56 protein-coding genes and 1 CRISPR repeat array (1 of these 57 running past the window's edge) are annotated in these 57671 nt (G+C 41.6%); of the genes, 27 read left to right on the top strand and 29 right to left on the bottom strand.

The window, feature by feature from the left end; genetic code table 11:
• From H6G14_RS19500 to fraI, 5 genes are all read right to left on the bottom strand, one after another.
• Positions 1-937, bottom strand: the 5' portion of a protein-coding gene (locus H6G14_RS19500) for a DEAD/DEAH box helicase (protein ID WP_190568971.1). The gene continues 344 nt to the left of window position 1, outside the view; 937 of the gene's 1281 nt are visible here — the first part of the coding sequence; the start codon lies at positions 935-937; its stop codon lies off the left edge, out of view.
• 337 nt (positions 938-1274) lie between these two features.
• Positions 1275-1925 (bottom strand): HupE/UreJ family protein, encoded by a 651-nt coding sequence (locus H6G14_RS19495; RefSeq protein ID WP_190568970.1) that lies wholly within the window; start codon positions 1923-1925, stop codon positions 1275-1277.
• Positions 1926-2073: 148 nt separating this feature from the next.
• Positions 2074-3480, bottom strand: a complete 1407-nt coding sequence (locus H6G14_RS19490; protein ID WP_190568969.1) for a sensor histidine kinase — start codon at positions 3478-3480, stop codon at positions 2074-2076.
• Positions 3481-3564: 84 nt separating this feature from the next.
• Positions 3565-5316, bottom strand: coding sequence for an ABC transporter ATP-binding protein (locus tag H6G14_RS19485; protein ID WP_190568968.1), 1752 nt, complete (start codon positions 5314-5316; stop codon positions 3565-3567).
• Positions 5317-5496: 180 nt separating this feature from the next.
• Entirely contained in the window at positions 5497-6162 is a 666-nt protein-coding gene (gene fraI / locus H6G14_RS19480) for a septal nanopore formation protein FraI (RefSeq protein ID WP_190568967.1), read from the bottom strand.
• A gap of 320 nt (positions 6163-6482) precedes the next feature.
• On the opposite strand from fraI, the gene galE reads away from it, so the two are divergent.
• Positions 6483-7481, top strand: a complete 999-nt coding sequence (gene galE / locus H6G14_RS19475; RefSeq protein WP_190568966.1) for a UDP-glucose 4-epimerase GalE — start codon at positions 6483-6485, stop codon at positions 7479-7481.
• An 82-nt stretch (positions 7482-7563) separates the two neighbouring features.
• On the opposite strand, the gene H6G14_RS19470 is transcribed toward galE, so the two are convergent.
• On the bottom strand, positions 7564-8250 hold the full coding sequence (locus H6G14_RS19470; RefSeq protein ID WP_190568965.1) for a hypothetical protein: 687 nt from the start codon (positions 8248-8250) through the stop codon (positions 7564-7566).
• On the bottom strand, positions 8225-9496 hold the full coding sequence (locus H6G14_RS19465; protein ID WP_190568994.1) for an urease accessory protein UreH domain-containing protein: 1272 nt from the start codon (positions 9494-9496) through the stop codon (positions 8225-8227). Before H6G14_RS19465 ends, H6G14_RS19470 begins: the two co-directional genes overlap by 26 nt.
• A 323-nt stretch (positions 9497-9819) precedes the next feature.
• Here H6G14_RS19465 and H6G14_RS19460 point away from each other — a divergent pair, with 323 nt between their 5' ends.
• From H6G14_RS19460 to tmk, 3 genes are all read left to right on the top strand, one after another.
• Positions 9820-10821 carry a M28 family peptidase gene (locus tag H6G14_RS19460; RefSeq protein ID WP_190568964.1) on the top strand — a complete coding sequence of 334 codons (1002 nt, stop codon included), beginning with the start codon at positions 9820-9822 and terminating at the stop codon, positions 10819-10821.
• A 298-nt stretch (positions 10822-11119) separates the two neighbouring features.
• Positions 11120-11563 carry a hypothetical protein gene (locus tag H6G14_RS19455; protein WP_190568963.1) on the top strand — a complete coding sequence of 148 codons (444 nt, stop codon included), beginning with the start codon at positions 11120-11122 and terminating at the stop codon, positions 11561-11563.
• A 15-nt stretch (positions 11564-11578) separates the two neighbouring features.
• The gene (tmk, locus tag H6G14_RS19450; RefSeq protein ID WP_190568962.1) at positions 11579-12214 is read left to right on the top strand and encodes a dTMP kinase; all 636 of its coding nucleotides are present in this window, start codon (positions 11579-11581) and stop codon (positions 12212-12214) included.
• A gap of 109 nt (positions 12215-12323) precedes the next feature.
• Here the strand turns inward: tmk and H6G14_RS19445 are convergent, their stop codons facing one another.
• The gene (locus H6G14_RS19445; RefSeq protein WP_190568961.1) at positions 12324-12566 is read right to left on the bottom strand and encodes a hypothetical protein; all 243 of its coding nucleotides are present in this window, start codon (positions 12564-12566) and stop codon (positions 12324-12326) included.
• 280 nt (positions 12567-12846) lie between these two features.
• On the opposite strand from H6G14_RS19445, the gene holB reads away from it, so the two are divergent.
• Together holB and H6G14_RS19435 are read left to right on the top strand one after the other, a co-directional pair.
• On the top strand, positions 12847-13809 hold the full coding sequence (gene holB, locus H6G14_RS19440; RefSeq protein ID WP_190568960.1) for a DNA polymerase III subunit delta': 963 nt from the start codon (positions 12847-12849) through the stop codon (positions 13807-13809).
• 75 nt (positions 13810-13884) lie between these two features.
• Positions 13885-14418, top strand: coding sequence for a pyridoxamine 5'-phosphate oxidase family protein (locus tag H6G14_RS19435; protein WP_190568959.1), 534 nt, complete (start codon positions 13885-13887; stop codon positions 14416-14418).
• 50 nt (positions 14419-14468) lie between these two features.
• Here the strand turns inward: H6G14_RS19435 and H6G14_RS19430 are convergent, their stop codons facing one another.
• Entirely contained in the window at positions 14469-15161 is a 693-nt protein-coding gene (locus tag H6G14_RS19430; protein WP_190568958.1) for an ATP synthase subunit B family protein, read from the bottom strand.
• Positions 15047-15622 (bottom strand): pantetheine-phosphate adenylyltransferase, encoded by a 576-nt coding sequence (gene coaD, locus H6G14_RS19425; protein WP_190568957.1) that lies wholly within the window; start codon positions 15620-15622, stop codon positions 15047-15049. The genes H6G14_RS19430 and coaD overlap by 115 nt, the downstream gene beginning before the upstream one ends.
• 185 nt (positions 15623-15807) lie before the next feature.
• On the opposite strand from coaD, the gene lgt reads away from it, so the two are divergent.
• From lgt to H6G14_RS19410, 3 genes are all read left to right on the top strand, one after another.
• Positions 15808-16656, top strand: coding sequence for a prolipoprotein diacylglyceryl transferase (gene lgt / locus H6G14_RS19420; RefSeq protein ID WP_190568956.1), 849 nt, complete (start codon positions 15808-15810; stop codon positions 16654-16656).
• Positions 16657-16907: 251 nt separating this feature from the next.
• Positions 16908-17693 carry a precorrin-4 C(11)-methyltransferase gene (gene cobM, locus H6G14_RS19415; RefSeq protein ID WP_190568955.1) on the top strand — a complete coding sequence of 262 codons (786 nt, stop codon included), beginning with the start codon at positions 16908-16910 and terminating at the stop codon, positions 17691-17693.
• A gap of 53 nt (positions 17694-17746) precedes the next feature.
• Positions 17747-18382 carry a PAP/fibrillin family protein gene (locus H6G14_RS19410; RefSeq protein WP_190568954.1) on the top strand — a complete coding sequence of 212 codons (636 nt, stop codon included), beginning with the start codon at positions 17747-17749 and terminating at the stop codon, positions 18380-18382.
• A 61-nt stretch (positions 18383-18443) separates the two neighbouring features.
• Here the strand turns inward: H6G14_RS19410 and arfB are convergent, their stop codons facing one another.
• The 3 genes from arfB to H6G14_RS19395 form a co-directional block, all read right to left on the bottom strand.
• Complete coding sequence (gene arfB / locus H6G14_RS19405; protein WP_190568953.1) at positions 18444-18857, bottom strand: alternative ribosome rescue aminoacyl-tRNA hydrolase ArfB; 414 nt, start codon at positions 18855-18857, stop codon at positions 18444-18446.
• A 63-nt stretch (positions 18858-18920) separates the two neighbouring features.
• Positions 18921-19220 (bottom strand): hypothetical protein, encoded by a 300-nt coding sequence (locus tag H6G14_RS19400; RefSeq protein ID WP_190568952.1) that lies wholly within the window; start codon positions 19218-19220, stop codon positions 18921-18923.
• Positions 19221-19363: 143 nt separating this feature from the next.
• Complete coding sequence (locus H6G14_RS19395) at positions 19364-20035, bottom strand: pyridoxamine 5'-phosphate oxidase family protein (RefSeq protein ID WP_190568951.1); 672 nt, start codon at positions 20033-20035, stop codon at positions 19364-19366.
• A 98-nt stretch (positions 20036-20133) separates the two neighbouring features.
• Here H6G14_RS19395 and pdxR point away from each other — a divergent pair, with 98 nt between their 5' ends.
• The 3 genes from pdxR (at position 20134) to H6G14_RS19380 (ending at position 24741) form a co-directional block, all read left to right on the top strand.
• Positions 20134-21606 carry a MocR-like pyridoxine biosynthesis transcription factor PdxR gene (pdxR, locus tag H6G14_RS19390; RefSeq protein WP_190568950.1) on the top strand — a complete coding sequence of 491 codons (1473 nt, stop codon included), beginning with the start codon at positions 20134-20136 and terminating at the stop codon, positions 21604-21606.
• Between the two features lie 356 nt (positions 21607-21962).
• A CRISPR array of direct repeats spans positions 21963-22726; the repeat unit is 37 nt; unit sequence GTTGAAACCTTCTAAAATCCCTATCAGGGATTGAAAC.
• 214 nt (positions 22727-22940) lie between these two features.
• On the top strand, positions 22941-24527 hold the full coding sequence (locus H6G14_RS19385; RefSeq protein WP_190568949.1) for a hypothetical protein: 1587 nt from the start codon (positions 22941-22943) through the stop codon (positions 24525-24527).
• Between the two features lie 76 nt (positions 24528-24603).
• A complete protein-coding gene (locus H6G14_RS19380) occupies positions 24604-24741 on the top strand; it encodes a hypothetical protein (protein ID WP_190568948.1) in 138 nt (45 codons plus the stop codon).
• Here H6G14_RS19380 and H6G14_RS19375 read toward each other — a convergent pair.
• Positions 24725-24916 (bottom strand): hypothetical protein, encoded by a 192-nt coding sequence (locus H6G14_RS19375; protein WP_190568947.1) that lies wholly within the window; start codon positions 24914-24916, stop codon positions 24725-24727. The two genes, H6G14_RS19380 and H6G14_RS19375, sit on opposite strands and share 17 nt — an antisense overlap.
• 319 nt (positions 24917-25235) lie before the next feature.
• A complete protein-coding gene (locus tag H6G14_RS19365) occupies positions 25236-27077 on the bottom strand; it encodes an SWIM zinc finger family protein (RefSeq protein WP_190568945.1) in 1842 nt (613 codons plus the stop codon).
• Positions 27078-27263: 186 nt separating this feature from the next.
• Between H6G14_RS19365 and lpdA the strand changes: the two genes are divergently transcribed.
• From lpdA to H6G14_RS19350, 3 genes are all read left to right on the top strand, one after another.
• Positions 27264-28691 carry a dihydrolipoyl dehydrogenase gene (gene lpdA / locus H6G14_RS19360; protein ID WP_190568944.1) on the top strand — a complete coding sequence of 476 codons (1428 nt, stop codon included), beginning with the start codon at positions 27264-27266 and terminating at the stop codon, positions 28689-28691.
• A gap of 123 nt (positions 28692-28814) precedes the next feature.
• On the top strand, positions 28815-29705 hold the full coding sequence (trpC, locus tag H6G14_RS19355) for an indole-3-glycerol phosphate synthase TrpC (protein ID WP_190568943.1): 891 nt from the start codon (positions 28815-28817) through the stop codon (positions 29703-29705).
• Positions 29706-29959: 254 nt separating this feature from the next.
• A complete protein-coding gene (locus H6G14_RS19350) occupies positions 29960-30208 on the top strand; it encodes a DUF5340 domain-containing protein (protein WP_190568993.1) in 249 nt (82 codons plus the stop codon).
• Positions 30209-30666: 458 nt separating this feature from the next.
• On the opposite strand, the gene H6G14_RS19345 is transcribed toward H6G14_RS19350, so the two are convergent.
• The 6 genes from H6G14_RS19345 to petM form a co-directional block, all read right to left on the bottom strand.
• A complete protein-coding gene (locus H6G14_RS19345) occupies positions 30667-30894 on the bottom strand; it encodes a DUF2949 domain-containing protein (RefSeq protein WP_010998879.1) in 228 nt (75 codons plus the stop codon).
• Between the two features lie 504 nt (positions 30895-31398).
• Positions 31399-31920: a DUF192 domain-containing protein gene (locus H6G14_RS19340; RefSeq protein ID WP_190568942.1), complete on the bottom strand. Its 522-nt coding sequence runs from the start codon at positions 31918-31920 to the stop codon at positions 31399-31401.
• A gap of 296 nt (positions 31921-32216) precedes the next feature.
• Complete coding sequence (nblR, locus tag H6G14_RS19335; RefSeq protein WP_190568941.1) at positions 32217-32903, bottom strand: response regulator transcription factor NblR; 687 nt, start codon at positions 32901-32903, stop codon at positions 32217-32219.
• Positions 32904-32993: 90 nt separating this feature from the next.
• On the bottom strand, positions 32994-33911 hold the full coding sequence (locus H6G14_RS19330; RefSeq protein ID WP_190568992.1) for an NAD(+) kinase: 918 nt from the start codon (positions 33909-33911) through the stop codon (positions 32994-32996).
• Between the two features lie 138 nt (positions 33912-34049).
• Positions 34050-35036 carry an SDR family oxidoreductase gene (locus H6G14_RS19325; RefSeq protein WP_190568940.1) on the bottom strand — a complete coding sequence of 329 codons (987 nt, stop codon included), beginning with the start codon at positions 35034-35036 and terminating at the stop codon, positions 34050-34052.
• A 264-nt stretch (positions 35037-35300) separates the two neighbouring features.
• A complete protein-coding gene (petM, locus tag H6G14_RS19320; RefSeq protein WP_010998885.1) occupies positions 35301-35405 on the bottom strand; it encodes a cytochrome b6-f complex subunit PetM in 105 nt (34 codons plus the stop codon).
• A 276-nt stretch (positions 35406-35681) separates the two neighbouring features.
• Here petM and pdxA point away from each other — a divergent pair, with 276 nt between their 5' ends.
• On the top strand, positions 35682-36770 hold the full coding sequence (pdxA, locus tag H6G14_RS19315) for a 4-hydroxythreonine-4-phosphate dehydrogenase PdxA (RefSeq protein ID WP_190568939.1): 1089 nt from the start codon (positions 35682-35684) through the stop codon (positions 36768-36770).
• Between the two features lie 335 nt (positions 36771-37105).
• Here pdxA and H6G14_RS19310 read toward each other — a convergent pair whose 3' ends face one another.
• Positions 37106-37822 (bottom strand): response regulator transcription factor, encoded by a 717-nt coding sequence (locus H6G14_RS19310; RefSeq protein WP_190568938.1) that lies wholly within the window; start codon positions 37820-37822, stop codon positions 37106-37108.
• A gap of 554 nt (positions 37823-38376) precedes the next feature.
• On the opposite strand from H6G14_RS19310, the gene H6G14_RS19305 reads away from it, so the two are divergent.
• Complete coding sequence (locus tag H6G14_RS19305) at positions 38377-40677, top strand: NACHT domain-containing protein (RefSeq protein ID WP_190568937.1); 2301 nt, start codon at positions 38377-38379, stop codon at positions 40675-40677.
• Positions 40678-40767: 90 nt separating this feature from the next.
• Positions 40768-41223: a rhodanese-like domain-containing protein gene (locus tag H6G14_RS19300; RefSeq protein ID WP_190568936.1), complete on the top strand. Its 456-nt coding sequence runs from the start codon at positions 40768-40770 to the stop codon at positions 41221-41223.
• A gap of 77 nt (positions 41224-41300) precedes the next feature.
• On the opposite strand, the gene H6G14_RS19295 is transcribed toward H6G14_RS19300, so the two are convergent.
• The 4 genes from H6G14_RS19295 to trpB all read right to left on the bottom strand — a co-directional run bounded on the left by H6G14_RS19295 (position 41301) and on the right by trpB (position 45373).
• Complete coding sequence (locus H6G14_RS19295; protein WP_190568935.1) at positions 41301-41930, bottom strand: ribonuclease H-like domain-containing protein; 630 nt, start codon at positions 41928-41930, stop codon at positions 41301-41303.
• A gap of 82 nt (positions 41931-42012) precedes the next feature.
• Positions 42013-42564 (bottom strand): CAP domain-containing protein, encoded by a 552-nt coding sequence (locus H6G14_RS19290; protein WP_190568934.1) that lies wholly within the window; start codon positions 42562-42564, stop codon positions 42013-42015.
• 545 nt (positions 42565-43109) lie between these two features.
• Positions 43110-43844 (bottom strand): CAP domain-containing protein, encoded by a 735-nt coding sequence (locus tag H6G14_RS34245; protein WP_190568933.1) that lies wholly within the window; start codon positions 43842-43844, stop codon positions 43110-43112.
• A 287-nt stretch (positions 43845-44131) separates the two neighbouring features.
• Entirely contained in the window at positions 44132-45373 is a 1242-nt protein-coding gene (gene trpB, locus H6G14_RS19280) for a tryptophan synthase subunit beta (protein WP_190568932.1), read from the bottom strand.
• Positions 45374-45568: 195 nt separating this feature from the next.
• Between trpB and H6G14_RS19275 the strand changes: the two genes are divergently transcribed.
• Both H6G14_RS19275 and H6G14_RS19270 read left to right on the top strand, forming a co-directional pair.
• On the top strand, positions 45569-45916 hold the full coding sequence (locus tag H6G14_RS19275) for a translation initiation factor (protein WP_011318708.1): 348 nt from the start codon (positions 45569-45571) through the stop codon (positions 45914-45916).
• 93 nt (positions 45917-46009) lie between these two features.
• The gene (locus tag H6G14_RS19270; RefSeq protein WP_190568931.1) at positions 46010-46168 is read left to right on the top strand and encodes a YqaE/Pmp3 family membrane protein; all 159 of its coding nucleotides are present in this window, start codon (positions 46010-46012) and stop codon (positions 46166-46168) included.
• Positions 46169-46614: 446 nt separating this feature from the next.
• Here H6G14_RS19270 and H6G14_RS19265 read toward each other — a convergent pair whose 3' ends face one another.
• On the bottom strand, positions 46615-47400 hold the full coding sequence (locus H6G14_RS19265) for a fasciclin domain-containing protein (protein ID WP_190568930.1): 786 nt from the start codon (positions 47398-47400) through the stop codon (positions 46615-46617).
• 757 nt (positions 47401-48157) lie between these two features.
• Between H6G14_RS19265 and H6G14_RS19260 the strand changes: the two genes are divergently transcribed.
• The 4 genes from H6G14_RS19260 (at position 48158) to H6G14_RS19245 (ending at position 53505) form a co-directional block, all read left to right on the top strand.
• Entirely contained in the window at positions 48158-48949 is a 792-nt protein-coding gene (locus tag H6G14_RS19260; RefSeq protein ID WP_190568929.1) for a glutathione S-transferase N-terminal domain-containing protein, read from the top strand.
• 105 nt (positions 48950-49054) lie between these two features.
• Positions 49055-50794 (top strand): helicase HerA domain-containing protein, encoded by a 1740-nt coding sequence (locus tag H6G14_RS19255; protein ID WP_190568928.1) that lies wholly within the window; start codon positions 49055-49057, stop codon positions 50792-50794.
• A 563-nt stretch (positions 50795-51357) separates the two neighbouring features.
• Positions 51358-52341 carry an RNA polymerase sigma factor, RpoD/SigA family gene (locus H6G14_RS19250; protein ID WP_011318703.1) on the top strand — a complete coding sequence of 328 codons (984 nt, stop codon included), beginning with the start codon at positions 51358-51360 and terminating at the stop codon, positions 52339-52341.
• 534 nt (positions 52342-52875) lie between these two features.
• Positions 52876-53505 carry a hypothetical protein gene (locus H6G14_RS19245; RefSeq protein WP_190568927.1) on the top strand — a complete coding sequence of 210 codons (630 nt, stop codon included), beginning with the start codon at positions 52876-52878 and terminating at the stop codon, positions 53503-53505.
• Positions 53506-53520: 15 nt separating this feature from the next.
• On the opposite strand, the gene cobO is transcribed toward H6G14_RS19245, so the two are convergent.
• The gene (gene cobO, locus H6G14_RS19240; protein WP_190568991.1) at positions 53521-54204 is read right to left on the bottom strand and encodes a cob(I)yrinic acid a,c-diamide adenosyltransferase; all 684 of its coding nucleotides are present in this window, start codon (positions 54202-54204) and stop codon (positions 53521-53523) included.
• A 283-nt stretch (positions 54205-54487) separates the two neighbouring features.
• Between cobO and H6G14_RS19235 the strand changes: the two genes are divergently transcribed.
• A complete protein-coding gene (locus H6G14_RS19235; RefSeq protein ID WP_199326224.1) occupies positions 54488-54877 on the top strand; it encodes a DUF6508 domain-containing protein in 390 nt (129 codons plus the stop codon).
• Positions 54878-55086: 209 nt separating this feature from the next.
• Positions 55087-56238 (top strand): homospermidine biosynthesis protein, encoded by a 1152-nt coding sequence (locus H6G14_RS19230; RefSeq protein WP_190568925.1) that lies wholly within the window; start codon positions 55087-55089, stop codon positions 56236-56238.
• Positions 56239-56305: 67 nt separating this feature from the next.
• Here the strand turns inward: H6G14_RS19230 and fabG are convergent, their stop codons facing one another.
• A complete protein-coding gene (fabG, locus tag H6G14_RS19225; protein WP_190568924.1) occupies positions 56306-57001 on the bottom strand; it encodes a 3-oxoacyl-ACP reductase FabG in 696 nt (231 codons plus the stop codon).
• 204 nt (positions 57002-57205) lie between these two features.
• Between fabG and H6G14_RS19220 the strand changes: the two genes are divergently transcribed.
• Positions 57206-57601, top strand: a complete 396-nt coding sequence (locus H6G14_RS19220) for a hypothetical protein (RefSeq protein WP_242053484.1) — start codon at positions 57206-57208, stop codon at positions 57599-57601.
• Positions 57602-57671 lie beyond the last annotated feature (70 nt).

Here is a 57671-nt window from a genome sequence, read left to right as displayed (position 1 = left end):
TATCGAGTCCCCGTGCGGCGATATCAGTTGCTACTAAAACTTGTAAACTACCATTTTTGAACTTTGCCAGAGCATGGGTACGCGCCGACTGGCTCTTATTGCCGTGGATAGCTAGAGCTTGAATGCGCTCATGTCCCAATTGTTTCACCAGACGGTCAGCACCATACTTGGTGCGAGTAAATACTAGTACTTGATACCAATTATCTTTCCGAATCAGGTGAGCAAGTAAATCTCGTTTCCTGTCGCGCTCTATTTTGTAGACTTTTTGTGTCACCGTATCGGCGGTAACGTTACGGCGTGCTACTTCAATCATCTGGGGACGATTTAACAGACCGGCGGCTAGTTCCTTGATTTTGTCTGAGAATGTAGCGAAGAATAGCAAATTTTGTCGCTGTTTGGGCAGCAAAGAGAGGATACGACGGATATCACGAATAAAGCCCATATCCAACATCCGGTCGGCTTCATCCAGCACCAGAATCTCAATTTGTGAAAGGTTTACCGTTCCCTGCTGCACATGGTCTAGGAGTCGCCCTGGGGTAGCAACCAGAATATCCACGCGACCCTTTAAACGCTGTTTTTGGGGATTAATACTGACTCCACCGAACATCACCATTGAGTTCAGGTTCAAGTATTTGCCGTAGTCACGCACACTTGACTCCACCTGTGCGGCGAGTTCACGAGTCGGGGTGAGAATCAGCGCCCGAATGGGGGAGGAAGCATTGGAGGCGCTTTTAAGACTATCTTGGGATAATAAATGTAGCAGGGGGAGGGTAAAGCTGGCAGTTTTCCCAGTTCCAGTTTGAGCGCCAGCTAGCAAGTCACGTCCCGACAAAACAGCAGGAATGGATTGCATCTGGATAGGTGTAGGTTTGGTGTACCCCAACTCAGAGACAGCACGGATAATTTCATTGGACAAGCCGAGATGAGAAAAAGACATAGAACTCCAGATATAACATCGGCCTGTCACCAGTAGCGGTATCAGTCTTAGGCGGACGGACAAAGATTTGAGGGGTGGTATGGGCAGTAGCGCCAAGACTGATAGCGAATACCCCAACCGTGAATCTTAACAGAGTAATGGTGACATATAATCCAATTTCTTTAAACTTTAATAAGCTATTTTGCTTTGAAGCTGCATAATCCATCATAAGGTTTGTTGACTGTTGACCGTTAACAGTCAACAGTTAACAGCCCTTATTAGTATTTATGTAATTTGGGCGCGCATTAGCTTATTGATGGACTTATAGGGGTGCGAAGATTTCACCCTGTGAGATATTTCAAAAATTAGCACTACCTAAGAAATTGAGTAAGTTACCGGAGAATACAAAACCGATCGCTATAAAAGTGAAACCCGCAAAACGGATAATTGTGGATAGGCTATCCCTAACCATTCGTCTGGTGCTAGTGGCGATTGCATACTGAGTTAAACTGAAGCCTAAGGTATAGGCAAGCAGGGAGATGATATCAATCCCGTTGATAGCTTGTCCAGAAACGTAGCCTTGCAACAGACCAGCGATCGCACCTAAAATCACTACAACCAGCCAGTTAGGTTGATGGGGCATCACTAAGATAGTACCAAAGCCAATAGTAAAAATAGCGATCGCTATCTCTGCACCTGGTAAATGGAACGTCGATAAATGTGTAAGTACGCCCAGTAAGGATGCGAAGACAAAAGACATGGTGACGAATGAACCATGAACAATGCCTGTTGAGATTAAACCAATGCCTAAGATTCTTGCTAAACTGTCGAGGTGCAGCACCGGATCAGCCACACCCCATAAAAAACCATCCCAGCTATTAGTTATCTGATATTGCAGAGATAATCCACTTACAGAGCTTAACAAACTAATGAGTATTAAAGCTGCGATCGCTCCCAGGTAACGATGCTGTAACTTCATGACAGCAGTAGATTTGGATCTAGTTAACATAAAGATGCACAAGTAGTTTTTTGATACCTTATACTTCCCTGGCAATCAAAATAACTAACAGATATTTAAAAACAGAGGTAGAGTAACAGGAGGCAAAATTAATACACAATATCTCTTCGATTAACAACTAACAACTTAAACTGGATTATTATATAGAAGACTTTAGGCGAGTTGGGATGTAAATGATAAACTCAGTACCTTCATTGAGAGCAGAAACACACTTTAGCGTTCCACCATGCTTATCTATAATCTGATAGCTAATCGACATCCCTAAACCAGTACCTGAACCAATAGGCTTAGTTGTGAAGAAAGGATCAAAAATTTTATTCCTTACTTCTTCCGTCATTCCACAACCGTTATCAGAAATCTGAATCATCACTTGATCGTTACCTATAGCCTCAGTCTGAATCCGAATTAAAGGATTTTTCACTGATTCCTTGGCTGCGTCAATAGCATTGGTCAGGATATTCATAAATACTTGATTCAGTTGACCAGGATAGCACTCGATTAGAGGTAGGTTATTGTATTTTTTAACAACTTCAATATCTGGATGTTTGCCCTGACCTTTTAAACGATTTTTTAGGAGCAATATTGTATTATCAATACCTTCATGAATATCTACTTGTTTAATTTCCGCTTCATCCAAGCGAGAGAAATTGCGTAAAGATAAAACTATTTCCCGAATGCGTTCGGCTCCAGTCTTGATAGAGGCTAAAATTTTTTCAAAATCATCCTGGACAAAATCCAGATCAATTTCTTCTGTATAAGCTGCAATTTCCCAAACAGGTTCAGGGTAGTTTTGCTGATAAAGAATAATTAATTGCCAGAAAGATTTGGTATATTCATAGATGTAATGAATATTACCGTAAATGAAATTAACTGGGTTATTAATTTCATGGGCAATACCTGCTACTAATTGACCCAAAGAAGACATTTTTTCTGTTTGAATCAGTTGGACTTGAGCGTTAGCCAAATCGTTCAAAGCGACTTGCAGTTTTTCTGCTTGGTCTTTAGCTTTAGCAGCTGTAGCCAAAGATGCCAACATACTTTGCTGTAACTGATTGGTGCGCTCCTCAACTCTATTCTCTAAGTCTGCTTTAATTTGTAAAAGAGCTGCTTCTGCTGTTTTGCGCTCGATGATTTCGGTTTTGAGTTGGTCGTTAGCAGCTTCTAATTGTGCAGGGCTGGGTAAAGCTAATAATTGAGGAACAATGGGTATGAGGACAATGGCTGTATATATGGAGATAAAAGCAGTGATTGCCTTCATTAAGCCAGACAACCAATAAGTGGGATGCCAAAGTGTCCAGATTTCCATTACATGGGACGTAGCGCAGGAGACAATGAAAGCCCCAAATAGTAGGAATATCCATTTAAAAGGCAAATCTTGTCGCTTCCGAACAAAATAAACCAGGGTGATGGGGATGGAATAATAGGCAACAGCGATGAGGAAATCTGAAAGTAAATGTAACCAAACCAATCCAGGTTGCCACAGGTAGCAATGGCCATGGGGAATAAATAAATTATCAGCAAAAATATTTTGTATAAAATGTAACATTAAATATCGCCAAGGTATGCTTCGCTACAATAATTCACATACCAAGTATAAAATTTTGTAAATAAAGATGCTACAGAGAAATCACTAACTTAGTAATTCTGCCACTTGATGCTGGCTCCACAGTTTCCGGTAAAGACCCGCTTGCTGTAACAGTTCCAAGTGATTACCCACCTGTACAATTTGCCCTTTATCCATGACAAAAATCCGGTCTGCCGCCGCCGCCGCCGAAAGTTGATGGGTGATGAAAACTACAGTCTTACGTTCAGTACCACTGGAGAGATTATTGAGAATTTGTGTAGCTGTTTGATTATCCACACTAGAAAGGGCATCATCCAAGATCAAGACTGAAGCATTAACTAACATTGCTCTAGCTAGTGCAGTACGTTGCCTTTGACCACCAGAAAGGGTAATACCACGTTCTCCCACGATAGTTTCATACTGTTGGGGAAAATTAATAATTTCGGGATGGATTTGAGCTAGTTTAGCAACGTACTCTACATTTTCTGGGGGACTGACAGGATCGCTATAGCGGATATTGTTCTTAATTGTAGTACTAAATAAAAAGCTATCTTGAGGAACATAAGCGATCGCACTACGTAAATCACTCAAAGCTATCTGAGTAATATCCTGCCCATCTAAAAACAATTGTCCTGGCGCAACTTCCAATAGTCTGGGCAAGGTATTAGCTAACGTAGACTTACCAGAACCGATGGCTCCGACAATCGCCACAGTTTCCCCTGGAGCAATAGTAAAATTGACTTTGTCCAAAGCCGGAGTTTCCACGCCCGGATAAGTGTAACAGAGGTTTTTGGCAGTTAATTCCCCTTTTACCTGAGATAACTCTAAATGTATAGCTGCATCAGCATCTTGAATTTTAGCTTCTACGCTGAGGATAGCTTCCAAACGGTCTACACTCACCTCACCCCGTTGGTAAGCAGAAATCGTAAAGCCTAATAGGGCTGTGGGAAAGACTAGACGTTCTATGTATATGAGAAGCGCCAAAAAATCGCCAACAGCTAAGGTTCCCTCGGCAATGCGTGATGTTCCCAACCAAATAACTACAAGTGAACTCAGACTGGCTAAACCACCAATTAAAGGAAACAGAATATTGCGGCTTTTGGCTAGTTCCAAGTTAGCACTTAATAACTTTTGATTTTGTTGGGCAAAAGCGCGACGCTCATTTTCTTCTTGGGCGTAAATTTTAATTAAAGCAATGCCACTAATATCTTCTTGGATCAACTCACTAATGTCAGAGAGTTGTTCTTGTACTTTTGCCTGTTCTTGACGTAAACGATTACTAAATAAGTTGACTAAAACAAACATTAAGGGATAAATTGCCAAAGCTGCGAGTGTCAAATCGACACTAATTCTCAGCATGACAGGTAAAGTGAGGACGTAAGCAAATAGGGTGTTGGCCAAACTTAAGACCGCAAAACCTAATAAGCGCCTGACATTATCTACATCACTGGTCGCTCTGCTAATCAAATCACCAATTGTATTAGTAGCAAAATAAGCTGGTTCTAGCTTGAGTAAATGTTCAAAAATCCGTTGTTTCAGGTCAAATTCTACTTGCCTGCCCACTCCAAATAACCAAATCCGCGAAGCCATACGGATGAGCAACATGGCGGAACTAAGCAAGATAATAATTACTACGTAACGTAATATTTGGTTCCAGCTAAAGTTGCTAGAAAGTAGGTCAACGCAAGCTCTTATTAACCAAGGGATATAAACACCCAGCCCATTGACAGACAACAAAGCCAGGATGCCCAATGCTGCTTCCGGCCAATGGGGACGCAGATAAGCAGCAAGTTTAGTAATTCGTCGAGATTTTGTCATGAATTGGGGGACTGGGGTTTGGTGACTGGGAATTGGGGACTAGTGAGTGGAGAATGTTGAGTGGAGAGTGCCGAGTAAAAATTTCTTCACCTCTGCTCCTCTGCTCCCCTGCTCCCCTGCTCCTCTACTATTTGCTAGTCCCTAGCCCCTGTTCTCTTTTTCAAGATACTTATTTTACCCTTATGCTTGACGACCACGTAAGAAAAAATAAATCTGATTAAGATAACTTTCCCAAAATCTTGTTGTTTGTTGCAGAGTGTCTGCACTAGGTACAAAGTCACTCACAGTTAAACCTGTCCGATTTGCTACAGGGGCAGGAGTCTGTAACAAATAGGAGGGAATTTCTGAATTTAACGAGTTGAGAGCTACTGTTGTCTGCCCTAAATTTGTATTGTATAAGATATTACTACCAACATCAGCCATGTTACTGTTTGATTGCTGCAAGGCTACTAGGGTTTGTGATGGTAGAGAAGCAGATGTAGTAGCTAGGGTTCCTCCTAGCAACTTGTTGATGAATGGCATACTTGACAACAGTAGAATCGTCAATGCCCAACCGGCAAGATATCCTCCTGGCTTTTCTATACCACCACCTTTAATTCTTTGGGCAGCGAAAATCAGCAGTAAAAGTGATCCCCCCAAGGGTTTAAGGGGAAAAGATACTAAATCCCATAGCGATCGCACAGCTGGTTCATTCGGATTAATGAATGACAAAGCTAAGACAACCAAGATAATAACTAAGATTATTCGCCCAACAAAAGTACTGGAAGGATAAACTCTCTGAAACAGGGAATAGACAATAATCCCAATCAGTAGCCACAGCAGTACCCGGCTTAACAGTAAAAACATATATTTACGCTCTAATCTCCTTTTGTGGTTAGCCTAGAGGTCTTGCGAAGTGGATTTATTTTAGCCTCAACTGTAATTGCAGCATTTGACATCAAACTGTTCACCCCTCACACAAAAGACCACCGTCGTAGTGATTTTAGTGCAATTTTTCCACACTGCGTTCAATATTTATAATTTTCCAGATTATTAATTACTTACCTACCCAGATTTTCTGTTGAGACTGGGTTTAGGGGTGTAGGGGTTTAGGGGTGAATTTAGCAGGGTACTTTCTACCTTTCTTGCTAAATTAATTGAGTAGTTGTCACTCAAAAGGAAAAACTATGTCGCCTGGAAAGCCCAGCATCTTGGTAACGGGGGGAGCAGGATATATTGGTTCGCACACCGTCTTGGCTCTCAAGCAAGCAGGTTACGACGTGGTGATACTAGATAATTTGGTCTATGGACATCGTGATTTAGTAGAAAAAGTTTTACAAGTCGAATTGGTGGTGGGTGATACAGGCGATCGCCCTTTATTAGATGAGTTATTTAAATCACGCCATTTTGATGCAGTGATGCACTTTTCCGCTTACGCTTATGTAGGCGAATCTGTGAGTGATCCTGCCAAGTACTATCGCAATAATGTTTTAGGCACATTGACGTTATTAGAAGCGATGCTGGCTGCTTCAATTAACAAGTTTGTCTTTTCTTCCACTTGTGCCACTTATGGAGTACCGAAAACTGTTCCTATTCCTGAAGATCATCCCCAAAACCCCATCAATCCCTATGGTGCGACTAAGTTAATGGTGGAAAGGATTTTGGCGGATTTCGATGTGGCGTATGGTTTGAAATCAGTCCGTTTCCGTTACTTTAATGCGGCTGGTGCTAATCCTGATGGGTTGCTAGGTGAGGATCACAATCCCGAAACTCATTTAATCCCTTTAGTACTACTAACCGCCTTGGGTAAACGTAAATCCATTTCTATTTTCGGCACTGATTACCCTACGCCCGATGGCACTTGTATTCGGGATTATATCCACGTTAACGACTTAGCCGATGCCCACGTTTTGGGATTGGAATATTTATTAAAAGGTGGAGATAGCGAAGTTTTCAACTTGGGTAATGGTCAAGGTTTCTCGGTTAGAGAAGTAATTGCTGCTGGTGAACAAGTCACAGGATTACCCATAGCCGTTGAAGAATGCGATCGCCGTCCCGGAGATCCCCCAAGTCTGATTGGTAGTGGTGAGAAAGCCAGAAAAATCCTTGGCTGGCAACCAAATTACCCATCAATCAAAGATATTGTTGCCCATGCTTGGCAATGGCATCAGAAGCGGCATCAATAACAATTCAAAATTCAAAATTCAAAATTCAAAATTCAAAATTCAAAATTACATAGATACCCGACTTCTTCAAGAAGTCGGGTATCTATGGCTTGTTTTTATTGTGCCAAATAGCCAATACAACACCTAAGACAGCTAAAATTGGCACAGCGATCGCCCAAGGTGGTATGGAGTTAGATTCAGCTGCTAAATCAACTGAATTTTCAGTATTGACATCTTGGCTATTTTGTGTATTTACTGCATTGCCACCGGCTACAGTCACTTCAAATGTAAATTCAAATGGTTTGAAGTTTGCCCCAGTTGTGGGTTTACCACTTAGTTGTAGTTGATAAATTCCGGGTTTGGGAAAGGTAATATCTGCACCTGGGATGCCTTGATAGCGTTCAGCATTTACTGGTTTGAGGGATGGTTCCAGTAGTGCCGGTTCTCCTGGTGTGTGGGGTTCGGCGTAAACTGTTAACTGACAGTTACATTGCTGGAGAGGTAATATTGTGCCACCTTTGCGGGTGAGGGCAAACCAAGCTTGTGTCGGTTCACCTGCACGAGGATTATCGTTGGGTTCAATGTGCAGTGTCGCGCCAACATCTGGTGATATCTGCACCTTATGGGCTGTGGCTGGGTAAATATTGGTGATGGATAGAGTTAAAAAACTGAGAAATAGTATTAGGTATTGATTAACTCTAAGATTTGCTGTTGATGCGGGGACTTTGAATTGATAATACACCAGGTGTTTTTCTTTGGTTGCTTTAGCGTGATTTGGTAGGGGGGACATAAAACTGCTTTACGGCTAACTTTGACCAAAAAAAGTGCGAGCGAACGAGCAACACGCTAAGAGTTATCATTCCTAACAGCACTGTTGCTATGATATTCCCCCACGTTGACTGTAGAGAACCCAAATAGTGGGAACCAATCAACACCGCATGAATCGAACTCAAAAGCAAAGCTGGTACACTCAGTAAATGAATCTGTCGCCAGTACTTGCCTAAAGATTTTTGCAATGATTCCCAACTTGTAAAAGCTGCGGGGGTCATTAATATCAATGCTACAGCACCAGCAGCCATGCCTATTTGAAATTGTGGCGGTAAAAAGAAAAAGGCGGCAAAATTCCAGTCTAATGAATGTTGAATCATGTGGGTGGTATGCACCACAGACAACACAAATGCCCCTACCCCCAAAGCGCGACGATAATGCAACGGTGATGCCCAAAGTTTGCTAATGGGGCGAGCAATCAAAGCTAGAATCAAGCACAGTAAGGCTGCGTGTCCGGTATAGTCTACCATTGTGTCGCCAGTCCGCAGCAAAGTAATTGTCCCAATAGTCAGGGTAATCCAACCACCCAATTGAAATAACTGACTGCGCCTATCTTGACTCACCAAGGAAGTAGACACGCCCACACCCAACATAGTGGGGAGTGTTCCCAAGCCAAAAGCCAGCATAGTAGCTCCACCCATCCATAGACTACCAGTTTCCGCCGCCTTAATCTGAGCAGCGTACAAAAAGCCACAGGGCATCAAACCCCAAGTCATGCCTAAAAGTGTGGGTGTCCACCAGCGCGGTTGCAAAGAAAGTCTGACCATTCCCGCACTCAAGCGGTTGTGTAAGTTGCCCTTTAACAGAGGATGCAATATGGGAATGTGGGGTAGTAAATTTGGTGCTAATTGCCCTAAGCCAAACCAAATCAACATGACACCAGTCATAATTGCCATGACTCGACGGAAGTCACTACCTACACCCGCTAACTGTCCGCCTTGCAATAATACAGAACCGACTCCCCCCAGCCCCGCACCCACAAGGGCATAACTCAACATCCGCCCCAAGTTGAGCAAAAAATGAAACTTTAATTGCTGTTGCCAAGTCGGATTAGTTTTTGTGGGTGATGTCTTTTTCTGAGAACTCTTTTCAGGAGTTGTCTGTTGATGAGATAGAGAAAATGCTACTGTTAACGGCCCACACATCCCGAAACAATGCCCAAAACTGCCCAAGAACCCCAGGATAGTGATGAGTGATAAATCTAGCATAAAAAAATTCCTGGGGCAGTTTTTTAGTACAGGTGGGGAGAAAGAGTTATCGAAGGCGGCGGGAAATCCACTCCCTTCAAGGGGTGGGAGGGATAGCCGCCCCGCCACCGTTAACTGCTGACTGATGACTGATGACTGATGACTGTTAACCGTCAACCGTCAACCGTCAACGTGAAATCCCATACCCTTTTAGGGATGAGATGAGCTTAATTTACGGAAAATTTTTATCTTTTGCAAAGTTTACTCAACAGAATACTAGGGCAAAACATTATGCCATATTGGTCACTTTGTCAAAGGACAAACTGTCGAACTTATATAGTCTTATGATAAAAAAACGGATTTGGTTGACATTGTTGGTGCTGGTGGTAGTTGTGATTGTGGGTAGTAGGAGTGGCGCTTTTTTTGAACAGCGTTCTTCTCAGGAAATGGTTGAGAGTGCGCCAGTAGCAACGCCGCAGCCACAACCAGACTCACAGGAAGTCAAGGATGAGTTACAAGTATCTGTTGATAAGTTATTGGCTCATCTTCAACAGTTAAATTTTCAACGCTATACAAAAACAGAGCGATCGCGCACTCGGACATATATTATTAATGAACTGCGAAAATCTGGCTGGACACCAAAGCTGGAAAAGTTCTCTGGTGGTATAAATGTGTTTGCTGAACTTCCAGGGACTGACAACACAGGCGACGCAATTTTAGTAGCAGCTCATTATGACACTGTAGTCGGTTCTCCTGGTGCGGATGATAACGCCAGTGGTGTGGCTGTAATCTTGGAAATCGCCAGACTGTTTGCTTCCCACCCCACACCCCGGACTTTGCAGTTAGCTTTTTTTGACCTTGAGGAAGCCGGACTGGTTGGTAGTAAAGCTTTTGTCACCAATACTCAACGCCTGGAAAAACTCCGGGGTGTGATAGTGATGGATATGGTTGGTTACGCTTGTTACACCGCCGGCTGTCAGCAATATCCTCCGGGATTACCTGTTACCCCACCCAGCGACAAGGGTGATTTTTTAGTAGCCGTCGGCGATATTGAAAATTTGTCTTTACTCAAAGCTTTTAATCATGCAGATACAAAAAATCTGCCCAATGTCTTAACTATACCGATTCCTCTGAAAGGTATACTCACACCTGATACACTGCGTAGTGATCATGCCCCATTTTGGTATCAGGGAATAGGTGCAGTATTAGTCACCGATACAGCTAATTTGCGTACACCTCATTATCACCAACCTACTGATACGCCCAGCAATATTGACCAATCTTTTTTTGTCGGTGCTGCACAAATTGTAGTCAATGCTGTTAATACTTTGGTCAATAGTCAATAAGGTGATACGCACCTAGATCAAATATTCTTGCGTTAGGGCTGTCCATAGTCAAGAGTCCAGAGTTAACGGCTAGCTTGGACTGTGGACTTTAGACTTTTGACAACCTGAGTGCGAAATATACGATTTAAATGCGTAACAGCTTAGTCAATAGTTAATGTTAACTTTTCTCTATGTCAGGGTAATTACATACACTTCTTGTGAAGGATGCAGTATAAAGTGACAGGACTAAACAAAGTCAATCAACGATGATTTACTTAGTCTGTTTTTTTGCATCATATATTTGGAGATTATAGTAAATATGCTGAGTGTCTATAAACCTAGTACTACGCTTTCCGTTGCAGCTGCGATCGCCTTATTATGTACAGGCTGTGGTGAAAGTAAGGTTGCTCAATGTAACAAAGTTATAAAAATCGCTAATCAAGCAGCTTTATTAGGTCAGCAATATGGTAAAGACCCCAAATCAGCTAAAGGTTCCCAAGGCTTGACTGAATTTGCTAGTAAGATAGACCAAGTAACCACAGAAATGAAAGCCTTAACAGTCAAAGATGAACAGTTACAAGGTTTTCAGGGGCGATTTATCAAACTCTATGAAGATATTAGTAAGGGTTTGAATGAAGCTGCAACAGCCATCAATCAAAAGAATATTAAACAGGCAAATCGCTTTTTAGTAACCTTACAAAAGAGTAGTCTTGAAGAAGGTGTCATAGTTAAAGAAATTAACGGCTACTGCTCTGGTAAGTAAACATATAAAGACAGCATGGGTGGAAGATTCATTGTATTTGAAGGGGTTGAAGGTTGCGGCAAAACTAGCCAAATGCAGCTTTGTGCAGAGTGGTTACAAAGTTTGGGAATTTCTGTGGTTCTCACCCGTGAACCAGGAGGAACAGAATTAGGTGTAGATTTGCGGCGCTTGTTGTTACAGAAAGCGGAAGATAAGCCAATCGCTGAGGTGACAGAGTTATTATTATATGCTGCCGATCGCGCACAACACGTTGCCCAAGAACTCAAACCCAAGTTAGCTCAGGGTAAGTATATATTATGCGATCGCTATGTTGACTCTACCATTGCATACCAAGGTTATGGTCGCAATTTGGATATGAATCTTATCCATCAGTTAAATGACATCGCCACTGGTGGGTTAACCAGCGACATCACCATTTGGCTAGATGTAGATGTTGAGGTAGGGTTAGCCCGCAAACAGGGAGAAAATGCAGGACTAGACCGTATTGAACAAGAAACCATCGCTTTCCACCGCCGTGTACAGCAAGGCTATGCAGATTTAGCCGCATCCTCTCCCTCGCGCATCATCAGGGTTGATGGTCAATTGAGTAAAGAAACTGTACATAAAACCATTCAGGACATTATTAGCCCACATTTAAAAGAATGCCTGTAGTCAGTCGTTTGATAATTTTGTCATCGAAAAATCATCAGATTATTTATATCCAGCCCCCAGCAATACTTTATTTACTGGGGAATTCTTATCATTATCAAAAATTTAGTAGTTAACACCAAGATTTATTGTAGTAGCCACCATGCCCAGAAAAGCCGCCAGAAAATGAATTATAAGAGCCACTATTTCCTGAGTAACCACCGCCAAACAAGGAGTTATACCCATAAGATTTCCCCCAGTAACCACCTCCTACGGATTGCATTTCCTGATAAAGGAGTTGATCAAGAAAGCTGTCAACATCAGAGAACAAATCATAACCTATAAGATATAGTGTATCAATTGTAATTTTAACCATTTATCTTACTCCTTGTTCTGAATATTACATTCAAGATAATCATGTGGTTGAACTAATTATTATGTTTCCAATTTATGTTTTACAAATCAATATTTAAAATGTAAAAAATAGACAAAACATCTTAAATTTTGTCTCAATCTATAGGACTAATATTTGATTTATAAATTATCTGTAGGGTGGCAATGCCAAATATAGTTAAAAATTTAGATATAATTCCTATACTATTGTCTAATAAATTAGCCACAGGTTGTCCTTTCCACGGTCAATCTACAATTAAAGAATGACCAATAACTCATTTGCACCACTGGTAGGACAAAAGCAAGCTATTGAGTTACTGACTCAGGCTGTTAAGCAAAACCGAGTAGCTCCGGCTTATCTATTTGCGGGGCCAGATGGTGTAGGACGGAGTTTAGCGGCGCGTTGCTTTGTCGAGTTGTTATTTGCATCTGTTGTGGAAGCGCGACTTCTTCCATCTTTACAACAGCGTTTGCGTCAAGGTAATCACCCTGATTTATTGTGGGTACAGCCGACTTATCAATACCAAGGGCAAAGATTTACAGCCGCCCAAGCTGTAGAAAAGAAACTCAAGCGCAAAGCACCGCCTTTAATTCGCCTAGAACAAATTCGAGAAATTACAGAATTTCTCGGCCGTCCTCCCTTAGAAGCACCAAGAAATGTGGTGGTGTTGGAGGAGGCGCAAACAATGGCAGAACCAGCAGCAAATGCTTTGTTGAAGACTTTAGAAGAACCAGGACAAGCAACCATAATTTTGATTACGCCTTCCCCTGAGTCTGTATTACCGACTTTGGTGTCACGCTGTCAACGCATTCCCTTTTATCGCTTAGATACAACATCTTTGACTGAAGTACTTACACAAACAGGGAATCAAGAAGTTTTACAGCACCCAGCCGTGTTGAGTTTAGCATCTGGCAGTCCAGGGAGTGCGATCGCCTCTTATGAAGAATTACAAACTATTCCCTCTGATTTACTACAAGATTTAACAACAGTACCAAAATCTCAACGTCACGCGTTGGAATTAGCTAAGAGAATCGATAAGGATTTAGAGACGGAAGCTCAATTATGGTTAGTGGATTATTTACAGCAATCTTACTGGCAAAAGCGGCATCAACCAGGGATTATCAGTCAACTAGAAAAAGCTCGTAAATACCTCCTGGTATACGCTCAACCGCGCCTTGTGTGGGAATGTACTTTATTATCTGTATATCAAGAATTTAATATCTAACTACTGGACAATTGATCCTCAACTACGATACATCTTTTCTGGAAGAATGCAATTGTACAAAATACAGCGATAGGAATGATGGAAACCGCAACTGCTGACAATGGATGGGTGAATACTATCGATGGCAAAAATATAGAGGTTATAAGTAAAGCACACTCTATCATTGCCGATAATATTTACTGTTCACTATCCACCTGTTCAGTTGATGGTTTTCCTTGGGTGTCGCCTGTATTTTTTGCTTATGATGACAGTTGGAATATTTACTGGTCTTCTGCTATTACATCCAAGCACTCACAAAATATTTATCACAATGATGGACGAGTAGCGATCGCTATTTATAATTCTAGTTTCCCAGAAGGTAGCCCAGAAGGGTTGTATTTTCAAGGTATAGCTTGTGAGTTAGACCAAAACCAAGCTGAAAAAGCTTTTCCTTTGCTAGCAAATCGTGCCAGAAAACCACTTCTCAAAACGGCGGCGGATTATCTAGATGATTCTCCCCGGAGAATTTATCAATTTCAACCTCAACAAACTTGGATTACAGGTAGTCGATTATTAGTTAATAATCAATTGATTGATACAAAAATTCATATCAATTTGTCCTCAAACTAATCCGCAATTTGAAGGCTAAAAAAATATTATAGTAACTTAAGTATCAGTGTTTACTTCTTTTTCTGAGAGTGGGAATTACGCTGTGTTTGACTATCACTTCTTAGTTGCTGCCTGCCATTTGTAATAACTCGTAACATATCTTTGAGGTCTTGTTCGATCCCTTCCAGAACATGATCAGCATATTCATCAGCACCATTTTCGATTTCTTGAGCTTGAGCGATCGCAGTTTGTCGCATTTCTTCTAATTCCTGTTGACAAGCGCGCCGCTTGCGATCAATTTCTGCAAGGGTTTCCTGCATCATTTCCTCACACTCTTGCTGCACCTGTCGGCGTAGTTGGTCTGCTTCTTGTTTCGCCTGTCTGATAATATCGCTTTCAGCTAAGATTTGCGCCCTTTTAGCTTGAGCTGCATCAACCAATTGCTGTCCATATTCTTCCGCCTCCAGCAAGATTTCTTGCTTTTGTTCCAAGGTGGCAGCTGCATCCTGAAACACCGACGGTAAAGAAACTCTGATAAAGTCTAGTTGTTCTAATAATTTTTCTTCATCTATCAGCGTCCTTCCTGTTAAGGGGACACGGAAGCTAGATAAAATAATTTCTTCTAGGCGATCTAGTTCCTGCTGAATATCTACATTTCCCGTTCCTGGAGTATCTCCTGGGGGGCTGCCGTTGCCATATTCTGGTGAGACGGGGTAATTTCCGTTGTAGTTGGATTCGCCGTTGGATAGTTGTGGTTGTAGCATTTGTATATATCTAAAGCTATGTGTGGGGGGACAAGATGATCGACGGAACCACCAAATCTTGCAATCTCTTTTACCACACTACTACTTAAAAAACTATACTCATTTGATGTTGCTAAAAAAACTGTTTCAATTTGAGTAGAAAGAGTTTTATTAGTATGGGCCATTTGTAACTCGACCTCAAAATCAGAAATCGCCCGTAAACCCCGCAATAAAACCTGTGCTTGTCGCTGTTGGGCATAATTAACGGTTAGACCATCAAAACCATCGGCTTCTACGTTTGGTAAATGCTTAGTGGTTCTACGAATCTGTTTTAGGCGTTCCTGTACGCTAAATAATGGTACTTTACTCGGATTTCGCAAGACGGCGACAATCACCAAATCAAACAAACGGCTACCACGCTGAATAATATCGAGGTGTCCTAAAGTGATCGGATCAAAGCTACCAGGATAAATAGCAATCACAATCTTAGATATATCAATGTTATTGAGGTGATTATATCCGGGGAATGGGGAATGGGGAATGGGGACTGGGGATTGGGGAGGAGGAAACTTCTGACTATGGACTATTGACTACGGACTATTGACTAGTGACTGTTGACTATGGACTATTGACTATGGACTCATAATATTTATTTGGGTAATTTTACATGGCATTGCCTTTGGCGTTTTTGTTTACTTCTCCAGGGCCGGTTCTGGTGGAAATAGGCCCAATCACTATTCGCTGGTATGGCTTATTGATTGCTACGGCTGTGCTAATTGGTGTTAGCCTTTCTCAATATTTGGCAAAGCGCCGGCAGGTTAATCCTGACTTACTCAGTGACTTATCAATTTGGCTGGTGATTGGGGCGATTCCCGCAGCCAGGATTTATTACGTTTTGTTTCAATGGTCAGACTATGCCCAGCATCCAGAACGGATTATTGCGATTTGGCAAGGGGGAATTGCGATTCATGGAGCGATTATTGGCGGGACTATAGCAGCGTTAATTTTTGCCAAGCTCAAGCGAGTTCCGTTTTGGCAATTAGCTGATTTGGTAGCTCCTTCACTGATTTTAGGGCAAGCGATCGGGCGTTGGGGTAATTTCTTCAACTCAGAAGCTTTTGGTCGTCCCACCAATTTACCCTGGAAGCTATACATTCCAATAGAACGCCGTCCTCCAGATTTAGCAAGTTTTGAGTACTTTCACCCAACATTCCTTTATGAATCTATTTGGGACTTAATGGTTTTTGCCTTGCTAATCACTTTATTCTTTCGTAGTTTAGCTGGCAAACCACGCCTCAAAGTAGGTACATTATTCATGGTTTACCTAGCAGCCTACAGCTTAGGACGCTTATGGATTGAAGGTCTACGGACAGATAGCTTAATGCTTGGGCCGCTACGCATCGCACAAGTTGTCAGTCTGACAGGTATTACTTTAGGATTAGCCGGATTAGCTTGGTTGTACGTTCGCAAACGTCCTTTACCTGACGTTGTTTCTTCTGCCAAAGATACGGAGTAGAGGCAGAGGGGAGCAGGGGAGGTAGGGGAGGTAGAAGAGTAGGGGGAGAATTTATATCCCTTCCTAATTACCAATTACCAAAAATAAAAAATGCCCCAGAATGATTTCTAGGGCTTAACCAGGGTGCATCTACCATTACTCTCTACTATGGCTAGATGGATAATCCGGAAAGATACCGAGCAAATTCTCAAAAAATTTTTTGATTTTTTTCTTTCTACCAATAATTACTTAAGTTTTATACAAAATTTTGTATGCAAAATCATGTAAATTCCCTAGATTCCGCCGTTTATATTGTAGGGGCGGGGCCTGGAGACCCAGATTTACTTACGGTCAAAGCCCAAAAACTACTATCAGTAGCAGATGTCATTTTATTCGCAGATTCGTTAATACCAGGAGAGCTTTTACAGTTTTGCCGAAAAGATGCAGAAATTATTCAGACGGCGAACAAAACTTTGGAGGAGATTATACCTTTGATGATTGCCAGGGTGCGATCGCAAAAATCTGTAGTACGTCTCCACTCAGGTGATCCCAGTCTCTACAGCGCAATTAATGAGCAAATGCAGCTTCTAGCAGCAGCTAATATTCCTTTTGAAGTCATTCCCGGTATTAGTGTTTTCCAAGCCGCAGCCGCTAAACTAAAGGTAGAGTTGACTGTTCCTGGTTTAGTCCAGACAATCATCCTGACGCGCATTAGTGGACGAACACAAGTCCCACAAACAGAAGAATTAGCCACCCTCGCAGCACATCAAGCTAGTTTATGCTTATATCTAAGTGCGCGCCATGTAGAAAACGCTCAAGCTAAACTACTAGAACACTATCCCCCAGATACACCTGTAGCTATTTGCTTTCGCATAGGATGGCCTGATGAAAAAATTCGTGTGGTTCCTCTCCAAGAGATGGCAGACTGTACTCAGCAAGAAAATCTCATTCGCACCACGTTATATGTGATTAGCCCTGCATTATCACATACCACCGGGCGATCGCGCTTATATCATCCTGAGCATAGTCATCTGTTCCGCACGGCTGGAGATGGCTAATGTAAACTCATGATCTGACACGATATAAGTTTTTAAAAGGAAATATTTAAGCCTTGACTAACCGATTTTCATTAAAAGAAAAACTACAAGCGAAACTGGCGGAGATCCAAATTAACAGTGCTGGCTCTCCTGTTACCAATGTGAAGTTAGATCAAACTATCGCCGCAGAAATCGAACAGTTAACAACAGAATTAGAAAGCTGCAACCCCAATCCCCAGCCCCTGCTGAATGCTGCTGCTTTGCTGGGAGGTTCTTGGCAACTGCAATACTCCACCGCCAGAGAAATCCGGTCTTTGGATTCCCTGCCATTAGGACTCAAGGTAGGTAAAGTTTATCAAGTGATTGATGTTGCTAATAAATTGTTTTTTAATTTAGCTTTTGTGCAGCATTCTCTGGGATTAATATCAGGATACGTGAAAGTTACAGCTAGGTTTGAGCCTGTGATAGATGATAAATCATCTGCACCGGACAAACGTATCAACGTATATTTTGACAAACGCTATCTATCCATCGAGAAGATGATTGGCATTGATACCCCCCAACTCAACCCATTTAAGGTTGTGTCGGCGAACAATCCTCAGGGTAGAGTTGCCAGCCTTGACATTACTTACCTAGACGAAACCTTAAGGATTGGACGCGGGGGCGATGGTAGTTTGTTTATTCTGCAAAAATCTGATGAACTATGTTAAGTAGCTGTCATCAGTCAACAGTCATCAGTCATCAGTAATTTTTCCACTACCTAATTTTCCTCTAATCAATAACCTGCCTTCGCATAGATTTAATCTCTGCTCGCTTAGTTTTACTGTCAAGTCGTCTTTTTTGAGAACCGCGAGTTGGTTTAGTAGGTTTGCGTGGTTGGGGTAGTATGACCGCGCTTTTGATGAGGTCTTTGAGGCGTTGCAGAGCTTCTTCTTTGTTTTGCTCTTGGCTGCGGTGTTCTTGAGCCTTGATGACAACGACCCCCTCTTGGTTGATACGTCGGTCATTGAGCTTCAAAAGCTGCTCTTTATAGAAAGCTGGTAAGGATGAAGCTTCTATGTTGAAGCGTAGGTGGATAGCAGTAGAAACCTTGTTGACATTTTGCCCTCCCGCACCTTGGGAGCGAATGGCACTAATTTCAATTTCGCTATAGGGGATGATGATTTTCTGGGAAATTTGCAGCATAACTTTATGTATAGCATTAAAGGGGCGATCGCCTCTGGTTGCTCAAAGACCATCGCCTCTAAATTACTTCTGCTGGCGTAGCTGCTCTACTATATGGTCTTCCAGTTCTTGTTTTTCTCGGTTACTAGCAGAGCGTTGATAGTTCTTCCCTGTTTGTTGAATAAATTTACGCTTCTCTGCTGGAGACAATTTACCAGAAAAGTTTTTTTGCATTTCTTCCCAGGTTTGCAGGGCTACAGCTTCACCATGCTGAACAAGCGCCGCAGGGAGTAATTTTTTGGCTTCCATACGTAAATCTTCCTCGGTTTCCAAGGAAGATAAGTCTACATGGCTAAAATCAATATCGATAGAAAATTTACTCATTCAAATATTAAAACTCACTATTGGCTATTCTTAGGGTTGAACGCTTTTTTATTAAAGCCTATAAAGGTGGCTGTTGGTTAATTCCTTTTGGTGCCAAAGAAGTCCTAAACTTAGATGCAGATAATTCATCGAATCATAGACTTTCACGCAGGGCTTTTTTGTGGTCTGGTGTACTTCTTTACATAGTTAGGTAATTCTATACTTGAATCTAAGCGGGAATCATTGATGGGTGTGGACGCAGTTAATTTTAAAGGAATTTGCCCTGCCCAGACTGGTATTTGATAATCAGCTTCATCGTCAATTGGTTCACCAGTGCGGATTTTTGCTGAGGCTTCGGTTAGGGGTAAAGATAGTACTATGGTTCCCACTAATTCTTGACGATTAGGCGATCGCACTTCTTCCCATCTTCCCAGAAGAACGTGTTCTGTAAATGCTTTGAGAGCAGCTAATTTTTGCTCTGCATCTTCTACTAGTGTGGCTTTACCAAATACTACCACTGAGCGATAGTTCATGGAGTGGTGAAATGCCGATCGCGCTAAAACTAATCCATCAATTAAGGTGACTGTGACGCAGACATCAAGACCTTGTTGCAGGGTTTTTAACATCCGGCTAGCAGGTGACCCGTGAATATATAATGTATCGTCTATTCTTCCATAGGCTGTAGGAATCACAACAGGCTGTCCGTCAGCTACAAAACCTACATGACAGACTAATCCTTCATCTAAAATTTGATAAATGGTTTCACTTTCATAGTTAGCTCTTTTAGGTACGCGTTTAACTGTAGTTCTTTGGCTGGGGGCTTTTTGTTGGGTCATAATGGGAAATTTCTACTCTATATGGTTAGAGTAATCAGGTAAGTGGAAGTAAACAAGAGCCACTTTTTAGTTATTTAACCAGTCCACTTGTGTGATTTATGGATTTTGCTATTAATATTGACCCAGACGCACCTTTATCTCTGCATCGCCAAGTTTATGAGGAAATACGTCGGGCTATTTTGTTAGGACGGTTAACTTCAGGGGAAAAACTACCATCTACGCGATCGCTTGCTCAATTACTTGGTGTTTCTCGTGCTACTGTGACTCAAGGTTATGAGTTATTGCTGAGTGAGGGTTATTTAGAAACTATCGTGGGTTCGGGGACTTTTGTTTGTCGTCAACTTCCCGATGAATTACTGAATACCACACCAATTGAGTCAAAATTACAACCAAGTAACTCACCTGTACCTTTATCAGCTTATGGTAAAAGTTTGAGTGATAAAGCGTTTTTACGTATACCAGAACAAGCTGTAGAAATTAGCTTTAGTTATGGACGACCAGCTTTTGATAAGTTCCCGATAGATTTATGGCGTAAGTTAATCTCTCGTCATTGCCACCCTCAATCAGATGTACTGGATTATACAGACAATTCCCTGGGATATCATCCATTAAGGGAGGCGATCGCCGCTTATCTTTCGCGCTCTAGAGCCGTTAATTGTCAAGCAGAACAAATCATTATTGTCGGTGGTTCCCAGCAAGGTCTTGATTTGATTACACGTATCTTAATTGACCGTGGTGATGGGATTGCTGTGGAAGAACCAGGTTATTTAGGTGCTAGAAGAGCTTTTTTAGCTCAAGGGGCTAGTTTATTTCCTGTCCCTGTAGATCAATCAGGGCTAATAGTCAGCAAATTAACAACAGGTATCATTCCTAACCTTAAACTAATTTACGTCACTCCCTCCCATCAATTTCCTACAGGTGCGGTGTTATCCCTTCCCCGCAGATTAGAGTTACTGGCTTGGGCGCAGAAAACAGGGGTGATGATTATTGAAGATGACTATGATAGTGAGTACCGTTATGGTGAGCGTCCCATACCTGCTTTGCAAGGATTAGATCAGGGTAACTCAGTTATTTATGTCGGGACATTTTCTAAAGTCCTTTTTCCCGCCTTGCGCCTGGGTTATTTAGTTTTACCGCAGAATTTAGTAAATATATTCGCCCGTGCAAAATGGCTGGCGGATAGGCAATGTAGTTTATTAGAACAGTATGCCCTGACTGATTTTATTACAGAAGGACATTTAGAGAGGCATATAAGAAAGATGCGATCGCTTTACAATCAACGCAGGCAAACTTTAGTGCAGTCTTTGTTCTCTCATTTTGGCAATAGATCAAAAATCCTGGGGGAAAATGCTGGAATGCACCTTATGGTAAAAATAGATACCCAAATCAGCGATGATGAAATAGTCCAGCGTGCAGCCCTCGCTGGGGTCAGTATTGGGGCAGCATATCCCCAGTATTTAAAAGAAAGTCCTGGTAATGAATTTATCTTTGGCTATGCTGAACTCAATGAACAGCAAATTCTAGAAGGGGTACGGCGACTGGCTGGGGTAATTCTGAATTCAGAAGGCTAATACTACTTTTACCCGTCAACATTGGTTATCCGATGGGGTAGTCCATATCCATCGCCCGTCAACCGTCAACAGCTATAATATTGACATTTCATACTGTGATTCAGCAGCGTCAACCTATAGGTGTTTTGCTGCACAGATTCGATTTTTTGCCTCTATGCCTTATCCTGATTAGGTTACAGCCCATAACATTAAAACTGGGGTTGACGCAATTAACTCTAAGCCTTGCCACAACTACTTTTGCGCTAATTTTTTCCCTACGCCTCTTGACAACCCAATGTCTGAAAAGTTATCTTGGCTCCATATTGACGCAACTGAACCTTGAAAACCAAATACACCAATGCTTTGAAAGCCAAGCGGTTGAAACCTTCTAAAATCCCTATCAGGGATTGAAACACGTAAGTACCACCTATTAAACACACTTCTATGTTACGTTGAAACCTTCTAAAATCCCTATCAGGGATTGAAACTTAGAATCAACAGAAGCCTGTTGAGCTTGCAAAGTTGAGTTGAAACCTTCTAAAATCCCTATCAGGGATTGAAACAAAGACTTTTGAGTTATATTGAACTTTCTCAGTCTGTTGAAACCTTCTAAAATCCCTATCAGGGATTGAAACATCTGTACTAAGATTAGGCAGCGTCAGTGTAACAAAGTTGAAACCTTCTAAAATCCCTATCAGGGATTGAAACATGTTTCCTGTAGCATTAGAAACATTTAAATCTATGTTGAAACCTTCTAAAATCCCTATCAGGGATTGAAACACAAGCATTAATTAAAGAAGCAGAAGAACGCGATGTTGAAACCTTCTAAAATCCCTATCAGGGATTGAAACCGCTACAAGAGAACCCTGGGTCATAGAGTCTTTAGAGTTGAAACCTTCTAAAATCCCTATCAGGGATTGAAACTTCTCATCAAATTTTGAGAAAACTTTTATTTTTAAAGTTGAAACCTTCTAAAATCCCTATCAGGGATTGAAACATGGCTAATAGCTCAGAATATCGTGAAGTAGCCTTGTTGAAACCTTCTAAAATCCCTATCAGGGATTGAAACGAGATTACCGCTCCTTTGTATATAGCTCTCATGGGGTTGAAACCTTCTAAAATCCCTATCAGGGATTAAAACGACTCTGGTGCGTAAGTACTCTAAACTACAACCCTAATTTTGCAGAAAACCCAAGGGGGTAGCCAAAACAATACCTAAAGGCGATCGCCCAGAATATCTACCCATCCGTTTTATGTAGAAAATTAAACCATCTACTTCTAGGCAACTAATCAAAGCGCGAGTATAAAAGAAAAAACAAACACAAATTAATACTGTAAATTAACAGAGAAATAACATGGCCAATCGCTCGCGCAAGCTAACGCCAAAATCTTCTAAGCAAGACGGTTCTGATTTGGAAGCAAAGAAAGCCCGAATCCAGCAACAACAGGTAGGTGATACCGATTTGCCAAAGGAAGGTGATGGAAGAATTAATGAAACCCAGATACAGAAAGTGATTTCTCCATCAAAATCCTATAAACCGTCTTCAATAATTGCGATCGCCATTTTACTTACAAGTGCTGGCTTAGTGCTGAGTTGTACCTGGATTGGGGTTCTGTGGATATTTAACCCAGAACAGGTAAGCTGGCTGAATAATTTCCTACCAGAGTGGGCGCACATCCCCGGTAACAGCGAAAACCCCCAAACCCTCGCCCAAATCCAAGTCAATTTGAGCCAAAAACAACAAATACCAGGGGAAACCATTCCTCTAGATGATGAGGAAAAATCATTGCTGTTACCAGTGATGCGCCAGCGTCCCGATTGTATAGCTAACTGTAAGGAAATAGTCGAACTCAGGGTTTATCAGTTAGAAAATTTAAAATACGAATCACAACCAGAAAAATTTTATCGCTTGGCGAATAGCTTACTAATTACTGGCCCTGAAGAATCATTGGCAATTAGCGGAGGTGGGCAGAATGCGATCGCTTCCTTGGTAGAAGATACACCAGAAAATGAAGATGTTAGCAATCCTTTACCATTAAATATAGTGAACCGCTTTGAAGCCGGAACACCAGCAGCAGGTGTCTGGTTAAATTTGCGCGGACAGCGACAACAAGATCATCAATCTGTGACTCCTGATGCGGGGAATATTGCCTACGGTCAAATTGTCTACTACAATCCAGAGCGTAGCCACTTACAACTGATGTTATCTTGGACTAGTCCCAGTGGACACATTCCTAAATGGGAACAAGTCACAGGTAGTAATGCTAAAGAATTGGTTGTTGATCAAACTATAGGTTTAGAACCAAAACTACAGGTTTACCAAGTCAAATCTGTAAACTTATATCTGAATCCCATTCAATTGGAAGAAATTTCTTTACAAAACCCCGTATTGAGAGACTCTGGTTACAAAAACGTGCTGTTAATTAGCCGCAATGGCTTATGGTCACCAGCTTTCGATTGGTTAACATCGATTAAAAAACAACGCAACAATAGTTTACCAGCCGCCGCCCAATCACAATTAGACTTGATTCGCCTCCATGCTGAAGTAACTAAAATCCAAGCCGATAAAATATGGGCTAGTCCCAGTGAACAAGTACTTGCAGATTTAATAGATGGTCGTTGGGAAAAAGCGTTGCAAGTATTTAGCGCATCCCCACAGAATGCACAAGAAATAGCCATTTTGTTAAAAACAGATAAGGATCGATTATGGCGGCGTGTGGTAGCTGCAATGCAAGTGAACCCCAATAGAAAAGCCGTCCAAGCTTGGGGGGCTTTGATTTTAACAGTGCAGCAGGGGGAAGCCAAAGCCAATTCCTGGTTAGAAGAACAAGCAAAACCGTCTACAGCCAACCTCAGTTATATCCAAGGTCTGACAAAGCAACTCTATCCCCAAGCAGACACAATTGATGATTCCGCGCCCAGTTCAGATACAGATAGTTAATTGCCAAAATTATGGGGATGGAAAAAATTTTCCACCCCCATTTACTAAATAGATTGGATAATGTTAAGGTTATTTTATGATGTCTTCACACAATCTTTATCAAGTATCGATGGCGATCGCTAAACTTGAAAGTGAAGATTCATGGTTTAAAGTTGCGCGTTCCCAAAAACAGACTATACAGGCACTCTATCAAAAAATTATTCTTCTTTGGTAGTAGCTGCTAAACGTTGTTCCTTAAGATTTTGTAATTGTTCCAACAAAGAGTCCACCTCTGCTTGCAAGTTCATTAGTTTAACTTGCTGGTCATCTTGGTAGTAAGACTTATTTAAATGACGTGTCAACGCAGCTTGGCATTCACGTTCAGAAACAGTAGATGTAGCAGTAGCCATCTTTTTTAAATTCCAAAACTCAACTCACACCTCTTGGTAAATAATATAATAAAGCAACTTTAAGCTTTGTTAAATAAATGTATCTTTTTAATCATATAGTCTAATGAGTTACGGTTTGTACCATAAGTGACGGCGATGATTCCCCTATGTTCCCGTAATTCTATACTCCCCCGACTTGAAAGAGCAGGGGTAAAATTAGGACGGGCAATGCCCACCAAACCCTTGATACAGTGGGCATTACTAAAGATACCGTCAACCATCAACCGTCAACATAATATTTCCGAAATCAAATATAAATCCTAGATCAACCAATTGATTGTTACTCCATCCCCCGTTCCTTGAACATTCCCATCAATTTCCGTTTACGGGCGTGGATTTCTATTAACTTTTCTCGATATTTAGACCAATCTGCTTGTCTACCAGATTGTATATAAGCAGCACGTACCTTTTTCAGCCACTGCACTGCTTCACTATAGTATTCTGCCTTACCCTCATCCATAATTTTTTCAGCACGGCGACGGGCATTAGTGATTACCCAATCAGGCTTCTGTGATATGGCTGCTTCCATGACTCGGTGGATTAAAGCTGAATGATAGGAACTGAGTTCACTAACAGTAGCGATCGCATCCTCAATCAGTCCCTCATATAAAAATACATCCACCTTGGCTGATTCTATTCCCCAAGTCTTACAACTCTGAATAATCCTTAATAAATCTGTTTTGACATTTTCCCAGCTTTCACCCGCTAATTCTGCCATTTTTTGATAATCAACAAAGCAGGGTTTAACTTGAAAAGCTTCCTTGAGTGCGAGTAAAGAAATTTCTGGATTGCCCACAGCTTCGGCTAAATCGCTTGTCCAGATGCCTAATTCATACCGACAATTACCAGGTAACTTAAAACCAACTTGGGCTATGTCTAATGCTTCCGGTAATGAACCTTGTTCAGCTAAGGTTTTAGCTAAAGCAAAAGCTTCTTCCGTGGAACTCATCTGCATTTCCGCCGCCGCCAATGCTTCCTCTACCCTGCCTAAACGCCCCAACATCGTTAAATATTCTTGGGTTTGTCCCTCTACTTGGGCTAAATACAAATATTCTTGGTAGCGTTCCTGGCGTTCGAGAATTTTTAGGCGAATTTGTGCCAAATCATCAGCATAATTAGGAACTTCTCTTTCCCATACACCCATTTCGGCAATATCGCCTTGGAGAATTCGCAGCAAATGCGGATCATCCCAACCTTGACGTAACGCATCTAAACTCATGCTAAAATCGGCATTCCATTCATCTTGCCAAGCTTCCAAACTCACTTGCACATCAACTTTTTCTGCTGATGTTAGTTCAGACGAGAGAATCACTTCACACCAAGCCAGATTTAACTCCCAGGCAATTTCATCATTGTCAGCACCGTATTCTGATACCTCATCCCAATTTTCGGCACAGGTAGAGGTGATGGCTTCAAGAATAGCGATCGCATTATTACTCTCACCTTGCTGAGAAAATTCTAAAGCAGTCTGCACCAAACTAAACAAATCTTCGGTAATCGGGTCTTCCTCATACCCCTCCTCAAAGTAGCGGACTGCTTCCCGCAAAATTTGCTTAACTTGTCCGCGAAAGGAAGCCAAATTCACAGTTACTTGCCGTCCGGGTTGAGTAGATATAGGTTTAGCTACAGGATTCGTCATCCAACTAACGTGCTGATCAATTACATCTATCAGTTGGGGTTGTTCGGCAACTAATTCCTGTACCAGCCTTTGAGTCTGGACATGATCTAAACGATCTAGTAATTGTTCTAAAGTAGGACGTTGCTCAATAATTTCTGGTTGTCTTGTAGATACAAGCATCGTCGCCACAATGTGTTTACACCAGCCATCTAGGTTGTAAGCACAAGTACACTTGGCCGAAGTGATATTCTTGTCATCAAAATTGAGAGTTACACGATAAGGTAATCGTTCATTTCCTTCAACTTCTGCTTGCAATTGCTGACCACGCTGAGTGATTGTGATGACAGCACCCGCTTCAAAATAAGCCTCCCCACGTTGGAAAGATTTGGCGTTAGCGTAGCGACGGACTGTAAATTCACTGATTTGGGGTAGAGACATCGAGCGATCGCCTGCAAAAACCTGTGCGTAGATAAATACTAGATCAAGCTTAGGCTTTCCGCTCATTGATTGCAATTAGGAGATTGGTCATTAGGGACGCGATTAATCAGGTCAGTGGTTAGAGACGCGATTAATCGCGTCTGTACAATTGCATCCCCAATCCCCAATTTAGTAACTTCCACACCTCTAAAGGCTTGCAAGGATGGCTAGACGGGTTGAAAATAGATAGGCGAAGCACACGGGGAAACTAACGTGAGTCATGAATTTGATTACGATTTAGTCATAATAGGCGCTGGTGTAGGGGGACATGGCGCAGCCCTACACGCGGTAAGTTGCGGCCTAAAGACAGCGATTATCGAGGCAGCCGACATGGGGGGAACCTGTGTCAATCGAGGCTGCATTCCATCGAAAGCGCTGTTGGCTGCTTCTGGACGTGTGCGGGAATTACGCGATGCCCATCACCTGAAGTCTCTGGGGATTCAAATTGGTAATGTGGAGTTTGATCGTCAAGCGATCGCTAATCATGCTAATAATCTTGTCTCCAAAATTCAAGGAGATTTAACAAATAGCCTGAAACGTCTGGGAGTCGATATCATCAGGGGTTGGGGCAAAATCGCGGGGACACAAAAAGTCACCGTCACGGGCGATGGTGGTGAAAAAACCATCACCGCTAAGGATATTATCCTTTCCCCCGGTTCTGTCCCCTTCGTACCTCCCGGTATTGAAGTCGATGGCAAAACCGTATTCACCAGCGACCAAGGCGTAAAGTTAGAAACCTTACCTGAATGGGTAGCCATTATTGGTAGTGGTTACATTGGTTTAGAATTCTCGGATATTTACTCAGCTTTGGGCTGTGAAATCACCTTGATTGAAGCCCTCGACCAGTTAATGCCAGGATTTGACCGCGATATTGCCAAACTCGCGGAACGGGTGCTAATTACACCCCGCGATATTGAAACAAAAGTTGGTGTATATGCCAAAAAAGTTATTCCTGGTTCGCCAGTAGTAATTGAATTGGCAGATTTCAAAACCAAGGAAGTTGTCGATGTCATCGAGGTAGATGCTTGCCTAGTAGCAACAGGACGCATCCCAGCCACCAAAAACCTGGGTTTAGAATCCATTGGTGTGGAACTTGATCGCCGCAACTTTATTCCTGTAGACGATCGCATGGCAGTGTTATCAGCAGGTGAAGTAGTACCCCATTTGTGGGCAATTGGTGATGCTAACGGCAAAATGATGCTGGCACACGCTGCTTCAGCCCAGGGCATTGTCGCCGTGGAAAATATCATCGGTAAGGAAAGAACAGTAGACTATCGCAGCATTCCCGCCGCCGCATTTACCCATCCCGAAGTTAGCTATGTCGGCTTAACAGAAACCGGTGCTAAAGAATTAGGCCAAGCTGAAGGTTTTGAAGTCGCCACCAGCAGAAGTTACTTCAAAGGCAATTCCAAAGCTTTAGCCGAAAACGAAGCCGACGGTATAGCCAAAGTCATCTACCGCAAAGATACCGGGGAAGTTTTAGGCGTACATATCTTTGGTTTACACGCCTCCGACTTAATCCACGAAGCATCCGCCGCCGTAGCCAACCGTCAAACTGTCCAAACTTTAGCCCATTTAGTCCACGCCCACCCAACATTATCCGAAGTGTTGGATGAAGCGTATAAACGAGCGATCGTTTAGTTTAGTCAACAGTCCATAGTTCATAGTTCATAGTCCATAGTCCACGGCTATAACTAATGACCATTGACTATGGACTATGGACTAATGAAAACTGACAACTGACAACTGACAACTGACAACCCTATGCAAATCCGTCGCCGACAACCAAATCCTGCTATCAATGTATCGGTATTGCGCTACCAAGTCGCTCTACCAAATGCCAAACCACAACATATTTTGGAAGAAATCGTTTGGCAAAAGGAAGTAGAAGTTGACCAAATGCGGGAAAAGTTGCCTTTGCTGGAATTGCAAAAAAAAGCACGTATTGCCCCACCTACCCGCGATTTCGTCGCCGCTTTAAAAAACGGTAGAACCACACCTGCGTTAATTGCCGAAGTCAAAAAGGCTTCACCCAGTAAAGGCGTATTTCGGGAAGATTTTGACCCAGTAGCGATCGCCTTATCCTACCAACAAGGTGGCGCTAGTTGTATTTCCGTCTTAACTGATGAAAAGTTTTTTCAAGGTAGTTTTGACAACTTAACTAAAGTCCGCGCCGCCGTAGATTTACCTTTACTTTGCAAGGATTTTGTGATTTATCCTTATCAAATGTATCTGGCACGGATTCAAGGCGCAGATGCTGTGTTATTAATTGCTGCTATCCTTAGTGATCAAGATTTACAGTACTTCATCAAAATTGCCAAAGCTTTGAATATGGCAACTTTGATTGAAGTTCATAACCTGGAAGAACTTGACCGCGTTTTAGCTTTAGATGGTGTATCTTTAGTTGGAATTAACAATCGCAATTTAGAAGATTTTTCTGTAGACTTACAAACTACTTGCCAACTTTTAGCCGCCAGAGGTAGCCAGTTACAAGAACGAAATATTGTAGTTGTGAGTGAATCGGGATTACATAACCCAGAAGATTTGAGTTTAGTATCCCAAGCGGGTGCTAGTGCTGTGCTAATCGGTGAGTCTTTAGTCAAACAACCAGATCCAGAACTAGCGATCGCCAACCTATTCTCCAGTGGTGTTTAAAAGTTATTCTTTTAGATGTAGGACTTACGCACACAGGTTGTCTGTTGAGAACGGGTGTAAGGGTGTAAAGGTGCAAGAGTTTCAAACATTTATACCCCTACACCCCTATACCCCTATACCCTTAACAAACTTGATGAAGCTATTTAAATATCAAAAAATATAGTTAATATTTATTTATTGTGTAAAAATTAACTTAATAACATACAACTACTAAGCATCACAAAATGCTTAATATAACATCACCCATCGACTACATGGAGCAAATTCCCCTACCTTCACCCATTCATTATGAACTCATACTCCAATTATTAGAAAGACAAACCATGTCAGCAGTCAGTAAAAACCCTGAATTGCGACATCAAGTAAATCAATTAATTATTACATTAAGAAAAGCAGCCGCCCAGCAAAAACACTTAGAAAATTCCTGTCTAGGTTCTTCCCTATCAGTAGAACATCGTTGGTCAATCAATCATCATGATCAGCAAGTTGCAACTCATGATTAAAAGGGATTGGGTATTGGGTAGGAAATATAGCTGTTGACAATTGACGGTGAGGCAGTCGGAGTCTTGTCTGCGTTCGCGGAGAAGGGAAGAGTACCCGGAGGGTTGTCTGTTGACGGACTTGAAAACCTTGTGTGGTCAGGGTTTCATTTTGAATTTTGTTGGCGTAGCCTACTCTACGAGTTGTCCGCAGGAATAGCTATAGGCTATGAGTGAATTTGAATTGATTCATCTGGCTACGGCTATAATTCTTGAGTTTATAGCCCCTTTTTCATCCGTCGTGGGTAAAAAGTTCATAACAGCTAAATTAAAAGAGCGAGTTAAATAATTCACTCGCTCTTTTAGTTTGTTTGTATTTAAATGAGTAGAAATTATGGGAGTCAATTTTTTGTGTCTCAGTCCTGGCACAAGACAGAGTGGTTGCAACATACCTTAATTCTCCTAAACGAGAACTTCCTAGCTTACGCTGTTTCTAACCAATCATAAATTTTTTCTAACTGTTCTAAGCTAATTAAACCGTACTGCCAAAGAATCATAGGCAAAGGCCCTGGGTCTTGTTCTCTATGCCGTAGTGCCACAGCCAAAGATGCCGCAGAAATTGCTAAATCTTCCTGTAGAAAATGAATGAGCCTTGAATAAGTAGATGGTGACATCTGTAACTCACCTCCTTGTTTAGTCTGAATTGTCATTTAGTGTTTTCCCGTTTCCCTATACTTTGCAAATATTACTTCATCGGTGAATATACGATGACCGGATAATCACTGGAGCAATTTTTTAAATTCTGCAAACACAGCTTATTTTTTAACGAAAACTAGAGAATTATAGCTAATCTTAGCCTTCATTTCATCTAGATGCTTTATTTTCCAGCTGTTAGTTGTTCTGGTCAAATAGGTTTTATCTTTTTTTACTTTAGTGTGTCACTTAGATACACTTTTAGTAGCAAAGATTCCATAGATAATACTGCCTCACAAACAACTAGTAACACTTATGCCAAAAGGAAGATTTTTTGCATAAAGTTTTTCTAGGCTGCGATCGCACTTGAGAGTGTATAAATTTTGTTGTGTTTGACATCATACTAAATAGTAACCGCAGAATTTGCATTTTACGTATACTTGATATTTTTTTTACGTAAAAATCATGAAGTAAAAATCAGATTCATCTTGGAATGCAAGCCATTGAGAGACTTAACACTGTTAATTACGGTTATTTAAAAACTCAATTTTGATACTATTGCCTGGCTGCAAATTTAACTCAGCTGCCCTGCCTGCACGTAATTCTATGACTGCATCAATAAGTACGTCAGGGCCATAAGTAGGACAAGGCTCACTAGGGCAAGGAGGTGCAGCAGCTTGAATATATTTGACTACACCCTTTTGCAAAAACACCATATCTAAAGCAACTGGTACATTCTTCATCCAAAATCTAGCTGGTTGTGGAGAAGCAAAAGGAAACAGCATTCCTCTGTTATCTGGTAAAGCTGGGCGATACATCAACCCCATTTGCTGCTGTTCTTGTGTCTTTGCCACTTCTAATTCAATAGTTGTGCCATTAGGAACAGTTGCCTTGGCTGAAATTGGTAGTGTTTGTCCAGAATTCACTACTAGTGCAGGTGGAGAAATAGCAGTATCTGTAGGTGTTTCAGCAGTGGTTTGTGAAGAACAAGCCATCAGTAAAATACTCAATAGCATCGGAATTAAACTTAACCAACGCATCATACAATTTTTGATTTTGTAATTTAGACTTCGATTTTACAGAAATTAAGCGAAAAAGCCCACGCTTCTCGGTTATGTTTTCTACCATGTTGAAGAGGCTGGTTAAGCTGCTTTTGCTTTAACATGGATATCTTTTTGTGTTGACAGCTGATGGTTGACTGTTGACTGTTGACAAACCATACAAGTGACTATGTTTGATAAATTTGGATGTAACCTGCCATAAAACAAATATCCCACCTGTGGGAGAGTGGGAGAGCTTAATTATAGAATGTAATTTGCGTTACTACGGGGTTAAATTTTCAGGACTCTCTGAGGACGTAACCAACGCCTCGCACAGTTTGAATTAGTCGCTTTTGACCCTCATCTTCAATTTTTAAGCGTAAGTAGCGAATATATACTTCTATGACATTAGATTCACCCATAAAATCGTAACCCCAGACGTTTTCGAGAATTTGTTCGCGGGTTAATACTTCACGGGGATGTTCCATTAAGTATTTTAAAAGTTCAAATTCTTTCATTGTTAAATCGACATTTCGTCCACTGTAAACAGCGCGGCGATTAGCTAGGTCTAAAATCAAATCACCAAAGCGTAACTGTTCTGTGGTATCGACATCTGGTTTCAAGTAGAGGCGAATCAGTCTTAAAAAATCTTCTGGGCGATAAGGTTTAAGAATATAATCATCAGCCCCTGCTTCTAGACAAGCAACCCGATCATCAACTGTGTCCCTAGCCATTAAAACTAATACTGGCGATCGCACTCCGGTATTCCTCAGATTTTTGCACAAAGAAAGACCAGATTCACCCGCCAGCATTCTGTCTAATACAACTAAAGCAGGCTGGCGATCGCGACAGTATTGTAATCCAGTAGTCGCATCACTCGCCAAAATAGAGTCATAGCCAGCTTCTTGTAAATCAAAAGACAGTTGATTCGCTAGGCTATCATCAGTTTCGATCACCAAAACACACGGGCTATGAGTAGCTATCATAAGATTTTGGGATATTGGATGCTTAATTGTATAGGCAATGATGGGGGATTGGGGATTGGAACGAATAAACAACTGTTAACTGTCAACTAACTAAGGTAATTCTACCGAAGTTGGTTTAGCGATATGCGGTAGACCCCAACCAAGTTTTTCTCGCAAAATACGGAAAAATTCTGGTGGTTGGAGGCGAATAAATTTGACACTGTATGGCGATCGCTCTAGATATACTCTATCTTCGGGAAAAATATAGCATCCCCCATTGCCATCTACTACCATCACCAACCGGGGAATGTTCACCGGGTAAATATTGACTGGTTCAGTATCGGGAAATACTAAAGCCCTAGAAGCCAAAGAATGGGGACAAATAGGAACGAGCTGCAATGCAGGTACGCCGGGGGTGACAACTGGCCCACCTGCGCTTAAAGAGTAAGCGGTGGAGCCTGTAGGTGTAGAAACAATTACCCCATCTGCGGCAATATCAACTGGCGCATGACGACCTACAGCAATCTCAAAATGACACATTGAGGTTAATGGTTCACGATGCAAAACCATTTCGTTCAAGCATAGAGCTTCCCAAAGTACTGATTCTCCTCGTAGCACTTTGACTGTGAGCATGGCTCGTTCTTCGATTTCATACTCACCTGCGATCGCCTGATCTATCGCTTGGGGTAATTGATTCAGGTAAGTTTCCGTTAAGAACCCCATGTGTCCAGTATTCACTGCCAAAATGGGAATACCGCAAGGCGCTACCTGACGCGATGCGGCTAAAACAGTACCATCACCCCCCAGCACTATGGCAAACTTCATCTCTGAATCAAAGCCAGGGGGTGTCAAACCGTCAATTGGTGTGTGGCATACAGGGCTTTCGGGATTAGAGTAGCCCAATATGCCACCGATACTAGATGTGATAGATACATCCCAACCGGCTGCGGTTAGCTTATCTTTTAACTCGATAGCAACACGACCGGCTACCGGTTTAATGTCGTTGTATATAATGCCTACTTTCGGCACACTCAAATATCCAAGTTTAAGCGACGCTTTGTCTTTTGTAATCGTTACACATTTTGGATCACCAGTCATTAGTTTGGCATCAAAAGTCCATACTCTATGGTAAAAAACTGTTGATTACTGACTGTTGACTGGCGACTATTAACTATTGACTTTTTTAAAGGGAGTTTTTTTGTCTTTTTGCTTTTTAGTTTTAGTTTTCTCGTAATCTAACTGTTTGAGCTTTTTCAGAATCCGGCTGAAATACTCTTGTAAATAGCTTTCTAAAGTAGTACTTTGTTCTTTTTCTAACCCAAAGACTGTGTAAACTTCATCCATTGAAGCATTTAGCGGTCTACCACTAGCCAAAACTTCGGTAAATGCCAATCTGTCAGCTATATTCCATCCCCACTGAAAGAATCTGGCAAGACCGCGCACAGCTCGTAGGAGGTTAATGGGCATTCGTCTAACTTTCGCCTCTTTACCAGATAAGCGTTCACATAAGTTAATAATTTCTTCTGCACTCCAGGCACGAGTACCCACTACAGGGAAAGCTTGTTTTTCCGTTTCTGGCACACTCAAAGCCCGCACAGCAAACTTAGCAATGTCTAAAGTATCCATATAAGCGACTGGGGAAGATGCGCCAGTTACCCAAACAGGCTGTCCTTCTAAAATGGGGATGCCATACTGACCGATTAACCCTTGCATGAAGCCGGCCAAGCGCAGAACGGTGTAATTTATCCCAGATTCAGCTAAAAATAATTCTGTACACCGTTTAATCTCCATCAGTGGGACTTCTGGATATTTATCGGCATCAATAATAGAGAAGAATATAAAACGTTCTACACCCGCCGCTTTTGCTGCCTGGATTAGGGCTATTTGTCCTTCCCAGTCTACTTGTTTAATTGTCAGCGAATCTGTAGCACGAGAGGTTGCTGCATCAATTACTGCTGTTACGCCTTCTAGCGCCTCTGCAAGAGTCTGGGGTTGACATAAATCTCCTCTTACGAGTTCGGCTCCCCACTCTTTTAAAAAAGCTGCTCTTTTGGCACTCCTGACAAGACAGCGAACTTTATATCCCTCATCGATCGCCCGACGAGCCACTTGTCTTCCTAAGGTGCCAGTGGCACCGACTATTAATAATGTCATGAGGGTTGTAACAAATTTTAAACTTTTATGAAAAGAATCTTAACAGAATTATATCTGTAAATAAAAATTAATGGTTTTTAAGGAACAGAATTGATACTGAAAAAATCACTATAACAGCGTTTTCCGGTGAGTGCAGCCACACGCGCGGGATGAAGCGCCGGGTGGACTGCGGTGGCCTGCTTCTTCAAAGGAGTACCCGGACACGCTATTTTTTCAGTAAGCTTCAGGCTTCTCATCTGTTGAAAGCAGGCAAATACAGATAAATTATTCTTCTGCGCCTTGAATTTTCAATAATAAAGCACCCAAAGCCCAACCTACGAAGATTAAGCCGAAAGATAACAAAGCTGCATTTAGAAGTTCGCCGCTCATTGATGTGATTCTCCTTGACGAATAAATTTTGATTTTTTGGTCTTATCTAGGCACAGCAGTCAGAACTACTAAGTAATGCGAGCCGAGTGATGTAGTGTTGAATAATAATTTATTCACCTTCCTCCATCTGCTTCTCTGCTCTCCCGCTTTTTTTAGCTTCTTACTGCTACTTTTACTTGGATTAGACCTGTGTAAACAATTTTAAACTAGTTTGATAGTCAATCCCTACTATTGGGAGATGGAATCAAGCAAAAAATTCTTTTCCAAAGCACTTATATGTACCAATTAAATCAGAATCAAACAGTAAATACACCTCAAAAATATCGCCCACGTTTAGCTCTAACAGTCGGAGATCCAGGCGGAATCGGGACAGAAGTGATTTTAAAGGCTTTGGCTGATGTAGAAATTGGTCATAACTATGACTTAACTGTAGTAAGTAATAAAAATTTACTCCAAGAGACTTATCAACAATTAAGCTCGATGGGAAATTTACTGCCGTTGGCTGATCCTAATTTATTAAAAATTATTGATGTAACTGTTGATAAAGAAACTGCCGCACAGATAAATTTAGGAACTGGTAACGCGGCTAGTGGTGCAGCCAGTTTCGCTTATATGGATTATGCGATCGCCCAAACCCTAGCGGGTGATTTTGATGGAATTGTGACCGGCCCGATCGCTAAATCTGCATGGAAAGCCGCAGGCTATAATTACCCAGGACAAACGGAACTGTTAGCCCAAAAGTCTAGCGTAGACCGCTTTGGGATGTTATTTGTCGCGCGATCGCCTTACACTGGTTGGACACTAAGAGCCTTACTCGCAACTACCCATCTACCTTTACGTCAAGTGGCGGATACACTAACACCGCAATTGCTGACGCAAAAATTAGATTTGTTGGTGGAGTGTTTAGAGAAAGATTTTGGCATCACTAGTGGGAGAATTGCGATCGCTGGTTTAAATCCCCACAGTGGCGAACAAGGACAACTGGGAACAGAAGAACTAGATTGGTTAATTCCTTGGTTAGAGTCAGAACGACAAAAACGCCCTAATTTCCAACTAGATGGGCCGATTCCCCCGGATACGATGTGGGTTAAACCTGGTCAAGCTTGGTATGGTAATGGCGTTGTGCAGCACCCTGCTGATGCCTACCTGGCAATGTATCACGACCAAGGTTTAATTCCCGTCAAATTGATGGCTTTTGACCGAGCTGTAAATACTTCTATTGGTTTACCTTTTGTCCGCACTTCCCCAGACCACGGAACAGCCTTTGATATTGCCGGTAAAGGTATTGCTGATGCTACTAGTATGAAGGAGGCGATCGTATTAGCGGCTGAGTTGGTTCGTCAGAGGTTAGGTTGGCAAAAATAATTTTGAATACGTTGCTTATTTAGTTAGTAGGATGCGCTACTTGCGAGAAAACTTAGCTGTACCGAGAAATTATTAATACTGACGCACGCTACATTTTGGATATTTTTTTATCTGGAAGTCCTTTATTGCAAGTATAGCCGTGGCCAGATAGATTATGACATCAAGCTAAGATCAAACACTGACAAAACAAGGCTTTCAAGTCTGTCAACTGTCAACCGTCAACAGCTATATATCAAACAAGAAGATGTAAATAAACGGTCAAATTGTAAATAGCCACACCCTGATATTTAGTGTGTGAGTTAACTTTTCATCAGATAAACTCTTGCTTTCCCAGCTTAAATTGCTGTAGATTCTGGTATTTCAAATTTATAACCATAACCGCGAACAGTTTTAATGAACTCCGGTATACTGGTATCAGATTCTAACTTCTTACGTAGCTGTCCGATGTGTACATCAACCACCCGTCCATCTCCTACATAGTCACAACCCCAAATTTTTTGAATTAATTGAGGACGGCTCCAAGCTTGACCAGGATGGCTAGCTAAGAAGTGGAGAATATTAAACTCCAAAGCGGTGAGATTAAGAGGTTTATCGTTCAAAGTTACCTCTCTTCCTTCTGGGTTAATTGCTAGCTGCTTAAATATCAAGCGTTGTGAAGGAGAAGGTTTAATAGAGCGGATGCGTCTTAAAAGAGCTTGGACACGAACTTCAATTTCAGCCAAACTAAATGGCTTAGTAATAAAGTCATCAGCACCAGCAGCCAGGATTTTAATCTTGTCAGCTTCCTCTGTTCTTCCAGTTAAGATCATCACCAAGACGTTATTACGGCTTTGCATTTCTTGACAAAGACTGTAGCCGCTAGTGTCGGGAAGATTCCAATCAAGAATCACCAAGGCTGGGTTGAATTGCTCAAACAATGACAAAGCCGTTTTACCATCTGCCGCAGACTCTATTTGATATTTGCGGCTTAAAAAGCGATATATGAGGTTACGGACTCCAAAATCGTCATCTACAACAAGAATTTTGGGGTTTGTAGCGGAAAGCATCACCATATTATTTCAGCGATTGTTATGGCCTATTGTTTATCTAGCGTTTTGCTGTTTGTTATGCTCCTACACAAGAGACAGCCATTAAGGTAATTGTGTTATGAGCGCTTCTAGTAGGGAGCGTTGGTCGAGGTCTATCTCTAGTGAATACGCAGACCGACAACATCTGACAGGAATACATTGTTTCTGTATTACTTAGCTACACTTAATTTTCCATTAAATTTATGAAAAGTTCAGCCATGATTATGCAAACAAAATGTATGACTTTTGTATAACTTTGGTATGTCTTTCTGCTTACGTGCTAAAATGGCAAATCTTCACTGTTGAGAGAAGTTGATAGTTTTCAGTGTGTTTCCCGATTGGTAGAACTTCTCTAAATCAATCTAGTTGGCTTTCAAACAAAGCCACCGAACAATCCCATATAAAAAATCCGTGATATAGCCTACTCTGATTTAACTCATGAAAAAACTACCTACGGGGAGATATGAGTATTTGTCCGGAGTGTGTCTGCGTGCAGCTACCAAAAAAATCGTATTTAATCACACATTTTAGCTGAGAGTATGACCAGCCAAGGACTGAGAGCTTCGCCTGAAGGTATTAGAGCCGCGAAAACAGCCCTAACCGACAAAACCTTGACTCAACAAAAACTAGCAGCTGCGTTAGGGATTACACGTCAACCAGTCTCTAAGTTTTTCGCAGGAGAACCGGTATCTCGCAGTTGTTTTGTGCAAATTTGCCAACAACTAGGACTATCCTGGCAAAAAGTTGTTGGTTTAGCAGAAGAAGCAATATCAGAGACTCAATTACAACCTAAAGGAATTGATCTTGATGTATTGGTAAGGGAAGTACGCCAAAAGCGTCAGGAGAAAATTCAAGACCAGTGCAGCACTCTGCAAATGTTAGATATTGCTCAGGCAATTCCCTTAAGTAAAATTTACACTCCTGTGAGTGTTTTGGAGGAGATAACCAGTCAGCAATGGCGGGAAATTTCTGACCTGATGAATGATTGGTGTCTTGAGTGTAACTTTCAGGGGTTTGGACAAGGAAACCATCAAAGAGCATTACCAGGGTTAGATGCTATATCGCGCTATTCAAAATTGATGCTGTTGGGTAAACCTGGGTCTGGTAAGACAACATTTTTACAGTATCTAGCAATGGAATGTAATCATGGCAAATTACAACCCAATCAAGTACCTATTTTTATTAGATTAAAGGAATTTGCTGAAGATACTCAACGTGAGGGTGAGTTAAATCTTTTACAATACTTTGTTCAAGAATTTCGTTGCAATGGAGTTGAAGAAGAATCAACTTTAGCAGTGCTTGCTGGAGGTAAAGCATTAATTTTACTTGATGCTTTAGATGAAGTGCCATTGGGTCATGTAGACAAAGTTATCAGAGAAATTCGCAAGTTTATTCAAACATTTTATAAAAATCAATTTGTAATTACTTGCCGCGTTTCTGCCCAAAAATATAGATTTCAGGGTTTCACTGAGGTCGAAATTGCAGATTTTCAAGAACAACAAAGAGATGTTTTTGTCAAGCAATGGTTTATGGCAGTGGCTCATCTGTCAAGCAAAGAAGGTGACTCAACTTGCAATATATTTACCCAGCAACTAAACTTACCAGAAAATCAGCGTATCCGAGAATTAGCTAATACACCAATTTTATTACATCTTTTGTGTCTAGTATTTAGAGTTAAAATGCAATTTCCCTATAAGCCGGCAAACTTGTATGAACAGGCACTGAATATTTTACTGGCTAGATGGGATGAAACTAGAGGTATTAAGAGAGATGATTTCTATGCACATTTAAATTTAGCAGATAAAAAAAAGCTGCTTTGTTACCTTGCTGTCAATACTTTTGTGAAGGGAGATTATTTCTTTACTTCAGATAAGATTCAAGACCTAATATATGATTATTTATCTAACCAATCAAATACCATTGATTTACAGCAACATAGTATAGCTATTCTACAAGGAATTGAAGCACAAGATGGTTTATTAGTAGAACGAGCTAGGGGGATTGATTCTTTTTCCCATTTGGCATTTCAAGAATATCTCGCTGCGAAATATATTGTTGATGATGCTCAAAATTATAATTGGCAGTTGTTAATTAACCACGTAGGTGAAGAGCGTTGGCATAACTTGTTCTTGTTAATCGTCAGTATGTTAGATAAACCTGACAACATACTCCTATTAATGAAAGATAAAGTTGATGAGCTTGTAGCTGCTGATGAAAAGATTCAAAGTTATTTAATTTGGCTACATCAAAAAACCAGTGAATTTGTTAATTCAGGGCAAGTATTTACTGCTCGTGCCTTTTACATAATTTGTAGTTATGCTTTTGCTGATAGTGCCAATGATGTATTGGTAGGAGATTTATTTAACAATATATCTCTTAATTCCGAATTAGCTTTGGATCAGTTGCTTTTTACTACTCTGAACTGTGTGAATGAGCTAGAAATTATTTTTGAGCAGAATCTTCATCATGCTCATGCTTTTAATTATATCTACGCCCTCAATCTTAATTTTGATGAAGCTATTAATATAGTTAGAGATGCTGAATTTAGAGAAGAATTACAAAGGCTCAAGAAAGGATTACCTGGTGCAGAAAGTAACTTGGAAAAAATATTATATTGGTGGTATGAGAATGGGAAATTATGGCATCAACAATTGAAAAGCAAAATAATTAAATACCGTAATATTGGTTATGACTGGCAATTTAATCAGCAACAAATTCGATTATTACAACAATATTTTGAAGCTAATAAATTACTAATGGATTGCCTAAGATATGCTTTGAATAATGGATTAAAACAAAAAATTGAGGATGAATTATTTCTAGTCTACCAAAAGAGATAAATAGACAATATTCATACCACAGCCAGAGAAAATCAACGAATGAACTTAGCTAAATTACTGTTAATTCCATTAGCAGTTAATAGTTAGGTTATGACTAATAATCCATTAGGCCGTATTATTCCTCAGCAACCACCCATTGAACCACAGTCTGATGCTCATGCACTCAAGTCTCGTTTAGAGTGGGGTGAACCAGCTTTTACAATACTGGACGTACGCGATCGCTCTACCTATAATGATGGTCATATTATGGGTGCGATGGCAATGCCCATTGAGGACTTGGTAGACAGAGCCTCATCGTCTTTAGAGAAAAGCCGCGATATTTATGTTTATGGTGCAGGTGATGAGCAAACCTCCCAAGCAGTAAATCTTTTGCGTTCAGCTGGTTTTGAACGCGTCTCTGAACTCAAGGGTGGTTTAGCCGCATGGAAGGCGATTGGCGGCCCTACCGAAGGAATTATTGAGTCCCGAACTCCCGCAGGTGCAGACGACTACAACGTTGTTTCTCGAATGCAAAATCATTTAGAGAATCAGAGGAAGGAAGTTTAGTAGTCATTGGTGATTGGTTCTTTGCTTAGATAGTTGACAGTTAACAGTTGACTGTTGACTGTTGACTAACAATTAATTTAATGTTCAAACAAATCTTTGAACTGTAATAAGTCTAGGGAAACAATTGTTGGTAAGACTTGAAAGCATTGTTGTGCTAGTTCCCAGCGTTCTTCGCGTTTGAGCATGGCGACTAATTTTTGTTGGGCGCTGAGTAAATAGCGGACATCATTGGCGGCGTAACTGAGTTGTGCTTCAGTCAAATTCGCAGCGTTTCCCCAATCCGAACTTTGAGCGCTTTTATCTAGTTCTACTTGTTCCAACTCATGTACCAAATCTTTAAGTCCGTGGCGATTGGTGTAAGTGCGGGCTAACTTACTGGCGATTTTGGTGCAGAAAATTGGCTGGACATGAATATCCAGATGGTGACGCAAAGTAGCAACATCAAACCGAGCGAAGTGGAAAACTTTGAGGACGTTTGTTGCTTCTAGGAGTTTTTTGAGATTTGGGGCTGTGGTTTGCCCTCTGGCTATACGAATTGCGGTTACCTTCCCCTCTGGATTGCATAGCTGAATTAAGCACAGGCGATCGCGCTGGGGTAACAATCCCATTGTTTCTGTATCGACAGCGATCGCCTCGGATTGTAAATATTCGGCAACAGCCGCGTCACTAAGGTCGTGATCGCCCACTTGGAAGTCTTGTAATGTCATGAATCACTCAATAATATATGCAGTATCTGCCGACGAGTCACCGACACTACATTATTATTGTCTAAAAAACCCACAATTCCATCTATCTAGTACGCAAGAAAATTTGTGTCAGATAGACTTCCCCTTGGGCATTAGTGGCAACGCCAATACCAGTCATATTGAAATTGCCTTTGATATTCTTTAAATGACCAGGACTGTCTATCCAACCAATTACAGCTTCGTTTGCTGGATCGTCATATCCCCGATTAAAAGCCACATTTTCGGCAGCACTGTTGTAGCGAAGAGGGATAGCATTAACCCGTTGCTCAAATCCTTGATGACTAAACGGAACTCTACCTCTAGCCATATTGCGACTGTGAACTCTTGCTTGCTGAGTGATCCTCGCATTTAAGGTCAACTTTGGTAGTCTTCTAGCTATCCGATACCGATTAATCTGCTCAAATACTGATTTTTCTAAAGCAGTAGTTTGAAAGGTTGTAGTAGTAGTCGTAGCAACCTGATGAGAAAAAATCGACAAGGGTGAATCACCAGTGGCGTTTTTTGTAGAAGAGTGACCTGGTATTAGAGGAGCCATTAATCCTCCGGCAAGGACAAGCATACTTATAGCGATGCCAAAAGCAGGTTGTCGGGACATGAAGAATTACTTTGTGTACATACTTATAAGACCTATACTCTAACTTCTACTTTCTAAGTTATATAACAGGATACTTTTGCAGTTTAATCAGCCTGAAAAGTGGGGACAAATTACTAAAATTACACACACAGCTAACCACGTAACGATTTCGTTCGCCATTTGTAGCATAAAAAACTATATTGTGGTTAAAATTCCTCATCCACAAGCGGATGAGGAATCTGGTAATGGGTAATAGGTCAGCAAGAGGAAAAGGAGCAGGGGGCAGGAAGAGAAGTCGCAAGGAGGGTTTCCCTCCGGGCGAACTTCCCTACGGGACGCTACGCGAACGGGAGCAAGGGGGAAAACCGAGACAGAGCTTGTACTCCGCCCCGGTCAAGCGCCCTAGAAGGGCGGGGCTTGTACCCCGAAGTTCTGAGCGCCGGCTTCCGGCGCTCAGACTTCTCTTCATGTTCCGCTCCGCACTCGCGTTGAGGAAAAGGGCTTGCTCCCCCTGCTCCCTGCTCCCTTCCCCCCTGCCTCTTCCGGTAATTGGCACCCTCAAAGTTCTAAGAACGAACGAAAATTTGGGTTAAATAAACTACACCTTGACCATTGACGGCAACACCGACCCCAGTCAAGTTGGCATTACCTTTAATATTGGCTAGGTGTCCTGAGCTTTTGAGCCAGCTTTGGACTGCGCGTGTTGCTGGGTCTTTATCTTGGTTATAAGCAACGTTTTCACTTGCGGATTTGTTGGGCATATTCAGCGCTTTCACACGCTGATCGAATCCCTGGTGGCTAAAGGGAACTTTACCACTAGCCATGTTTTGGCTGTGAATCCTGGCTTGCTCGTCAATACTAGCGTTCCGGGTTAGTGCTGGTAAGTTCTGAGACTGTCTGTATTGATTAACTTGCGCGAAGACTGCCTGTTCTATAGAAGCTGAGTTGCTATCTGATTGTCCACCTGAGGGACTGGAAGGATTGTTTTGTCCACCTGAGGGACTGGAAGGATTGTTTTGTCCACCTGAAGGACTGGAAGGGTTATTTTGTCCACTTGAGGGATTTCGGGGGCTGTTTTGCCCACCTGAGGGATTATAGGGTCTTTGAGGATAAGATTGCCCAGGATATCTCATGGGACGACGATTATATTGTCTGGGAAAACTGTATTGTGCGAGAAGGCGATCGCTAGAAATAGATGAAGACTTGGGTGCAGGAGATTGAATTTGGAGAGAAACTGCACTCGCCCCACTGGTGAGAGCGAAAGTTCCTAACGCAACGGCGTAAATTGTTGTTTTAAGCATTAGCAATCACAGACGTAGTTGCTGAGAGTAAACTTCCTGTTCATCTAAACAAACCGCCTGGATTTGAACAAATTTGCTGTGGCTTTGTATATCTTTGGTTCTATCCCTATCCCTTTGAATATTCTCTGATAACTTTTAAATTCTTAGATTTTCATAAATGAGAAGGCGATCGCTCAGATCGCCCTCCCCTATAAGTCTGATTTTTCCCTAAATTTTCCCGAAAAATGCGGCAAAACAGCCTGCGTAAATTTATAAATCTTCAAGAAAATATCTATCTAAAGATAGATTTATTGTGGGATTAAAAACTTAGCTACAGTTTGGACATCCTTATCACCACGTCCAGAGCAGTTGATCACAATGCGGGGGCTACCTTCAAGTTGGGGACAGAGGGTTTCTAAGTAGGCGATCGCATGGGCTGTTTCCAGGGCGGGGATAATTCCTTCCAAGCGGGATAATCGCTGGAACGCAGCCAAAGCTTCCTCATCCGTTACACTGTAATATTCCGCACGACCAACATCTTTCAAGTAGCTGTGTTCTGGCCCCACACCAGGGTAATCTAACCCCGCGCTAATCGAGTGGGCTTCAATTACCTGGCCATCCTCATCTTGCAGCAGATAACTCATCGCCCCATGCAATACACCAATTCGTCCTTTTGTCAAGGTAGCAGCGTGTTTTTCTGTGTTGACACCTTCTCCTGCTGCTTCTACTCCAATTAACCTAATGGATGACTCATTCACAAACTCATAAAATAATCCCATCGCATTAGACCCGCCACCCACACAAGCCAACAAAATATCGGGTAAACCACCCCATTTTTCCAAAGCTTGAGCGCGAGTTTCTTGCCCAATGACTGCATGAAAATCCCGTACCATCATTGGGTAAGGATGAGGCCCGGCGACGGAACCCAAAATGTAGTGAGTAGTTTCCACGTTCGTCACCCAATCCCGAATCGCCTCAGATGTAGCGTCCTTGAGAGTTCCCGTCCCAGCAGCCACCGGACGAACTTCAGCCCCCATCAGCCGCATTCTAAAGACGTTTAAAGCTTGGCGTTCCATATCGTGAACACCCATATAAATCACACATTCCAGGCCAAAGCGGGCGCAGACTGTAGCTGTTGCTACACCATGTTGTCCAGCACCTGTTTCGGCAATAATGCGCTGCTTACCCATGCGCTTGGCTAATAATACTTGACCAAGGGCATTATTGATTTTATGAGCGCCTGTATGATTTAAATCTTCTCGTTTTAAGTAAATTTGCGCTCCTGTACCATCTGGTCGGGCATAATGGGCGGTGAGGCGTTCAGCAAAATACAACGGTGTGGCACGTCCTACGTAGTCACGCAACAATTGTTGTAGTTCTGCTTGAAAACCTGGGTCATGGCGGTATTTTTGATAAGCTGTTTCTAGTTCGGCTAAAGCCGGCATTAAGGTTTCTGGCACATACTTACCGCCAAAGCGTCCAAAGCGTCCTTGGATATCGGGAACCTGAACATTTGAGGGGGTACTTGGAGAAAGGGGAGTGGTAGTCACGGAATGATTTTTGATGATGGGATAGACTTAATTATTATAAGAAAGTCTGAGGCACAGAGAATGCAATGTGACTTCACAAGGAAAACATTAAACCAGTTCGTAATTTCTAATTTCTAATTTGTAATCAATGTATGGCGTAATATCTCAAAACAACTGACCACTGACACATCTAATTTTTCGTATTCAGTAAATTTTATGTCTTCTTCCAATTCCAAATCTTCTGACAAGCGCTTTGTTTATCGTGAATTTGGCAATGACAACTCCGCCGCTTTAGAAAGACCAACTCCCGAACTACCACCACAACAACAAAATGTTAGAGTACAGGCTACCCGCGCCGGACGCAAAGGAAAAACTGTCACGGTGATTACTGGTTTTCAAACTAAACCTGAAGTATTGGCGGATTTAGTCAAACAGTTAAAAACTCAATGCGGTACAGGTGGAACAGTTAAAGATAACGAAATTGAAATTCAAGGCGAACATAAACAGAAAATTTTAGAAATCTTGATTAAGCTAGGCTACAAAGCCAAAATTAGTGGCGGATGACTAGTTTTGTATTCGGTCGTTGGATGAGGTCTTCATTCTCCAGTCAAATGTTTTACGTTTCTTTAATCAAGATTAACTAACAAGGAGATCAATATGGATTTAATTCGTCTTTTATGCGCTATTTTCTTCCCACCTTTGGGAGTATTTCTACAAGTTGGGATAGGTAAGGATTTTTGGATTAATATACTTTTAACTTTGTTCGGTTATTTTCCGGGAATTATTCATGCAGTGTGGGTAATTGCCAAGAAGTAATTCGTAATTTAACTCTGTTCAATTAGGTTAATGAAGAAATTAAATTAGGACTTACGCACCCAGATTTTCTCTTGAGACTGGGTGTAAGGATTTCAAATATTTATTGAAATATACGTAGGGTGGGCATTGCCCACCGTATCATGGTTGTGGTGGGCAATGCCCACCCTACAGATACTTAGATATTTTCAATAATCAAGTCGGATTCCTATATGGCTACGCCAGGCAAGCTACATCAAGAAACGCTATAAGTCCTATAAATAATAAACCCCCTTCACCGTTACTTTTGAAGGGGGATTTTTTACTAGTAGTCCAGCAAACACATTATGATAGGTCATCGATATTCGACTTTTTGAAAAAGTCGGGAATCTGGACATTAACCTGTCAAAATTAATTGGGTGGAGTACAAGAGCCTTAATTTTTAGCCACTTATTTTGGCTATGACAATCTTACAAATCAGCTGGCAAAATCACTGTATCAATGGCATGGATTACACCATTAGAGGCTTTGATATCTGCCTGTATTACTTTCGCATCGTTGACGCTGACACCTTGATTATCAACTTTTACATTAATTGTCCCACCTTCGACGCTTTTCACTTCACCAGATTTCAAATCAGTGGATAAAACATTACCAGGGACAACATGGTAAGTTAGCACCTTGAGTAATACTTCTTTGTTATCTGGTTGTAATAATGCTTGTAGAGCATCTGGTGGCAATTTAGCAAATGCAGCATCGGTAGGGGCAAAAATTGTTAAGTTATCTTTGCCTTTTAAAGTTTCTGTTAGCCCAGCTGCTTGTAATGCTTTTTTGAGCGTGGTAAAAGAATTATTTGATTCCACCAATGCTAACAAATTTTTTGAATCTGTGTTAGTTGTTTCTGCTGCTGGTGGTTGTTTTGTGGGTGTTTCTGTTGTGGGTTGGGTTTCTGGGGGAGTAACTGGAGTGGGTGCGGTACGGTTACCACGGTTATAGGGAGGCTCGTTAAAAATACTTGGTCTAGGATTTGTACGTCCTGTATTTTGTGCTGTCTGTTTCTTGTTATTGTCTTTTGTTATCTGGTTAACATTTGCTTGAATCCGTTGACCCCGATTATAGTGAGCTTCTTGGAAAATAGTAGGATTGGGATTTAATACTTCTCTTGCTCCAGATGGTAAGGTAATTGAGAGGCTAACGCCTGCTAAAGTCACTACACCTACCAAGTTGGTCAGCAGCTTGCTTTGATTCACCCTCATAATTTTTGTTTGTTTTAATTGGAATTAGGTTACATAAAGATTTATAACATTTTATAACCAACAAAATCTAACCACGGAAGTAAGATTTGTATTCAAAAATATGCTGGGTATGGGAAAATCTGATAACTAATTTGTATTTAACGCCGTGTGCAACTTTCTCTCAAACCTAACCCCCAACCCCTTCCCTACGAGGGAAGGGGAGCAAGATTCAAAGCCTCTCTCCTTGCAGGGGAGATGTTTGGAGAGGGGTTTCAAAAATAAGTTGCACATCGCGTTATTTAACACCGAAATAATATATGAGATTCATCCTGGATTTCTGAGGTATGCCTATGGGTATTTTCCATCGTATTACTTTTGTGGTGGGTAATTTCCAGTCCACAGATACTTAAATTTTTCAATAACCAAATAGGATTTATGTATAGTAGTCTGCTTTGATTTTTATTCACGCAGCATGGCTTAATTACACTTTTCGGATTTAGGTAATAGGTAAAGGAAACTATTTAGTTTTTTCAGCACAAGCTGAGACTATAGCAGTAAAAACAAAATATAATTACTGTGCAAATGATGATGAAGTGCAAATAGGCGTTCCCAAAATAATATAGAACAAAAATTGATATTTGACAAAAATAAATAGGAAAAAATAGACGTTATCTCCCTGATAAATGAGGTGGGAAATTAATGATTTACACCGGAAATTTACTGAAAGTACAGTTACAATTAGGAAGTTGATTGATTAATCCGTAAAGAGAGATAAATTGTGTTAGAATTATACCAATGGGAGTTCTCCCAATACTCAGAGAAAGTGCGGCTAATTCTCGATTACAAAGGATTAGAATATCGCAAAATTGAGGTCACCCCAGGAATTGGACAAGTAGAGTTATTCAGGTTAACTGGACAAAAACAAGTGCCAGTCTTGAAAGATGGTAACAGATATATTTCCGACTCAACAGCGATCGCCAAGTATTTAGACTTAGAATATCCAGACCGTCCCCTCATACCACAAGACCCCAAACAAAGGGGTTTAACTTTATTAATAGAAGAATGGGCTGATGAGTCCATCGGTATTAAAGGGAGAAAAGCATTATTTTCAGCTATCAGTCAAGACCAAAGTTTCCGCAAAGCCTTATTACCTACCTCCACACCAGATGTCCTCAAAACCTTAGTTGAAGGTGTACCAACTGATTTGCTAACAGTTTTGGGTTTTGGCGTTGGTTATAGTCCAGATGTGGTTAAGTCAGCGATCGCAGATTTAAAACAAGACCTAGAAGCACTTACACTATTGTTAGCAGATAGTCCCTATTTAACAGGGGACGAACCCACTCTAGCTGATTTAGCTGTAGCTGGTTTATCAATACTGTTAAAATTCCCAGAGGGTTCTTATTTAGACTTACCCGCCAGTATTGCAGGTAAAGGTGTACCATCATTAGCCGATAACCCTGATCATGCAGCCTTTTTTGCCTGGCGCGATCGCATCTACACCCAATTCCGCAAACCCTTAATTGGTAAATCACCCATCGGTGGCGCGCCTACTTCTATTCAAATTGAGTAGGGACTGGGGAAGATAAGGAGAGTAACTGTTGACTGTTGACTGTTGACTGTTGACTGTTGACTCATAAATATGGACTATTGACAACTGACAACTGACAACTGACTAATGACAAATGACAATCCACAACAACCATTAGGTTCAGTAATTCAAGGTTCTCTCACTGAGGGTTTAGAAGTGCGCTTACACCCGGATATTTCCGTTGAGGATATGCGGGTAGGTAAATTTTTGGTAGTCCAAGGGATGCGATCGCGCTTTTTCTGTATGCTGACAGATGTAGCCTTGGGAACTGCTAACGCGCGCATTATTGCTAGTCCCCCCAGTTGGGAGGACACTTTTTTACGGGACGTTTTAGCCGGGAGTGGGACTTATGGAACGATTAACCTCTCACCGATGCTGATGTTCACCCCTGAATCTAATGAGTCTGTGACAGCAACAGATGGTAAATCTGTAAATCCTTTTGTCCCATCTTCCACAGGTTTGGCTTCTTTTCAACCCCAAACTAGTACGACGATGGAATTACTCCCGGTGAAAACTATCCCCAGTCACTTCAGCCAAGTTTATGAAGCCAGCGTGGAAGATTTTCGCCGAGTGTTTGGTTGGGAAGACGACATCCAACGGAAAAACTTTTCCATCGGTAAACCCTTAGATATGGATGTCCCTGTATGTATTGATTTAAATCGGTTTGTCGAACGTAGTAACGGAGTGTTTGGTAAATCGGGTACGGGTAAATCTTTCCTCACCCGCTTACTCTTAGCTGGGGTGATTCGTAAGAATGCGGCGGTTAACTTGATATTTGATATGCACTCCGAGTATGGCTGGGAAGCAGTAGCGGAAGGAAAGAACGTCAACACCGTTAAGGGACTCAAGCAACTGTTTCCGGGGAGAGTGGAAGTATATACCCTCGACCCGGAATCAAGCAAGCGCCGGGGTGTAAGAGATTCCCATGAACTCTATTTGAGTTATGAGCAAATCGAAGTCGAAGATGTGAAATTATGTAGTCGAGATTTAGGCTTATCGGAAGCAGCCTTAGATAATGCCAACATCTTATATAGTGAGTTCGGCAAATCTTGGATTGTCCAATTGCTGAATATGACTAATGAAGAAATTGAGATGTTTTGTGACGAGAAGCGAGGACACAAAGGCTCAATTATGGCGTTACAGCGTAAGCTTTTGCGCTTAGATGGTCTTAAATATATGCGGGCAGTCTGCCCCCAAAATTATATTAATAAAATTTTACAATCTTTAGAAGCCGGCAAAAATGTCGTTATAGAATTTGGTTCCCAGTCGAATATGCTCTCCTATATGCTGGTAACTAACATGATCACCAGACGGATTCATGAGCATTACGTCCGCAAAGCTGATAAATTCCTACAAAGTAAAAATCCCAGCGATCGCCCCACGCCATTAATGATTACAATAGAAGAAGCCCACCGCTTCCTAGACCCGGCGATCGTTCAAAGCACTATATTTGGTACAATTGCCCGTGAACTGCGTAAATATTTCGTAACCCTTTTGGTAGTTGATCAACGACCTTCAGGCATAGATAATGAAGTTATGTCCCAAATTGGGACACGCATCACCGCCTTACTAAATGACGACAAAGACATTGATGCCATATTCACCGGCGTATCAGGGGCTGGTGGTCTCAGGTCAGTGTTAGCCAAGCTAGACTCCAAGCAACAAGCTTTAATTTTAGGTCATGCCGTCCCTATGCCCGTGGTAGTCCGGACTCGTCCCTATGATTCAACCTTCTATGCGGAAATTGGCGATGCAGCCTGGGAAGAAAAACCAGATGCAGAAGTATTCGCAGCAGCTGAACTAGCCAAAGCTGATTTGGGATTCTAGCGTGAGAAGCACGGGTGTAGGGGAGCAGGGGAGCAGAGGAAGCGAAGAATAACAACTGACAACTGACAACCGACAACTAACTACGTAAGTAGTAAACTCTTAACCTATAGAGTTCGGTTATCTCCCTACTGGCAGGCAACAGAAGAGGGGGTTTTCGCGTCACTATAGATATAGTTAGCTTTTCTAAGGAACTTAAAAATCTTTTTATAAAAAAAGCAATTTTACACTATAATCCATATCCTTCTTTTGGCTACTTTACTATCCACCTGATTTGTCTTAATATAAAACTAAGTGGAACTCATACTGACTTCGTATTGAACAGTTGCTGCCAGTAACTGAAATAAAGAAAGAATTCTGGAAAATTAACCACTGTGCTTGTAAGACATTAAAACATTGTCGGATGGTAGGGGAACCTATCTCAAGGCAGCGCCTTCTAGAAAACGGATACATGAAATTGTTTAAGTTTGGTAGCGCCTTGAGTTCTGTGAGATGCGGACGATGTTTACTAGCTAAATTTGTTACTCAATATTGATTGTGTTTACGGAGTAGAGGACAACGCACCAATGCCTACTGTTAACACCCACACAGAAGACACAAATACCAAATTCACGGCTGATATGGTGCGAACCTATCTGCGAGAAATTGGTCGTGTACCCCTGCTCACCCGTGAGCAAGAGATTGTTTACGGGAAGCAGGTGCAGCAAATGATGTCGCTGATTGACGCTAAAGAGGCTTTAGCGAAAAAATTGGATCGAGAACCGAGTTTACCAGAGTGGGCTGACCACGTTCAAAAGTCTGAAACAGAGGTGAAACAGACTGTAACTCAGGGTAAGCGAGCCAAGCAAAAAATGATTGAAGCGAACCTACGTTTGGTAGTGGCGATTGCCAAGAAATACCAAAAGCGGAACATGGAGTTCCTAGATTTAATCCAAGAAGGAACTCTGGGACTAGAAAGAGGCGTAGAGAAATTCGACCCGATGAGGGGTTACAAATTCTCAACCTACGCTTACTGGTGGATTCGCCAAGCGATTACCCGTGCGATCGCTCAACAAGGTCGTACCATCAGGCTACCTATCCATATTACCGAGAAACTGAACAAAATCAAAAAAGTTCAGCGCGAACTAGCTCAAACCTTGGGGCGTTCTCCTTCACCAGCAGAAATCGCCAAAGAACTAGAACTAGAACCTGCTCAGATTCGTGAGTATCTGAACATGGCGCGTCAACCAGTTTCTCTAGATGTGAAAGTTGGTGACAACCAGGATACAGAACTGCAAGAAATGCTCGAAGATGAAGGCCCATCACCAGAGTATTACACCACTCAAGAATTCTTGCGCCAAGACCTGAATACCCTTTTGGCAGAACTCACACCCCAACAGCGAGAAGTCGTAGCCTTACGCTTTGGCTTACTAGACGGTAATGAGTTGTCTTTGGCAAAAGTCGGTGAACGATTGAATCTCAGTCGTGAACGCGTCCGCCAATTAGAACATCAAGCACTAGCTCATCTGCGTCGCCGTCGAGCCAATGTTAAAGAATACGTCGCTAGCTAATTATCAAGACGTAGCAGTGCTACGTCTCCACCACAAAAATCTCCGCGCCTCCTGAACTCAGTCAGGGGGCGATTTTTTTAGGGGTTTAGGGGTTTAGGGGTATAAATATTTGAAACCCTTACACCCAGCCTCAACAAACAACCTGGGTGCGTAAGTCCTATTTTTTATAACGGACGAAAAAAGATTTTGACTTTTCCGAAATGAAAATACTTGCTGTTGTATATCTCTATGTACCTAGCAACGTTAATTTCTTTGACTGAGAAATGTAACGGCAAGACTTTAAACTTCGTCAATGATTTCATTACAGTTTACATCACCTAATAGGATGAATCTGTTGGGGGAAGCAAAAGTTTCATAATCGCTGATAGTTTAAGATAACTTGCGAAAAAATCCAGTAAACCTGAGTTTTTAAAAAATATTTTTTCTATAAAAAATAGATCAAACCTTTGACCGAGACTTAAAGGTTGCAAATTTACTTATGGTTTAAGACAAGTTGCAGAGGCAGTCGTATAAGTTTGTCACAGGAGGAGTCGGGTGCTTAACAATATTTCTAAATCTTCACCCTTGCGTCAGTTGAGAATCCCCGCTATTGGTCTACTTTTTACCCTTGCTATGGTGGGCGAAGAAATCAAGCCTGTGCTGAGTCAGGAAGTATCGCTACCTACTTCTACAACCCTATCGACGCATGGCGAACCACATAGTTCCCTGACTCCTCATTTGATGAACTTAAGCCCAGTTAGTGAAAATTTAGCACAAACAAAGAATCAGAAAGCCGAAAAAGAAACAGCGATCGCACCGAAGTTTAGTTTACCAAGAAAAGATGGCATTTATCTTTATGGTCAATCGCCACAACCAGACCAAATAGGACAAGGTTATGTTCTGTTTAAAAAACAGCAAGGTAGACTAGTAGGCGCATTGTATATGCCTAATTCTGAGTTTAGTTGTTTTCAAGGCAAACTTGATACATCTGGAGAGTTGGCAATGACTGTTACCGCCACACCAGACCCTGGTATTTCACCGGAAGTAGCTACAGCCAGTACATTACCCAAATTTTCTGAAGATGAGCCAATGAGCTATGCTTATTCCCTAGCATTGCAAGATTATCATCCCATTAACAGAATAAGTGCTGGCGATCGCCGCATTCTGCAAATGTGCAGTCAGTAGAGACGTTGTATACAACTAATACTCAATCCCTGGTTGCGCCTTAACGTTTTGATCACGGAAAGGATGCTTAATCAGGGTCATTTCTGTAACCAAGTCTGCGCGTTCAATAAGGGCGGCTGGTGCGCCTCTACCTGTGAGGATGACGTGTTTACTTACTGGTTTACGTGCCAAACCAGCCAGCACCTGATCTATGCTTAAATAGCCCATTTTCAAGGCAATATTAATTTCGTCTAGTAGGACTAACTGGTACTGGGGGTCAAGGATGAATTCTAATGATTTTTCCCATGCGGCTTGAGCTTTGTCAATGTCGCGATCGCGGTCTTGGGTGTCCCAAGTAAAGCCTTCTCCCATTGCGTGAAACTCGATTTGGTCTTCCCAATAGCTAAATACGCTTTTTTCTGAAGGTTCCCAAGCACCCTTGATGAACTGGACGATCGCTACTTTATACCCATGACCCAGCGATCGTAATACCATACCTAGTGCTGCTGTGGTTTTGCCTTTACCGTTACCAGTATTAACTATAATTAACCCTTTTTCTGGCACAGCTTGAGATATGCGGCGCTCCTGTACTTCCTTGCGGCGCTGCATTTTAGTGCGGTATTGTTCATCAGAAAGGTTTTGGGTTGATGCCATTATTTCATCAATGAGACGCTCAATTTCCTTATCTGATTCTAATGCTTCTGGTGTATCGCTTGTCATCAAATTCATCAGGAAATACAGAAAATAAATGTTACAACTAACAAACCCAAGAAAAACTTGTGGTTAGATTGATGAGAACGTGAGGGGAATATGGCAGAGAAAAGAAAAAGAATTGGTGAAAAAGACTAAGTTTTCACCGATTGAGTTTGATACTTGACTAAATCTTCTCCTATGGGCAATGTTGCGCGAATGATTTAGCTTTGTAAGGTGTATAAGAATATATCTAGTAAATCTCTCTAATTGCTTTCTAGCACGCAATTTATACAGTCTTTAGGTTGTGGTTATGTCCAGTTCAGTTACGCTACAAAACATCGATAATGTACTCACTTTTCTCACATTATTTTCCAGTCAAAATTGCCAACTATATGATATACAAACTGAACCTTTAACCTTAGACCCTTACTGCTATTCTAAGGAATTTAATAGATTCATAACAGCACTTTACGCAGGAAATTTTGTCATATCTTTTGATTGGACAAATTGGCAGGATGAAGCTAATCGTTTTGTAACTAATCCCGAACTATTAAATTTAGCTGATATTTCTACAATACAGAAATTATTGACTAGCCACGTTCGTAAAGAACGTTTTTGTAGTGGTCATCTAGCGCAAATGATAGATAATGGTCATTTGTTGACAATATTGCAGCGATTACAAGCAATTCGCATAAGCTAATGCACGTCTAAATTGCATAACTACGAATAAGGGCTGTTGACTGTCAACGGTCAACAGTCATCACGATAAATTGTGCAAGTTAAAAAAAATTCGTAGTTTTCCTATGTTCTGCACAAAGCGCGAATGATTTGTACATTCAGGGGATGCGAGAAATTGCTGAAACATAGTTAACATTAGATTCGGCAAGGTTACGATTCGGGAGTCTGAAAATGGCAAAACATTTGGGTAAGAAAATTGCACCTATACCGATGTCAAGAGATATCAGTGTGGTGGATTTGATTGATAATTACTTCACCGCCTACAACTCAGCGCGTTTGCGGGAAGCCAGCCAATTATTGGCTTGTGATATCCTCAAAGATGGTGTGACTGTGGGTGTAAGTCTTTCCGGTGCGATGACACCGGCGGGTTTTGGGGTGTCTGCACTTGCGCCTCTAATTCGTAATGGCTTTATTGATTGGATGATTAGCACTGGTGCAAATCTTTACCATGATATGCACTATGGGTTAGGTTTTGAGTTGTTCGCTGGGAACCCGTTTTTAGATGATGTCAAGTTGCGTGAAGAAGGGACTATCAGAATTTACGACATCATCTTTGGTTATGATGTCCTGCTAGAAACTGATGCTTTCATCCGCAAGATTTTGCAAGCAGAACCCTTTCAAAAACGAATGGGAACGGCGGAGTTTCATTATCTGTTGGGTAAGTATGTCAGGGAAGTTGAAAAGCAATTAGGGGTGAAACATTCCTGCTTGCTAGCTACAGCTTATGAATATGGCGTACCCATTTACACATCTTCCCCTGGTGACAGTTCCATCGGGATGAACGTAGCGGCGTTGGCGTTGGAAGGTTCACAACTGATATTAGATCCAGCCATTGACGTGAATGAAACAGCTGCGATCGCCTACAATGCCAGAGAAGGAGAAGGCAAAAGTGCGGCTGTAATTCTTGGTGGTGGTAGTCCGAAAAACTTTTTGCTACAAACCCAACCCCAGATTCACGAGGTTTTAGGATTAGAAGAACGGGGACATGATTTCTTTGTTCAATTCACAGATGCGCGTCCTGATACTGGTGGCTTATCTGGAGCCACACCAGCAGAGGCAGTAAGTTGGGGTAAGATCGACCCAGACGAACTACCCAGCACCATTGTTTGTTACACAGATAGCACGATCGCCTTACCGTTAGTAACAGCATACATTCTCAATCAATGCCCACCCCGTCCTCTGAAGCGGTTGTATGACAGACGGGAAGAATTATACGATAAACTCCGCACAGACTACCTAGCAGCGAAAGATCAACCAGTAGAGAAAGTAGCAACTAATGGAGAAGTTGCTACTTATCCCTGTGGTACACCTATTAAGCAATAGTAGGGAGTAGGAAGTAGGGAGTGAGGAGTAAAAAATTGTTCTCTTACACCCCTACACCCCTACACCCCTACACCCCTCCATATATCGGAATAGCAGCGCCGCGAATATCTTTGGCTTTTTCTGAGGCTAAAAAGCAGATTAATTCGCCAATAGACTCAGGTTTTACCCATTTGTCGGCATTTTCTGTACCCATTGCTTGACGGTTAGCAGGGGTATCAATGACTGTGGGGAGGATGACATTAGCGGTGATGTTTGTACCTTTCGTTTCATCAGCGATCGCTTTTGTGAAAGCTACCACACCCGCCTTCGCCGCAGAATAGGCGGCTAATCCTCCTGATGGTTCCACAGCAGCCTTAGAACCGATAGTGATAATACGTCCGTAGCCGTGGTCTAACATACTTTTGAGGCTATATTTGCATACCAAAAAAGTTGTATTTAAATTGATCTCAAATTCTCGTTTCCAACTGTAATAACTGTACTCGTGAGTTTTGCCCATCGAAAAGCCACCCACAAGGTGAATTAATACATCTACCCTACCGATGCGGGTAATGAGATTATCAACAGAAGATTCTTCTTCCAAGTTAGCGGGAATAAAGGTAACTCTAGCAAAATCCGCCGGCGGGAGAACTTCCTTGAGGCGTTCAACTTCCTTGAGATTGCGGTAAGTAATGGTCAGATTTGCACCTTGGGCGAGGACGACTGGTGTGACTCCTAAACCTAGTCCACCAGTACCGCCTGTAAGTAGAACTTGTCTACCTTTCATGATTTATGAACTCCAGAGAGCTTCATGATTCAAGATAACGCGTGGGCGTATTGCTTGCATCGGAGTAAAATTTAGGGGTGTAGGGGTTTAAGGGTATAGGGGTGTAGGGGAATAATACTTACTTCCCCAGTCGCTTCTAGTTGGTACAGCGATCGCCTAAAATTCTTAAGAGATGAATCTATATTAATTAACTAAACATCAACGATGACTACACTTAATTTTCAACGTGCTAACACTTTGAAATCAGCCTTTCAAGCTTGTAGTGTTGAACCCTTGGAAGGGGAAGATATCGAAAAATACTATGTTGATTTATCAGCAGTCCGCAAAACTTCAGCCGTTGATAATGTCAGTACCATTTTAGACTTTCAAGAACCTGCGGATTTCAGCACGATTTTATTTACTGGACATCGTGGCTGTGGCAAAAGCACAGAGTTAAAACGTATTCAAAAGCTTTGGCAAGAAAATTATCATGTGATTTATTTAGAAGTGAATGAAGAAACAGATATTAATGATGCTAGTTATACAGATTTATATTTAATAGTGATTAAACAAGTAGATAGGACTTACGCATTGACAAAAAATTTCATTCATGTGTACTAAGCAACACAAGTATGGGTAAGATTTTCTACAATGTAATCACGCAAAACTAAAGTGAATAAGTTCCTTTGCA

It is taken from the genome of Nostoc parmelioides FACHB-3921, from assembly GCF_014696625.1.
Lineage (GTDB): Bacteria > Cyanobacteriota > Cyanobacteriia > Cyanobacteriales > Nostocaceae > Trichormus > Trichormus parmelioides.
The sequence above is the reverse complement of the archived record's forward strand: the minus strand, read 5'-3'. Positions and strand labels throughout refer to the sequence as shown.

What these genes read in the sequence shown, in the direction of transcription:
- H6G14_RS19495 (WP_190568970.1), bottom strand. Translation starts at nt 1,925, where the DNA reads ATGTTAACTAGATCCAAATCTACTGCTGTCATGAAGTTACAGCATCGT.
- H6G14_RS19490 (WP_190568969.1), bottom strand. Translation starts at nt 3,480, where the DNA reads ATGTTACATTTTATACAAAATATTTTTGCTGATAATTTATTTATTCCC.
- H6G14_RS19485 (WP_190568968.1), bottom strand. Translation starts at nt 5,316, where the DNA reads ATGACAAAATCTCGACGAATTACTAAACTTGCTGCTTATCTGCGTCCC.
- fraI (WP_190568967.1), bottom strand. Translation starts at nt 6,162, where the DNA reads ATGTTTTTACTGTTAAGCCGGGTACTGCTGTGGCTACTGATTGGGATT.
- galE (WP_190568966.1), top strand. Translation starts at nt 6,483, where the DNA reads ATGTCGCCTGGAAAGCCCAGCATCTTGGTAACGGGGGGAGCAGGATAT.
- H6G14_RS19470 (WP_190568965.1), bottom strand. Translation starts at nt 8,250, where the DNA reads ATGTCCCCCCTACCAAATCACGCTAAAGCAACCAAAGAAAAACACCTG.
- H6G14_RS19465 (WP_190568994.1), bottom strand. Translation starts at nt 9,496, where the DNA reads ATGCTAGATTTATCACTCATCACTATCCTGGGGTTCTTGGGCAGTTTT.
- H6G14_RS19460 (WP_190568964.1), top strand. Translation starts at nt 9,820, where the DNA reads ATGATAAAAAAACGGATTTGGTTGACATTGTTGGTGCTGGTGGTAGTT.
- H6G14_RS19455 (WP_190568963.1), top strand. Translation starts at nt 11,120, where the DNA reads ATGCTGAGTGTCTATAAACCTAGTACTACGCTTTCCGTTGCAGCTGCG.
- tmk (WP_190568962.1), top strand. Translation starts at nt 11,579, where the DNA reads ATGGGTGGAAGATTCATTGTATTTGAAGGGGTTGAAGGTTGCGGCAAA.
- H6G14_RS19445 (WP_190568961.1), bottom strand. Translation starts at nt 12,566, where the DNA reads ATGGTTAAAATTACAATTGATACACTATATCTTATAGGTTATGATTTG.
- holB (WP_190568960.1), top strand. Translation starts at nt 12,847, where the DNA reads ATGACCAATAACTCATTTGCACCACTGGTAGGACAAAAGCAAGCTATT.
- H6G14_RS19435 (WP_190568959.1), top strand. Translation starts at nt 13,885, where the DNA reads ATGATGGAAACCGCAACTGCTGACAATGGATGGGTGAATACTATCGAT.
- H6G14_RS19430 (WP_190568958.1), bottom strand. Translation starts at nt 15,161, where the DNA reads ATGCTACAACCACAACTATCCAACGGCGAATCCAACTACAACGGAAAT.
- lgt (WP_190568956.1), top strand. Translation starts at nt 15,808, where the DNA reads ATGGCATTGCCTTTGGCGTTTTTGTTTACTTCTCCAGGGCCGGTTCTG.
- cobM (WP_190568955.1), top strand. Translation starts at nt 16,908, where the DNA reads ATGCAAAATCATGTAAATTCCCTAGATTCCGCCGTTTATATTGTAGGG.
- arfB (WP_190568953.1), bottom strand. Translation starts at nt 18,857, where the DNA reads ATGCTGCAAATTTCCCAGAAAATCATCATCCCCTATAGCGAAATTGAA.
- H6G14_RS19400 (WP_190568952.1), bottom strand. Translation starts at nt 19,220, where the DNA reads ATGAGTAAATTTTCTATCGATATTGATTTTAGCCATGTAGACTTATCT.
- H6G14_RS19395 (WP_190568951.1), bottom strand. Translation starts at nt 20,035, where the DNA reads ATGACCCAACAAAAAGCCCCCAGCCAAAGAACTACAGTTAAACGCGTA.
- pdxR (WP_190568950.1), top strand. Translation starts at nt 20,134, where the DNA reads ATGGATTTTGCTATTAATATTGACCCAGACGCACCTTTATCTCTGCAT.
- H6G14_RS19385 (WP_190568949.1), top strand. Translation starts at nt 22,941, where the DNA reads ATGGCCAATCGCTCGCGCAAGCTAACGCCAAAATCTTCTAAGCAAGAC.
- H6G14_RS19380 (WP_190568948.1), top strand. Translation starts at nt 24,604, where the DNA reads ATGATGTCTTCACACAATCTTTATCAAGTATCGATGGCGATCGCTAAA.
- H6G14_RS19375 (WP_190568947.1), bottom strand. Translation starts at nt 24,916, where the DNA reads ATGGCTACTGCTACATCTACTGTTTCTGAACGTGAATGCCAAGCTGCG.
- H6G14_RS19365 (WP_190568945.1), bottom strand. Translation starts at nt 27,077, where the DNA reads ATGAGCGGAAAGCCTAAGCTTGATCTAGTATTTATCTACGCACAGGTT.
- trpC (WP_190568943.1), top strand. Translation starts at nt 28,815, where the DNA reads ATGCAAATCCGTCGCCGACAACCAAATCCTGCTATCAATGTATCGGTA.
- H6G14_RS19350 (WP_190568993.1), top strand. Translation starts at nt 29,960, where the DNA reads ATGGAGCAAATTCCCCTACCTTCACCCATTCATTATGAACTCATACTC.
- H6G14_RS19345 (WP_010998879.1), bottom strand. Translation starts at nt 30,894, where the DNA reads ATGACAATTCAGACTAAACAAGGAGGTGAGTTACAGATGTCACCATCT.
- H6G14_RS19340 (WP_190568942.1), bottom strand. Translation starts at nt 31,920, where the DNA reads ATGATGCGTTGGTTAAGTTTAATTCCGATGCTATTGAGTATTTTACTG.
- nblR (WP_190568941.1), bottom strand. Translation starts at nt 32,903, where the DNA reads ATGATAGCTACTCATAGCCCGTGTGTTTTGGTGATCGAAACTGATGAT.
- H6G14_RS19325 (WP_190568940.1), bottom strand. Translation starts at nt 35,036, where the DNA reads ATGACATTATTAATAGTCGGTGCCACTGGCACCTTAGGAAGACAAGTG.
- petM (WP_010998885.1), bottom strand. Translation starts at nt 35,405, where the DNA reads ATGAGCGGCGAACTTCTAAATGCAGCTTTGTTATCTTTCGGCTTAATC.
- pdxA (WP_190568939.1), top strand. Translation starts at nt 35,682, where the DNA reads ATGTACCAATTAAATCAGAATCAAACAGTAAATACACCTCAAAAATAT.
- H6G14_RS19310 (WP_190568938.1), bottom strand. Translation starts at nt 37,822, where the DNA reads ATGGTGATGCTTTCCGCTACAAACCCCAAAATTCTTGTTGTAGATGAC.
- H6G14_RS19305 (WP_190568937.1), top strand. Translation starts at nt 38,377, where the DNA reads ATGACCAGCCAAGGACTGAGAGCTTCGCCTGAAGGTATTAGAGCCGCG.
- H6G14_RS19300 (WP_190568936.1), top strand. Translation starts at nt 40,768, where the DNA reads ATGACTAATAATCCATTAGGCCGTATTATTCCTCAGCAACCACCCATT.
- H6G14_RS19295 (WP_190568935.1), bottom strand. Translation starts at nt 41,930, where the DNA reads ATGACATTACAAGACTTCCAAGTGGGCGATCACGACCTTAGTGACGCG.
- H6G14_RS19290 (WP_190568934.1), bottom strand. Translation starts at nt 42,564, where the DNA reads ATGTCCCGACAACCTGCTTTTGGCATCGCTATAAGTATGCTTGTCCTT.
- H6G14_RS34245 (WP_190568933.1), bottom strand. Translation starts at nt 43,844, where the DNA reads ATGCTTAAAACAACAATTTACGCCGTTGCGTTAGGAACTTTCGCTCTC.
- H6G14_RS19275 (WP_011318708.1), top strand. Translation starts at nt 45,569, where the DNA reads ATGTCTTCTTCCAATTCCAAATCTTCTGACAAGCGCTTTGTTTATCGT.
- H6G14_RS19270 (WP_190568931.1), top strand. Translation starts at nt 46,010, where the DNA reads ATGGATTTAATTCGTCTTTTATGCGCTATTTTCTTCCCACCTTTGGGA.
- H6G14_RS19265 (WP_190568930.1), bottom strand. Translation starts at nt 47,400, where the DNA reads ATGAGGGTGAATCAAAGCAAGCTGCTGACCAACTTGGTAGGTGTAGTG.
- H6G14_RS19255 (WP_190568928.1), top strand. Translation starts at nt 49,055, where the DNA reads ATGACAAATGACAATCCACAACAACCATTAGGTTCAGTAATTCAAGGT.
- H6G14_RS19250 (WP_011318703.1), top strand. Translation starts at nt 51,358, where the DNA reads ATGCCTACTGTTAACACCCACACAGAAGACACAAATACCAAATTCACG.
- cobO (WP_190568991.1), bottom strand. Translation starts at nt 54,204, where the DNA reads ATGACAAGCGATACACCAGAAGCATTAGAATCAGATAAGGAAATTGAG.
- H6G14_RS19235 (WP_199326224.1), top strand. Translation starts at nt 54,488, where the DNA reads ATGTCCAGTTCAGTTACGCTACAAAACATCGATAATGTACTCACTTTT.
- H6G14_RS19230 (WP_190568925.1), top strand. Translation starts at nt 55,087, where the DNA reads ATGGCAAAACATTTGGGTAAGAAAATTGCACCTATACCGATGTCAAGA.
- fabG (WP_190568924.1), bottom strand. Translation starts at nt 57,001, where the DNA reads ATGAAAGGTAGACAAGTTCTACTTACAGGCGGTACTGGTGGACTAGGT.
- H6G14_RS19220 (WP_242053484.1), top strand. Translation starts at nt 57,206, where the DNA reads ATGACTACACTTAATTTTCAACGTGCTAACACTTTGAAATCAGCCTTT.